This is a genomic window from Microcoleus sp. AT8-B5, assembly GCF_036705565.1.
GTDB lineage: Bacteria > Cyanobacteriota > Cyanobacteriia > Cyanobacteriales > Microcoleaceae > Microcoleus.
On sequence record NZ_JAUBUY010000005.1, the window covers coordinates 1 to 57,671 of the forward strand.

Genomic DNA, 57,671 nt, shown 5'->3' on the forward strand with positions numbered 1-57,671 from the left:
ACTTACAATTTTAATTGTTATTGTGGGATGGGCGTCCCGCCCGTCCACTCATGACGGGCGGGACGCCCATCCCACAATCTTGTGGAAGTTATTTAATTCTCATTCCTTAACCCAAGCGTATTGGGTAATGATTGGGAGCTCGCTTTAATTAAACATAAAATCCGATCGCTTTTAGAGTCCCGACAACTAGGCGCGAAGTTGAGGTTCTCCGTATTCTGTTTTTATATGTGGTATTACTTAGCAAATCCGGCTTAATACCCGGTCGGTTATCTTAGTGCGTAAGAGCCGGGATGAGAGTATGTGTAGCAGCCATTTAAATCACCACGTTATCTAAAACGCTTGGAAAACCCTATTTAGTAGGACGCCAAACATATGGGAAAAATTATTAGTGCGTTTTGGATGCTCCTGTTTCATTCTTTACAGTAAAATTACATAATTTTTGGTTCAGGGTCTTGTCAGTGAATTCACTTAAATGTTATCTTATCAGCATACAACCACTGTCAGACTGCCGAATCTACTTTTCAATCAAACGAGACTGGTCTCTAAACCGAGCCGGATTATTCTATATCCGTGTTTAGAAACAAGTAAAAAAACTTTACTTAACTCAAGATGAATCCCATGTTAAAACTGAGTGCTTTATTCCCAATCCATTGCAATGACCGAGCCATCAGCCACGTATTTTTTTCAGTGTGCAAACAATGGCAAAACCCTGAGCTGAAGGCTCGCATGGTTGTCCCGAGTTGCGATAGCTCCTGTCGCTACTCAAATATAGTTGAAGCAATTCCGTCATTGCTGAAAAAACTGTATTACAGCAGCCATAGTGCTCCCAAAATTAAGGCAGAGAAGCGTTTTCTCAAAGATATCAAAAATTTTGATGTTGCCTACTTGTGGCCCGGTCTCTCAGTAGATACTGTAAAGAGCGTTAACAAGCAGAGTAAGCCGATTTTTTTGGAGCGAGTTAATACTTGTCAAAGGCAAGCTAAGAGTATCCTTGACGATGCTTACTCTCGCTTGGAATTGCAACCTCAACACACAATTACCCCAGAAACAATTAAGAACGAAGAGCAAAAACTCAAGCTAGTTGACTTCCTGTTTTGTCCCAGTCCGGCAGTAGTAAAATCGTTTCAAGACGCCGGAGTTCCTGAAGAAAAACTGCTGTTAACCACTGAAGGTTGGTCGCCAGAGCGTTTCCCCAATTATCAATTCCAAAAACCGCCTTCAGAGGAAGTTAACGTCCTTTTCCTAGGCTTTGCCTGCGTCCGCAAAGGGGTTCACCTACTGTTGCAGGCTTGGGAGCGAGCTGGGATTAAGGGAAAGCTGACTATTTTTGGCAGACTCGAACCGGCGATCGCTCAAACTTGCAGCCATTTGCTGGAACGTTCTGATGTAGTTCACTTTGATTATGCTTTGGACTACAGTTCTGCCTATCGCCAAGCTGACTTTTTTGCCTTACCCAGTCTCGAGGAAGGTAGCCCACTCGTCATCTATGAAGCGATGGGTCATGGTTTGCCTATTCTGGCTTCACCGATGGGAGGAGGCGGTGTTGTGCGTGATGGCATTGACGGCATAATTCTTCCTCCCTACGATACTGACGCCTGGGTGGAGGGACTGCGCCAACTATCTAATTCTCCTGATTTGCGCGCTAAAATGGGAGCCGCCGCCCGCCAGCGAGCTTTGGAGTTGACTTGGCCACAAGTTGCTGCTAGGCGCGGAGAGCAGATTCGGCAAAAAATGCAGGCAAAATAAAAACTAAATAGGAAAGGACTGACCAAAAAAATGGGATGCAAGCCCCTTCTTCTGTGGCCGGCTTTTCTTGATTTCTGATATACTCCTTCAAAACTTCTTTCTTACGCACCTCCAGCAGAAACAGCAAAATAACTAGGACTCCATAATGCTTCTTTGTGGGGTTTTTTGTGTCTAGCCTGCCCGTACCGACGGCTTAAAGGTTGAGTCGAATTTAGGTGATAGGTGGAATGAATCGGCTAATGAGCAGTGCGTTGAGCTAAGATTGCACCCAGCCATAGAAAAGGGGTAAAACTTTTGACTATGACATAAAATTATTTTGCAATAGGTCTAATGTAAATTGTGTAGCCTGTCTTTGATTTTTGTGCGAGTCAACAATGCAGACTCACAGCGTTCCCAGTAAATTTTAGCAACGCGATCGCCCTGATTCTGACGCCAACACTCTTCAAAAAGCCGCGCCGCTTCAAAGAACTTCCCTTCCGAGTAAAGTGCCCTAGCTTCTGCAAACAATTCCAGCGTAGCTAACTTCGCCTGTTTAATTTCTGGTGAATCTGCATCAAACACCTCATAAATCGTCACAGCTTCAGATTTTCCCTTGACTTTTACCGTATCGAGAGTGCGGATTGCGTACTGGGAAGGATTTTTCAGGCGCCCATAAGTGGGCTGCGTAATTAACAGCGCCACCCCATAATTTTTTGTCAAACTTTCCACACGAGAAGCTAAATTCACCGCATCGCTGATGACCGTCCCGTCCATGCGATTTGGTCCTCCCACAGTTCCCAGCATCAAAGAACCCGTATTAATCCCAATCCCAATCTGAATCGTCGCACAGCCAGCGTTAGCGCAGTATTCATTGTATTCAGCGAGGCGGTGCAGCATAGCAATTCCCGCTTTCACCGCATTATCCGCCTCGCCGCTAAACAGCGCCATAATCGCATCGCCAATATATTTGTCGATAAACCCGTGATTTTCATTAATGACTGGTTCCATGCGAGAAAGATAAGAATTTATAAATTTGAAATTATCCTCCGGCGTCATAGTTTCCGAAAGCGTGGTGAAGTCGCGAATGTCGGAAAACAACACCGACATTTCTAACTGCACTTGGTCGCCCAATTCCACATCAATAATGCTTGATTTCTCTAAAAACTGGAGGAATTGATTGGGAACGAAGCGCTCATAAGCTTTGTTGAGTAGAAACAGTTCAGCGGTAAATCTGATTCGCTCTGTTTCCGCTTTTTTGCGATCCGTGATATCTTGAAAGGCTACAATTGCATAAGAAATATTGTCCTTTTCATCATAGATGGGAGTACCCCAAGCCTCGATCGGAATAATCTTGTTGCCTTGGTGGATTTCCATATCCTCAGCGGTGGCACTTTCGCCCCTCAACGCCCGCACAATCGGCAATTCAGCAGAGGAATATTCCCGATCTGTACCAGCTTTATACACTTGATAAACCTCGGATATTTGTTCGCTGGTGACGTTAGGAATAACTCCTTTACCTAATAATTGAATAGCAACACGATTATTATAGTAAGGTTTGCCAGAAGCATCCAGCACTGACACCCCGACTGGAATTGCTTCTAAAAATTGAGTCAGCCTGTTTTCACTTTCGCGGATTTCTGTATAGAGTTGAGAATTTTGAATCGAGATAGCCGCTTGTCCCGATAACAGTTTTAATAGTTCGACTCTTTCAGGGGTAAAAGCTCCGGCTGTTAGGTTATTTTCTAGGTAAACAATACTAATAATTTGAGATTGGTTAATCAGCGGCACGCATAAAATTGATTTGGGCTGATTTTTTCGGATGTAGGGGTCGTTGGTAAATTGTCCCTCTCGGACAGCATCATCAAGTACCACGCTTTCTTGAGTACGACTCACATAATTGACAATTGCGGAGGAAAGTTCTTGACAGGTTTCAACGGGGATTGACTGCAACACGGTGACGAGTTCGGAGTTTATGGATCCTTCAGCTTCAACTAATAGCTTTGCCTGGTTTGATAAAATGAGATATCCTCTTTGCGCCCCCGCATTCTCAATCAAAATTTTCATCAAGTTAGACAGTAGTTTATCCAGCAAAATTTCACCTGAAATTGCGGTTGCTGCTTTCATTACTGTGGTTATATCTAAGTTAGTAGCCAAACCAGTGGTCGTAACTTTTGCGCTAGCTTTAGTGTTTTTTGTTCCCACCTGAATAGGTTTTAATAAGGGGGAGTATCGCCTTTCTAAATCTTTTATTTTAGCAGTAGATCCCCATTGGATATAACAATAATACGCCTCAATCATGTAGAGTTGAGCCAATTTTTCTTTATCCCATTCTAGGTAAAATTTGGCTGCGAGTTCGTTGGCAAGGGCTTCTTCGTTGAGAAATTGATTTTCTTTAGCGAGGAAGATGGCGCGATCGTACATTTCAATCGCCTCAGCTTTATTACCCAACACCCGTTGCCGTTCTGCCTCAACTAAATACCATTTATGCAGATAATTCATCGGAGCATTTTGCGCCCACTCTTCGAGGGTGGTTCGATCAATTTCTACTAAGCCAAGAATTTCTGTTTGCTCAATTGCTGGCTGTGTGGGGAAGAGTGCCAAGTGTGTCAGAGCTGCATAGAAATGGAAAATGGGAACAAGAACTAATCCCGATACTGCCATTAAATACTGTTTGGCTTGAGCAATGTAATCGATCGCAGCCGTGTAATTGCCATAGCAGTAAGCAAGCAGCAGTTTGTAGATGTAGGCAGTAGCGATCGCCGTGAATTCATTAACCTCATGGTGTTTAGGAATCATCACCGTTTCATCGTAGGCAGAGCCGATTAAGCAATCCGACAGAATCCCGTCTTCCCTCAAGTTCAACACCATCTGCTGCGTCATATCTAAATAAACCTGAGCAGAATATTGCTTTACCTGCGCCATGACAGCACTGTAAGCTGCTATTTCGGGTTCCCAGGTATCCAGTTCTACCCCACTGAAAAAGTTGGTATGAAAGTAAAAACCTAGGTTGTTGCCAGCGTGTAGAAAATCGCCAGTTTCTATGCTAGCCGTATAGCCCTCTTTCAGTGTTGATATCGCTGCTCTCATAGCTTCCTGATGATGCTGAATCATGGCCCCAAACAGAACTAAAATGACGGGCTTGAATTCCTGAATATTAAAGTGTTCGAGCAATGAGAGTGCTAATTTGCCAAAGGCATAGCCAGTTTCTACTTGTTTCAAAAAACTACACAACACTATACCGTGAATTCCATACCCCTCGCTTGATGCCGGTGCATTTCCAAAAGAGAGCGATAAACTCACCATTGTCGAGCTAAGCAGTGGTAGTAATTCTGGCAGTCCCTGGTAAATGGGTGAAATTAATATTCCTAACAGTTGCATAGTTGCCTGAGTATGAAGATCGGTCATCACAGGCAGGTTAATCAATTCTTCTACCCTTCTTCCCTGGAGTTGACTGGCAAGGGTTTGTAGAGCTTTGTTAATCAAAGCTTCGTCAGGTTCGGGAGGCAGTTCAACTCCTAATTGCAAGAGTGCATCTCTACCCACTGCGATCGCCTCCAACATCTTGCCCTGGGCTGCATGAGTAGCGATTTGAATTTCGTAAATTTTAATTTTGTCTAAAATCGTCTTAGCTTCTTGCAATACCAATGCTGCCATCTGTTCCATACCCTCAAAGTCAGCATTCAAATAGGCAGCTTCGGTAGCAGCAACATAGAGATTCAGGGTCAATTCATACTGAAGAAGCCAGCAGTTGGCTGTTAGTAGATCAATCCCTGTTTGCAGATAGACCATTGCGGCTGCGTAGGCGGTAGAATTTCTGGCCTTACCTCCCGCTTCTAAGTTGAGTAGGGCTAAGGCTTCTCGTTCGCTTAATTGATTGATTAACTCAATTCCTTGATTTAAATGCCCCACAATATCAAAGAGTTTTTCTTCTCTTTCTATGTCCGAATATTTGTGTAGGAGTAACTGTCCAATTTTGAGATGAGTAGCTTTTTTTTTGTTTTCGGGTATTAGGGAATAAGCTGCTTGCTGGACGCGATCGTGCAGGAACTTATAAATTGGGTTAGCCACAGACTCAGTAGGGGATTGAGCATCTGTTTGAAGGAAGTTATAGCCTTCTTTGATCAGTATAATAAGTCCTTCTTGCAAGGCTTTCCAGAGTGCTGATTCCGTTTCTTCGGGTAATTCTTCGCTGACTATTGCCAATGTCTCTAAATCAAACTGTGCCCCAATGCAAGCCGCCAACTTGAGAACATTCTGAGTTTCTTTCGGCAACTTCTGCAATTGCGCCGCCATAAACTCCACCACATCCGAGGCGTGGGTAAGTCTAGCTTGAGCAATATCGCACTGCCACCCCCCTTTACTTCCCCCCTTAGTAAGGGGGGACACAGGGGGGTCAAAGATAATTTGACCATCTTCATACAGCGACTTGAGGAATTGAGTCGAGAAAAAGGGATTACCTTGGGTTTTTTGATAAACCAATTCTGTCAAGGGCCCGGCCAAAGATAAATCGCAAATCAGCGTATCTGCTACCAACTGATTGAGATCTGCTAAACTCAACGGTTGCAGGGTAATCGTATTCACCACTGCCCCAGACTTCACAATCTCATCCACAGTCAACATAAACGGATGAGTCGGTGATACCTCATTATCCCGATAAGCACCCAATACTAACAGATGCCCCCTATCCTCCATTAACAGTTGTAGCAACTTCAGGGATGCCGAATCCGCCCACTGCAAATCATCTAAAAATATCACTAAGGGATGTTCGGCGGTGGTAAATACTTGCACAAATTTCTGCATCAGCAGATTGAAGCGATTTTGGGCGGCACTCCCGGACAATTCTAGTGCAGGACTTTGAGCGCCAATGATGTGTTCTAATTCAGGAATTACGTCAATCAAGACTTGCCCACTCTCGCCTACTGCGGTGAGAATCATGGTTTTCCATCTGTGTAACTGAGCGTCACTTTCTGATAATAATTGCCCCATCAATTCCCGAAATGCTTGCACAAATGCACTAAAGGGAATATTTCGTTGAAATTGGTCGTATTTGCCTTTGATAAAATAGCCACGCTGTCGGGCGATCGGCTTGTGAACTTCGTTCACTACTGCGGTTTTACCAATCCCAGAAAATCCAGCTACTAGCATCATTTCACTGCCGGATAAATGCGATCCCCCCCCGCCCTGGGCGGGCACGGGGGCACCGCCCCTACTAACGGAGTCACATGAAGCCCCATTTATTAAGGGGGGCTGGGGCGATCGTCTTGATGCAATCCGTTCAAAAGCAGCTAATAGATTATCAACTTCACTTTCCCGGCCGTATAACTTTTCGGGTATCAGGAAACGGTCTGTAATATCTCGCTTTCCCAAGTCAAATTCTTCTATGCTATCGGTTTGTTGTAATTGAAGCAGACACATTTCTAAATCATGCTTTAGCCCCCCGGCTGTTTGATAGCGGTTTTCTGCGTTCTTCGCCATCAGTTTACTGACAAGTTGAGACACAATTAGGGGAATTTTTGGCTCTATTTCGTGCGGAGGAACTGGCTGTCTAGCAATGTGGCAGTGAACAAGTTCTAAAGTATCTTCAGTCTCGAAAGGTAGTTTTCCTGTCAACAATTCGTAGAAGGTGACACCGAGGGAGTAAAAGTCAGTACGGTAATCGAGAGTGCGATTCATTCTCCCCGTTTGTTCTGGTGAAATATACGCTAATGTGCCTTCTAAAATGTTGGGGTTTTTCAGGGTGGGCGTTTCTCGCGTTAGCTGAGTGGATATGCCAAAATCAATAATTTTTAATTGTTCTGTTTCCGGGTTGTAAACAATATTTGAGGGATTAATATCTTTGTGGATGATGTTGGCGCTGTGAATTTGCCCTAAAATTTCAGTTGTGGCGATCGCAATTTGTAAAAATTCTTCAAGAGTAAAGGATCGCTGCTGCATCCAAATTGTCAAGGATTCCCCGCCAAAGTCCTCAACAAACATCACGAGGCTATTTTGGTATTTTTGCAAGTCATAGACTCGCACGACTCCCGCCTCTTTCAACTCTTGGGTGATGCGGTATTCGGTGCGGTAGCGCACCAATTCTTGAGGTGTGGGGTAGCTTTCTTTGAGGAGTTTGAGGATAATTGGCTCTTTATCTGCTTCCCGAATGGCCCGGTAAACCAGAGAGTTGGCGCTTTCATAGAGAAGTGTCTGGACGGCAACGCCTGGAATCGAGAGCATATTGGTTTTTTTTGCTAAAAATTAAAGCTAACTCAAAACGCACCAGCTTTCTGTATACAATAGCGCGTTAGAAACGAAAAATTTTTGTTTTTGTAACAAATGTTTAGTTTTTCCGGTAGCACCCTGCAAATACTTTGTGGTAGCCCCGATCGCGATCGCCTAGTTTGTAGAGTGTCTCAACAGTCGATCGCACTTTTGGTGTAATTTTCAGGTATAGCAACCGCTTAATGTAAATTGTGTAGCCTGTCTTTGATTTTTGTGCGAGTCAACAATGCAGACTCACAGCGTTCCCAGTAAATTTTAGCAACGCGATCGCCCGGATTCTGACGCCAACACTCGGAAAACAGCCGCGCCGCTTCAAATAACTTCCCTTCCGAGTAAAGTGCCCTAGCTTCTGCAAACAATTCCAGCGTAGCTAACTTCGCCTGTTTAATTTCTGGTGAATCTGCATCAAACACCTCATAAATCGTCACAGCTTCAGATTTTCCCTTGACTTTTACCGTATCGAGAGTGCGGATTGCGTACTGGGAAGGATTTTTCAGGCGCCCATAAGTGGGCTGCGTAATTAACAGCGACACCCCATAATTTTTTGTCAAACTTTCCACACGAGAAGCTAAATTCACCGCATCGCTGATGACCGTCCCGTCCATGCGATTTGGTCCTCCCACAGTTCCCAGCATCAAAGAACCCGTATTAATCCCAATCCCAATCTGAATCGGCGCATAGCCCGAATTAGCGCGGTTTTGAGTGTATTCAGCGAGACGGTGCAGCATAGCAATTCCCGCTTTCACCGCATTATCCGCCTCGCCACTAAACAGCGCCATAATCGCATCGCCAATATATTTGTCGATAAACCCGTGATTTTCATTAATGACTGGTTCCATGCGAGAAAGATAAGAATTTATAAATTTGAAATTATCCTCCGGCGTCATAGTTTCCGAAAGCGTGGTGAAGTCGCGAATGTCGGAAAACAACACCGACATTTCTAACTGCACTTGGTCGCCCAATTCCACATCAATAATGCTTGATTTCTTTAAAAACTGGAGGAATTGATGGGGAATAAATCGCTCATAAGCTTTGTTGAGTTGAGCCAGCCTGCTTTCATTTTCGCGTACTTCTGTATAAAGCTTAGAATTTTGAATCGAGATAGCTGCTTGTCCAGATAATACTTTTAATAGTTCCACTCTTTCAGGGGTAAAAGCTCCCGCTGTCAGATTATTTTCTAAGTAAACAATACTAATGATTTGAGATTGGTTAATCAGTGGCACACATAAAATTGATTTGGGCTGATGCTTTCGGATGTGGGCGTCGTTGGTAAATTGTCCCGATCGCGCAGCATCATCTAGTACCACGCTTTCTTGAGTGCGACTCACATAATTGACAATTGCGGAAGAAAGTTCTTGACAGGTTTCAACGGGGATTGACTGCAACACAGTGACGAGTTCGTCATTGATGGTTCCTTCAGCTTCAATGAACAGTTGTCCCTGGCTTAACAAAATTAGATAGCCTCGTTGCGCCCCTGCATTTTCCATCAAAATTTTCATCAAGCTAGACAGTAGCTTATCTAGCATAATTTCTCCAGAAATCGCCTGAGAAGCCTTCATGACTGCGGCAATATCTAGGTGATTTCCCGAACCAGTCGTTGTCATTGCTACGGTAGTTTGAGTGTTTTTCCTTCCCGGTTGAGTTACCGCGAATAAGTGAGGATATCGCGTTTCTAAATCCGTTACCTTAGCAGTGGCTCCCCATTCAACATAACAATAATACGCCTCAAATATGTAGGCTTGAGCAACTTTTGTTTTGCCCCATTCCGAGTAGAATTTGGCTGCTAGTTCGTTGGCCAGGGCTTCGTCATTAACATATTTGTTTTCTTTGGCTCCCGAAATTGCGCGATCGTACATTTCAATCGCCTCAGCTTTATTGCCCAAAACTCGATAGCGTTCTGCTTCCACTAAATACCATTTATGCAGATAATTCATCGGAGCATTTTGCGCCCACTGTTGCAGCGTGCTTTGATGGGTTTCCACTAAGCCAAGAATTTCAGTTTGCTCAATTGCTGGCTGTGTGGGAAAAAGTGCCAGGTGCGTCAGGGCAGCATAAAAATGAAAAATGGGAACAAAAGCCGATCCAGATACTCCCATCAAATACTGTTTGACTTGGGAAATATGGTCTAGGGCAGCCGTATAATTGCCATAGCAGTAAGCAAGCAGCAGTTTGAAGATGCAGGCACAGGCGATCGCCGTAAATTCATTATCCTGATAGTGCTTGGGAATCATCACCGTTTCATCGTAGGCAGAGCCTATTAACAAATCCGGCCGAGTATGGGTGTCCCTCAAGTTTTGCACCGTCTGCTGAATCATATCCAAATAAATCTGAGCAGAATATTGTTTCAACTGCGCCATGACAGCCCTGTAACCTGCTATTTCTTGTTCCCAAGTGTCTAGTTCTACACCAGCGAATAAATGAGTATAAAAGCAAATATATATGTTGTAGCCAGCATCTACAAAGTCGCCGGTTTCCATACCAAACCTATAGCCCTCTTTCAGCGTCGGTATCGTTGCCAAAAGAGATTCTTGGCGATGCTGAATCCAGCCACCAAACAAAAGTAGAACTGTGGACTTTAATTCGGGTACATTCAACCTATCCAGCAATGAAAGTGCCAATTGCCCAAAGCCATAGCCCGTTTCCACCTCTTGTAAAAAGGCACAGAAAACCATCCCGTGCATCGCATAACCCACCGTCGATGGGGGCGCATTTCCAAAGGAGAGTGATAAACTCACCATCGTGGAGCTCAGCAGGGGCAGCAAACCGGGCATTCCCTGGAAAATGGGTGGAAACAACATACCAGACAATTGCATAGCTGCCTGAGTCTGTGGATTTGTCATCACAGGTAGATCAACCAATTCCTCAATCTTTCTGCCGCCGAGGAGAGCCGCAAGGGCTTGTAGCGCTTTGCCAATCTTGGCTTCATCAGGTTCGGCAGGGAGTTCAATCCCCAATTGTAAGAGTGCCTCTCTTGCTACTGCGATCGTTTCTAACACCTTGCTCTGAGCTGTCTGAGCGGCAATTTTAATTTCGTAAATTTTAACTCGATCTAAAATTGTTTGAGCTTCTTGCAAAACCAGTGCTGCCATCTGTTCCATACCATCAAAGTCACCATTCAAATAGGCAATTTCAGCAGCAGCAACATAAAGATTTAGCGCCAATTCATATTGACTTTGCCAGCAGTTTGCTGTCAGTAACTCAATTCCCGTTTGTAGATAGATATTTGCCGCAGCGTAGGCGGTAGAATTTCTAGCCTTACGTCCAGCTTCTAAGTTTAGCTGGGCTAAGGCTGAGCGTTCACTTAATTGATTGATTAACTCAATTCCTTGATTTAAATGCCCCACAATATCAAATATTTTTTCTTCGATTTCTATCTCAGAAGAACTTTGTAGCACTAACTGTCCTATTTTCAGATGAGTGGCTTGTTTTTGCTCGTCGGGAATCAATGAATAAGCCGCTTGCTGGACGCGATCGTGCAGAAACTTATAAGTGGGATTAGCAACAGACTGATTCAGGGATTGAGCATCTGCTTGAATGAAGTTATAGCCTTCTGAAAGCACTAAAATGAGTCCTTCTTGCAAGGCTTTCCACAGCGTTGATTCCGTTTGTTCTGGTAATTCTTCGCTGACTATTGCCAATGTCTCTAAATCAAACTGCGCCCCAATGCAAGCCGCCAGTTTGAGGGCATCCTGAGTTTCGGCAGGCAACTTTTGCAATTGCGCCGCCATAAACTCCACCACATCCGAGGCGTCGGCAAATTTAACTTGATTAATATCGCACTGCCACCCCCCTTGTACCCCCCTCTGTCCCCCCTTGGTAAGGGGGGATGAAAGGGGGGTGGGGGATTGAGGAGGGTTAAAAATAATTTGACCATCTTCATGCAACGCTTTGAGGAATTGAGTCGAGAAAAATGGATTTCCTTGAGTTTTTTGATAAACCAATTCTGTCAGGGGCCCGGCTAAAGATAAATCGCAAATCAGCGTATCTGCTACCAACTGATTTAGATCTGCTAAACTCAACGGTTGCAGGGTAATCGTATTCACCACTGCCCCAGACTTCACAATCTCATCCACAGTCAACATAAACGGATGAGCCGGTGATACCTCATTATCCCGATAAGCACCCAATACTAACAGATGGCCCGTATCTTCCATCAACAGTTGTAATAACTTCAAAGATGCGGAATCTGCCCACTGCAAATCGTCCAGAAACATCACTAAGGGATGTTCGGCGGTGGTAAATACTTGCACAAATTTCTGCATCAGCAGATTGAAGCGATTTTGGGCGGCACTCCCGGACAATTCTAGTGCAGGAGGTTGAGCGCCAATGATGTGTTCTAATTCAGGAATTACGTCAATCAAGACTTGCCCACTCTCGCCTACTGCGGTGAGAATCATGGTTTTCCATCTGTGTAACTGAGCGTCACTTTCTGATAATAATTGCCCCATCAATTCCCGAAATGCTTGCACAAATGCACTAAAGGGAATATTGCGTTGAAATTGGTCGTATTTGCCTTTGATAAAATAGCCACGCTGTCGGGCGATCGGCTTGTGAACTTCATTAACTACTGCGGTTTTACCAATCCCAGAAAAGCCAGCTACTAGCATCATTTCGGCACTAGCATTACGAACTCTTTCAAAGGCTTTTAATAAATTATCAACTTCAGTTTCTCTGCCGTATAACTTTTCGGGAATCAGGAAATGGTCTGTAAGATCCAGCGTTCCCAAGTCAAATTCTTCTATGCTATCGGTTTCTTGTAATTGAACCAGACAGATTTCTAAGTCCTGCTTAAGACCCAATGCAGTTTGATAGCGATTTTCCGCATTTTTTGCCATCAGCTTGCTGACAATTTGCGAGAGAATTAGGGGAATTTGTGGATCGATTTCGTGCGGGGAAACTGGTTGTCTGGCAATGTGGCAGTGAACTAGCTCTAAAGCGTCTTCTGTTTCAAAAGGGAGTTTTCCTGTCAGCAATTCGTAGAAGGTGACACCGAGTGAGTAAAAGTCAGTGCGGTAATCGATAGAGCGATTCATCCTACCAGTTTGTTCCGGCGAGATGTAAGCGAGGGTTCCTTCTAAAATGTTGGGGTTTTTCAGGGTTGGCATTTCTCGCGTTAGCTGAGTGGAAATGCCAAAGTCGATAATTTTGAGCTGTCCGGTCGCTGGATTGAATACTATATTAGAAGGGTTAATATCTTTGTGTATAATATTGGTGCTGTGAATTTGCCCTAAAGTTTCAGTGGCAGCGATCGCAATTTGCAGAAATTCCTTGAGGCTAAACTTTCGCTGCTGCATCCATATTTTCAAGGATTCCCCGCCAAAGTCCTCCACAAAAATCACCAGGCTGTTTTGGTATTTTTGCAAGTCATAAACTTGCACGACTCCCGCCTCTTTCAGCTCTCGGGTGATACGGTATTCGGTGCGGTAGCGTAGCAATTCTTGAGGTGTCGGGTAGCTCTCTTTGAGAAGTTTGAGGATGAGCGGTTGGCGATCCGCTTCCCGAAGGGCCCGGTAAACCAGAGAGTTAGCACTTTCGTAAAGCAGCTTCTGGACGGCAATGCCTGGAATGGAGAGCATATTTATTTTTCTTGTAATAATTAACGCGAAGTCAAAACACACCGGGTTCGTTGTATCGAGAATAGCGCTTTAGAAAGGAACAAATTATGTTTTTATAACACACTCTTAGTTTTTCGGCAGCGAAGTGGCTTTCAGGTTGTCTGGCATAGTAAGGGTAAGGAGTTATCATGCGACGTACCTAAGCCTTGTTAATTCTCAACTCCATGAATTGTCACCGTTTCGGTTATCCAAACATCGTTAAAAATTGTCCCACCCCCAGCGCTAAGCAAAATTTTGAATGTATATATTGTCACAGGCAGTTTGTTTAAAACCCCAGACATCAAAGGATTTCAGAAGAAACAAAAAATTGAGCGATCGGCTTTTATTAGAAAAAATATCTTGAGTGGCGATTGTCAAATTCACGAGGGTGTCCCCCCGCTGGTTCCAATACTTGTTTTTCAACAATTAGCATGAGTCCCCCGGAAAGTTCAAGTAAAGTCAAAAAAACCAGGCAAGCTAACGATCCAATGTGATGAAATGTAGTCGTTTTTAGGAAATAAGGGGAACAAGCACTGGAAAGAGCGGGCCAATTGATGCCTTAAGCAAAGAAATTCTAGGGGTGTATATAGGAAGTCGAGTTGAAATGGGTGCTAAAGGTTTTTGGGATTCCCTCCCAGTAGTGGACAGACAATGTGCCGTCTATTATACAGATTTTTGGGCAGGCTCAAAAAAAAATCCCCAGCGACACAAATCTCTGGGGGAAGATACTGGCAAAACTTCTGATATGGAAAGATTCAATAACACCCTTCAGCAAAGGATATCTCGTTTGGCAAGAAAGACTTTGTTTTCATCTATCTATAAAGATATCCAATCATGTGAGTATCTTCTGGTATTTTATCCATGATTACAAAGTTTCTTTACCCCTAAAAATGTTTAGGATTTTTCGTTGGTATGCAGGACTACCAGACTTTGTTCTCATGATTTTGGAGAGTCATTGATCTACTTCCGCTTACCCTTCCCGGCTACAAACTCCCGCAGCCGAAGTAAACTAGCAGTTTGCCCCAAATTCAGAGGCAGCAGCGAAACTCCTTCCAACCGAGACTGCACCCAACCATCGCCCCAATACCACTCGTGAAATCCGTCAATTCCCTGACTCAATAACAGCCGCAGACAATTGTGCTCAACAATATCAACGTGATGCTGAACTGCCACGGGGCCTAGCCAACTTGTAAAGGTCAAACCTTGAGCAAATTCTTCTGGCAAACCGCTAGACAACTGCTGCGGCCACAGCCACTGCTGCAATTGACTCGGACGCAACAAGCTGTCTCTAATCGCTGTTTCGGAAGCTTCAAGCTCAATCCGCAGGTTGCTTTGTTGAAAATTACCGAGCATAAGAATTTTAGATATAACTGCAAGTAACTTTAATGTAACTTATTGGACTGCTTCTAAGTAAAATGTTGCACCATTCGGGTAAAGTAGGGGCGGGTTCACCAACCATCTCTAACTCTCACCAACAATTAAAATAAACCCGCCCCACCCCACTAAAAACCCCCAATTGACATTGGTGCAACATCTCAGTTCTCACCGAGTATCCCGATCGAACATCATATCAAGTCCGGTTGATTAACCGCGATCGGCGAGGTCGGGGCGGGTTTACGAGATTATTAGTTTTAGGCACTGATGGTTGGCGAACCCGCCCCTACAGTGGTTTGACGGAGGGTGCAAAATGTTCGATCGCACATCACCGTCCATCCACCTTCATCTACACTGAAAGATTTAAGATATTCGATCGCACCTACTGCCCGAAACCCGATTTTCGTATCGAACTGTTAAGCTCTGTTTCATTTCATTGAAATCTCCCCTGCTTCACCCCACCGCATCCAAACTCCGTGATACCATCACACCTGAGTAATGCCTATAGAAAAAAACTGGAGAGAAAAGCTTTGACACTAAGGGTTGCAGTAGTAGGTTCAGGCCCTGCGGGTTCTTCCGCCGCCGAAACACTGGTAAAAGCAGGCATCGAAACATACCTATTCGAGCGTAAATTAGACAACGCCAAACCCTGCGGTGGGGCGATTCCCCTGTGCATGGTCAGCGAATTTGACTTGCCGCAAAGTATTATTGACCGCCAAGTCAGAAAAATGAAAATGATCTCCCCCTCCAACGTCGAGGTGGACATCAATATTGAAAACGCCCACGAATACATCGGTATGTGCCGCCGCGAAGTTCTCGATGGCTTCATGCGCGATCGGGCCGCTTCCTTGGGTGCAAAACTAATTAACGGCACCGTTCACAAATTAGAAATTCCCGGCAATAATACAGACCCCTATACTCTCCACTATGCCGACCACTCCGACGGCAGCGCAATGGGAATTCAGAAAACTCTGAAGGTGGATTTGGTAATCGGGGCTGACGGCGCTAACTCTCGCGTAGCAAAGGCGATCGACGCTGGTGATTACAATTATGCGATCGCCTTCCAAGAGCGCATCCGCCTGCCGGAAGATAAAATGGCTTACTACCACGACTTAGCCGAAATGTACGTCGGCGATGACGTATCTACCGACTTCTACGCTTGGGTGTTCCCCAAATACGACCACGTAGCCGTCGGCACCGGCACGATGAAAGTCAATCAAGCCAGTATCAAAAAGCTGCAAGCGGGCATCCGCGCCCGCGCTGCCAAAAAACTGATGGGCGGTGAGATTATTAAAGTGGAAGCTCACCCCATCCCGGAACATCCGCGTCCCCGCCGGGTTGTCGGCCGAGTTGCTCTCGTAGGCGATGCTGCAGGTTACGTTACCAAGTCTTCTGGCGAAGGTATCTATTTTGCCGCCAAGTCTGGCCGGATGTGCGCCGAAACTATTGTGGAGATTTCCAATAAAGGCGCGCGCATTCCGACTGAAGAGGAAATTAAGATTTACCTGAAGCGGTGGGATAAAGCCTACGGCATTACTTACAAAGTTCTTGACATTTTGCAGCGCGTGTTCTACCGTTCCGACGCTACCCGCGAAGCTTTTGTGGAAATGTGTGCCGATCGCGATGTGCAGAAACTCACATTCGATAGTTACTTGTATAAAACAGTGGTACCCGCTAATCCTTTCGTGCAGATGAAGATTACCGCGAAAACCATTGGTAGTCTGTTGCGCGGGAATGCTTTAGCGCCTTAATTCCCTGCGGATAAACGCACTTTGTATAAAAAAGCGGGCAGTCACAAAACTGCTCGCTTTTTTTTCGATCTAAGATAATGAACTGTCAAAATTCACAGGCGAGACGCCGGTGCCACGTGTGCTAAGGAAGAGGGAGAAGAAGAATTGTTAGTTCAAGTTCAACTGCACTAAGGTATCGGGGGCGAGGAAGTGGGAAATGTGATAAGCCCGCTCTTCTGTTTTTAGCAGGATTTTTTCGTAGAGGTAGCGCGTAGCTCGATCGCCCAAACTTTCTGCTTGCCCTGCTTGACGGCGCAGCAAACCGAGGATAGCTTGCTCCGCAATTAAATCGTGTTCTAGCATTTGGCGGCAGGAATATACGCCGTCGGCTTCCGGCTCAAAACAGCACAACTCAGCTAGCTTGCTAAAGCTAGCTGCTGGTATGCCGCCCAACCCGTTTAACCGTTCGCCCAACTCGTGGACGCTATCTTGAGCTTCTCCGTAGCTTTCTTCAAAGAATTTGTGCAAGGAGTAGAATTCTGCCCCTTCCACCACAAAATGATGTTTTTGATATTGCAGGTATAGAGCCTGAAAACTGGCCAGCAGCGCGTTCATTCCTTCACAAATCGGTGCTGTGACTGAATGTTCCAGTAGAACTGGGTTTTCGGCTATGTGGCCAAACGGTCTTAATGCACTCTGAGTCTCAGTCATGTGTGTTCTCCTCTCAATAGGCAGTTTTGTTGCCAATAGAGTCAGTCTAGCACCGTAAATTTACCAGTCAAGCAGAGTCTGCCTCAATAGTAGAAGATTTTATAGAGTAGGAATTTTTTTTTGTAAACCTATTGAGAATTATTAGCAGTTGGGTTATGCTTGAACAAGATCCTCGTTCTGAACGCTTCCTGAAAAGGGGGCGAACCTTCTGAAGGCAGAAGGCAGAAGGCAAAAGGCAGAATTTTTCAGGAAGGGCTTTTGATAATCCTTGATGTTCTGCTGAAATCTGGCTTTTAACTTCTACCCGCTACCAGTCAGGGTAAAAATTAATGCAAATTATTACTGTTGTTAAAAAATGAATCCAGCAGATCCAGAATTAGAAGTTTGTGACATTGTGCAAGTTAGTTGGCTAGATAGGTGGCAAGTTTACAAACGCTTGCAAGAACTAGAAATTCCCTGCTGGTGTGCGGTTGACCAACCTTTGCGGGCAAAAGTCAACACTGTTAAACAAGCGGCTCAGTTAATGAGCGTGTTGAGGCAAGTCAGTGCCCCTCGGTACGAACTGGTGCAGTGGCTGGAATACTGCTGGCAAAGGGGCTAAAGGTAGAAGGAAGTTCGGCAACGAGCAATGTAGAAGATGTAACGGATGTAACGGATTTAAAGGAGTTATAACAATGTATAAGTCTGGCAAGCAAGTTTCTGAATTCAGTTTAGAGGGAGAAATCCTCGGCCTGATTATTGAAGATGGCTGTAAACTTAAATATTTGCGAATTAGTAGCGATCGCGGAGTAGAATATCTTGTTAAACTTTGCAAGGAATTGCGGTCATTTCTGTCGCCTATTTTGACACCGGGGTTGAGAGTTCAAGTTGTAGGTGAGAAAGAACTCAATTTGAAAAACGGTAAAATAAAACTTAAAGCTCGCAGCCTCAAGCTGGCTCAAGGTCAAAATGATCGATCGCACGAACACCTTGACTCCACCAATGTACCTATTGGGTTATTGACATCGGACGATCGCGCGATCGGCAAAACCCAAGTAACCTCTCCCACAGCAGCTCAAACTGTAAAAGCTCCGGCAAAAACCCAAACCAAAATATTAGTATGTCAAAAATCAGACTGCCAGAAGCGGGGCGCTGGAGGAGTCTGTAAAGCTTTAGAAAATGCTTTGAATGCGCGCGGTTTAGAAGACAAAGTGACAGTACAGGGAACCGGATGTCTCAAACAGTGTAAAGCCGGCCCAAATATAGTGGTGATGCCGGACAAAACTCGCTACAGCCGCATTGCACCGGCAGAAGTTCCAGCAATTATTGACAAACATTGTGCAGTTGTTAAAGCTTAGGGATCGCCCGGATGCCGAAACAGTGCGTTAGAGATCGGGAAAAATTATTTTGATAGGACTCTGGGCGAAAAACTTACAGGCGCATCTTACGCCTGAATGTGAGTTCTGGTTGTAGTTCGATCGCGCCACTCGATTCAGAGGTTATTGTCCGAAAAAACCGGAAAAATGCCAAAACTATCACTTAGGGGCTTCCTTCTGTAGAATCTCTAAGGATAGACTGTATCTGAGACCCTGTGAGTATTGGGATAAAAAGCCATGTCAGAAGCTGATCTTCGAGCCCATCAGCACCAACCGCACCCTGCTGTTCCATCCGATACCGAACCATTGCATTCAGATTTTGCTGCTACTGGGGGTTTTGAGCCGATCGCCCCCGATGAGACAGACACTCCCGCAACCGTTCCCCAACAGCCAGAAGAAGACTGGCAAACAGTAGATTTTCCCAACGCCATCAGCGTAGATGCAATTCCCACAAAACCGGAAACAAAAAATTCGCAATCTCCGACACAGCCGACTGAGGCGGGCTCGCCCCCGATTTCAGACAATCTAAAAAATATGCTTGGGAATGCCGAACAGGCCAAGGGCAAAGGATCGACCCCAGTCACCCTTATGCAAGCGCTGCACGAATGCAACCGCGACCTTTTACAGCGCATCGCCCAGCTAGAAACAGCTCTCGAAGAGTCCCAAAAAACCTTGCAGAATCGCGAAACTTTGCTAGAACAGCGGACTGCAGAACTCGAAAATGCTCAAGAACAATTGACGCGGCTGTTTGGCAAAGTGGAAGTTTCCCATCAAACCCTCCAAAGTCAAGAAATTTTAGTCGAAAGTTTAAGAAATCAGTTGGCAACCAGCCAAGTCAGGCTAGCGACTGTTGAGCGAGAATGTGCGTCTACTGTGCAGCGCTACAACGAACAGTTACACCAGTTAGTAGCCACAGAAAATATTTGCAGGGAATTGCGAGCCCGCTTGCAGCGCCAGCAGCGCCACACTCTGCAATTCAAAGCTGCCTTGGAAAGAAGTTTGGACAGGCCGCAGGTAAAGTCGCCGAGGATCGAGCAGCCTGACAATAATCTGGACACCGCCAGCGCACAATTAGAATCATTGCTCGCGGCGGTCAAAAGCTCTCAGATGCCGGTGCCGCCAGCCTTCAACGCTTCCCCTGTCCAACCTTGGTCGGAACCAGAAGAGCTTGCAGAGGTAGCTGCTGCTGTTGAGGCGATCGAGCCTGAAGCCCCAGCCAATCAGGAACTCAACAAATTAGCCCAAGTATCCGTCATTCAATTGCAGGAGATCGAAACCTACCAGCCTGATGAGCCAGCAACTGACTCGGCCGAACCGGTTGCGGAACCTGAACTGCCGGTGGCTGAGTCTGAAGCCGAAACTGCTACCAAAGAGGACACCCAAGAATTGGCCAGGGCTTTTCAAATTTTGAACTCCGTTGAAACCTTTGGCATTCAAGAAGTGCGATCGAGTGTGGCAAAACCTACAGCAGTCGCCCAACCAGACTGGCTGAGTTTGATTGCCAGTCCGCTGCGGGCTTCTAAAAAACGTCGATCGCTAGCTGAAATTGAATTGCCGAGTTTTCGATAGCGAACTGAAGTTGCTAGTTTTGAGTTAAAAGTCAAAACTCAACACTCTTTTCTCCCCTTTCCCATGCCATAGGTGAGAGCATAGCTGGTAGCCAACAGCCACAGCCAAACACCCGGATACCGGGGTTCCAACCAAGGTTGTACCCTGCGGGCGAAACTGGGAAGCCATCCGAATAGCAAACTGGCCAAAGCCAGCAGAGTAAAATTCAAGTAACTTCCCAGCCAGCGCCAAATATCCCCCAAGGTGACAAAATCTAAAATCCACAAAAGGAGAGAAGGGTTTTTTCCGGCTGCTTCGATCGCCAGTCGATTGAAAGTTAGCCAGTCGGTTCTATCTTTAATAAAAGTTTCGGCGACGGCGAGTTTTTGTGCTGCCAAAATACCGAAAAAGGTATTGAGCATTGAATTAATTCTTTGGGGTGGCAAACTGCTGCCGGTAGGAACCATCATGCCTTTAGAAAATAGCCAAGTTACTGAAATATTGCTCTGGTAGGCGCGAATTTGGTTTAAGTGATTTGCCGTCAACAAATTGTGCTTTAATGCTGTATCCAACAGGTCTGTTAAGCGGAAAAGATTGCGGACAAGAGAGCCGAAGCCTGTGAAAACGAGGGGAGATTGCAAGGATGCTGCGTCGCCGATCGAGACTAGGCGATCGATCGCCACGGAGCGATCGCTGCTGTTGCTGCTAAAATGCCCAGGAATATAACCAAAGGTCGGTTTTTTCCAAACCAATTTATCGACATCGCAGCGGCGGTATTCCGGCAAAATTGCGAAAAAATCTTCGTACATTTCCAGCAAAGAACCGGGATTCTCTGGATGTACTTGGTGGTAGTGAAATAGATAAACTGTCAGTTCTGTGCCGGCGCCGGGAAACAACTCCCAAATGAGCTGGCGTCCGCGGGAAATGTCCCCGTGAGTGTGGAGTACATCCCCGTAATCGGAATCCCATATTCCCGGCTCAAATCCTCCGTCGATGACTGCTCCCACTGTCGGACAAACGCTGTCAAAAGTCCGCCCTTCGTTCAATTGCCAAGCGATGGGAGAAGCCGACCCCATTGCATCCACCAGCAGCCGTCCTAATGCAGTGCGATCGGCTTTTGTCGGCAAGTGGCGGCCCTGAACTACTACTTTTTCTGCTTCAACATCTGCTCTGATAAACTCAGTTTCGTCCCAGATTTCTCCACCAGCTTCTGTTAGCTTAACTCCCGCTAAATTCAGCAATTTCTCTCCGTCCAAAGCTACATTGAGTACCTTTGGTGTGTGCAGAACAGGCGCTTTAGCCACGAACGGATTGTTAGCATCAAAAAACTTGTTGTAGCCATCTTTGTATTCTCTGGCAATCAAAGTTTCGATTTCTGCAGCAGTAAATAAACCCAAATCAATTAAGCTTTGAATTTCGTCCCGCGAAATATTCCACTCGCGATTCATCCGCCCGAAAGGCATTCGCTCAACTAGCAGCACCCGGTAGCCCAATCTCGCCATGACTGCGGCGTGAATCACTCCCAAGGCCCCGCCAATATAAATTAAGTCGTAAAAAGTATCGCCAGAATCAGACACCGAAACTGTACTTTTTACCTTCTTCTTAACATCGGTTACATCCGTTAAATCCGTTACAGAATCCGTTGCCGAACCCTCTTCCTTCAAAAACACTACTTGTTTTGGCGTTTGAGGATTGCGAGTGCCTTCGCGCCAACGCTGTTCCCACCAGTAGACGCGCTTGAGGTCATATTCGCCATTAGGCATTTTTTGGAAGTATTTGACGGTCAAGGGGTAATAGGGGGCAAGAGCCTCAAAAATTGACTGCTTGGAGAGGTCTATGACAGGGGGTTCCCGGTAGCGATCGGGAAACTTGTTTCTTACAGCAAGATTCAGAGCTTCCAGGAACTTTTTTTCTCCCGCAGGCGCCTCTTCTAGACGAAAGACTTTTAAATAAGTGGTGCGTTGCAGTGACCAGACAAAGGTGGAAAGTTCTGTCGATCGCCAATTTTGGTTTCCTGAATTGGTGTCAGCCAAGGCGGGTTTTGGATTGGCATTTTGAGTTCCAGACTTCTGAACCTCGGCTGTTGTGGCTGGTGAAAGCAGGCGAAAGCCGTCAGCAGTAATAATTTTTTCTCCCATTCCGGGATCGAATTCGTGCTGCAACCAAGTGCAGACTGCTGCTGTATCCGGTGTCGGAACTTCTAGATAAAGAATTTCTTGCATGATTAGGCTCTCAATTCTGAATAAATTAATAAAGATGGGGGAGTTGACAAGGGAGCAAAGTAGGCTATACTCCCGAATACTTATTTAGTTTTAAATAAGTTTACAGTGTTCTCAGATTTTTAGCTGATTCGCCGGAAGCCCCACAGCGGCTGAACATCTACTCCCTTCGGTATGCACTCCTATGAATTATCCCATTCCTACGAATCCTCAAGAAATGATTGCTTTGCGGCAGCAGCCGCTGAATGAAGAATTGGTGGCGTCGGCGATCGCGGGTGTGATTCAAATAGCTCGATCGCGATCTCAGTCTTTGGATGAATTGAAGGCTGAGGTACTAGCCGACGACAATCTGCTCGATTTTGCTCAGAGGCTATGGCTGAGCGACATTGTGGCTCAAGCTTGGAACAATTTGCCTGATTACTAGACTGCTGCTAAAAGATCTACTTCATTAGAGGTGAACTTAAAATGGTACAAACAAGATTAAAATCCTTAACTTTAGAAGAGTTTCTCCAACTACCCGAAACCAAACCGGCCAGCGAATACATTGATAATCAAATTATTCAGAAGCCAATGCCACAAGGGAAACACAGTGCGACTCAATGTGAACTAATTATTTTCATTAACACTATATTAAAACCAAAAAAAGTTGCACGAGCATTTCCTGAACTCCGGTGTACCTTTGGCGGAAGGTCAACAGTGCCTGATGTTTCAGTATTTGTCTGGAACAGAATTCCCGCCGATGATAACGGCGAAATTGCTAATGTCTTTCCCATAGCTCCTGATTGGACAATTGAGATTTTGTCGCCTGACCAAAGTCAAACTAAAGTTACTAAAAATATTCTGCACTGCTTAAATCATCAAACTCAAATGGGCTGGCTGATCGATCCCGACGAACAATGCGTTTTTGTTTATGTTCCCCAGCAACAGACAGCAGTATTTGATGAACCCGAAATGCTGCTACCTGTGCCGTCCTTCGCTAGCGAACTGCGGTTGAGTGTCGGAGAATTATTTGGCTGGCTGCTGAAATAATCTTCGGAAGAATGTCCTATTTTTAATATTTTTTACTTTTCCCTAGTGACAACAGTCAACAGTCAACAGTCAACGGACTAACGCAACTCAACTTCTCGCTTGACTTCTGTCAAAACTCGATCGCCTCGCATCAACCGGTATTCGGCCCGCCAAACTCCCGGAATCAGAGGAGAATTTGTACTGTTTCTTTTGCCGACATAACCCAACCAAGTACGGCTGGGGGCTTTAATTTCATTGGTCTGATCGGCGATGGTTGTGCCGTTGGGTGCAAATAATTTGTATTGTTCCCGATCGCCCTTGAGCACTCCGTAACTTTGCACCCAAAACAACAAAGCTGGACTGTTTACAGGGAGTTGAGTTTCGGAAAATTGTCCTTCCCAGACAGCGTTGATATCGGGCGGCTTATTGGCAAAACCAGCCCTAATTAAACCTGTGGAAATATAGTCTAGAGGCTTGTCCCAAATTGGATTGCGGGCGATGTTGCAGCCTACCTTCGCGTCGGGTCCGACAAAGGGATCTACGGCTTTGCCTTGATAGCGATAAGTTACGTGTACGTGGGGGAAAGATGCCATCCCAGAGTTTCCCACCATGCCCAAAACAGTGCCTTTTTCTACCTGCGTACCCGGTTTGACGGCAACGCTGCCTTGGCGGAGGTGGCAGTATTGGGCTTCCCAACCACCGCCGTGGTCAATTACCATGCCGTTGCCGCATTCTGTGCCTGCGAGATTGGCTTTTTCTGTATCGTTTTGTAAACGCCGATCGACCACACCATCTCGTGCTCGCAAAACTTTGCCTGCTGCGGAGGCAATAACTGGAACTCCTTTTGCCATTGCTTTGGCATCGGGAATGGCAAAATCTGTGCCGTCGTGGCCGTCGTAGGTTTGGCGCCCGCAGCCAAAATCGACGGCGGTGGGGCCGGGTTCTCGATCGAAATACAGCAATACAAAACAGTCTTTGCCGAGGGTACAGTCGATCGGCTGACCGAATTGCGGGTTGTTGGGCTTTTGGGCGACTGCGGAAGAAACGAGACGCTGGGCGATCGTGTTGGCTTCGGCGATCGGGGCACTTACTCCGCTGTTAGTAGCACAGCTAGAAAGACTTGTCAACCCCAAGGTCAACAAAATTGCAGAAATGTATTTTGTGGAGAGTATAGTCATTCGCCGATTGGATGTAAAAGCTGAGGTGGGTAGTGAAAAATCAATTAATCATTCAGAATAGAGTTGCTCAAGAATCTAGACGATGGGTAAGGCGTTTTCGTTTCCTATCTTTGTTGTATTATTTTGAGTTAGAAATTTTAAAATTTTAATTAGTTCAAGAATGGGTTCTAAAATTCGATCGCTCATTTCGATAATTCGGCTGGCCGGGCTTGCGGTTGCGGCTTTGGCGATGTGGGGATTTGCCACTATTGCCGAAGAGGTGTTGGAAAAAGAAAGTTACGCTTTCGATACCTCTATTTTACTCGCTCTGAGGCAATTGCACACTCCCTTGCGCGATCAAATAATGCTGGGATTTACCTTTTTGGGCGAACCGAATTTGCTGCTAGTGATTTGTCTGACGTTGGGTATTATTTTGCTAGCGCGCAATCACCGATCTGAATCTGCAACTATTGCGCTCGCGGGTGGTGGAGCGATCGGTTTAAATTTACTATTAAAAAAACTTTTTGCCCGCGATCGACCTCAACTTTGGGAGCGTGTTGTTAATGTCACATTTTACAGTTTTCCTAGCGGTCATGCAATGATTTCAATGGTTATTTACGGTTTGCTAGGATATTTTTTGGGTGTACGATTTCCCAAGCAGCGCTGGTCGATTTACAGTTTGACAGTTGTCTTAATTGCTGCTATTGGTTTGAGCCGGCTTTACCTAGGAGTTCATTGGCCTACCGATGTTATTGCTGGTTATACTGCTGGTTTGGTGTGGCTAATTACCTGTATTATCACTTTGGAAATATGGAAGGAATTGCGTTCTTTTACTAGGGCTTCTCAAGAGGAGTTTTTGTCACAGGAAAAAAATCAAGAATAATTTGAAATTTTCTACTCAAAACTGACTATTTGCTTCTGGGTAAAACACATGGCAATTCCTTTTTCGTAGTAAGCAGCCTCGTTAATGAAAATGGGATATACGGTTGATTTACCTTCATACAAGACCGACTTACCATCAAAGGTCAAAAACATCGGTTCGCCGGGATTTAGGGCTTGATAATCTCTGGATTGCAGATGAGGATGAATCATTGCCTGAATTTCTCTGTTCTCGTTTCTGGGATAGTCGATCGCCCCAATGGTGTGATAAATAGTCAGGGGATTCTTGACCGCAGGCACTGTGCCTTGATTGTAGGCTTCTACGCAGTCTAATATCGTACCGACAACTTGCTCAGTTTCCTGAAATAAAGACGCATCTAATACGCTTTGTGGCACTGCACCAACTTCCAGCGTCCCGCCTAATTCCGAAAGCGATCGCAGCACAGGACTATCATGATTCTTGGTTGTAGAAGTGAGTACCTTGATGCGGGGATACACAGAGGTTAAATAAGCTGCTAGTTGCAGGTTAAATGGATGATGGCTGGCGAGAATAAATGTTAGCCCCATGTTGGATGTGGTGCTGTGCAAATCGATAATTACGTTGGGATGATGTGTGTTTTTTGAGCTAAAAATGCCGTAGATTTCTTTCGCCCGCTGGGCTTCATAGCTGGAGAGATGGGGATTTTCTAAATCTTGCTTTCTAAAGCAGCGGTTGAGGTCGATATCGATGTAGCGTGTCCCGATTTCGCAAGCTTTGGGATTGGCTAGCAGGGTGATAGTTTCAAAAGTCGATCGCCCCATTAACTCTGGCGCGCGATCGAATTTCTTCACGAGGTAAATTCCTGTGAGTTCGTTTCCGTGGGTTCCTCCCACTATGGCAACACGTTTAATTTGATTCATAAACAAATAATTTCCTATCCCAAGCCTGAGAGGTGAGAACCGAGGGAAAACCCAGAGGGGGCAATTGTTTGAGATAATGGAGAAGTCATAAAAAAGCGGGTGACTTTTGGAACGACCCCACAAAAAATGCTAAAGACATTATACCAAAAGTTATTAAGCATCCACTTGAGCGAGAGTCAACCACCCATCTTATAACTCTTAGTTCAGATGCTTCAAAGCCATCGACAACTCCGATGATCGAGATGAGCTAACATTTTTCCACAACCGATTCAATACAATAGTCGCGTCCGAAGTCTCCAGCTATTTCTTAATCTCCCCCAGCTTTCGACGCAGTGGCTGTGGTTTCCTATAACCCAAGCGGCTTTAAAGTCTGAATTTAGAGACCAAAGATTTAATATAGCACAACGGAGAAACAGTTCATAATTAACCTTAAAAACTAAAAAATATGTAGAATTTGCTCTCAACAGAACTCAATGGCGAGATCGAAATCTGCTGATAGTCACGATAATTTTTGGGAGTCAATCGATTTTAGATTTTAGATTTTAGATTAAAGAATTGACTTGCGCGAGATAAATGCTCTTTCTTGAGGATTTTCGATTTTCGATTTTGGATTGATTCCACGGATAAATCCGGGGGCTTGATACCACCTTTGAAATTCGTGGTCACGCTTTGCCAATATATTGGCAGTGAATGTCGAAATTGTCGAGGAGTTATTTCCCTGAAAAAAACTGGTAACGATCCCGATTTTGACACTTGAAAATCCTTATCCTGTCGTAGTAACCGGAGACCTAGAGTTTCATAGCGGGAAGCTCGCAAACTGTCTCATGACCGAAAGCATCCAGGATACAAGCCCCCGGATTCATCCGTGGAGAAATAAAAAACCTGTAAGCTGTTGCGGCATTTAAATTGTATGTCAAAAAATAATCAAACTATTGTGGGGAGTAGGGGCCCTAGCGTCCCGCCCGCCCTGAACCTACAATTTAAATGCGCGACAGCTTATCCGATAAACTTGCCCCCGAATTTATCCGTGGGGTCCATGCTTCAATCTAAAATCTAAAATCTAAAATCTAAAATCTAAAATCTAAAATCGATAGACTAAGGGTTAAGACCTAGCTTTGAATCAAGAAAAGAGTGTTTCTGTCGCGACTTCTGACCAGTCTAGCCAGCTTTTTACAAAACAATAATTTAAATCGAAATAATCTCATTTATTCAAAAATATAACCATTCATATATCTGCATTTGTTATTGACTACAATTAAAGTTATAATTAAAAATTTTGATTCAAATAGTAATTAAAATTTAAAATCAACTGATTTATTTTCAATATTTAAGCAAAACTATGAACTTGTTTAATCGCTATTTAGCACAACTTGATGATTATAAAATAGTAAAATAGAGGCTCTTATTCGGAAGAAAAGTTCGGTAACTTCACCCGATTTTTAGCTGGAGTTTTGTAGATTAGTTCTGCTTAGTGGCTAGCGACTATCGCCGGGAAGGAGTTCCAATATAACCACTTCGTAGCTTAGCTCGATCGCTCGGAAAAAACCCCTAATAATTTTCCCCATCACAGTATTTTTGGCCTCGGATTATCTGGTTGTGCTTGGAGTCAGTCCCTAGTTTTATGGCGAGATCAGATGTTAGCACTGATAGCCCTAAAGCCCCATAAAGCTCAGAACTTTCGCCAAGGACTAAATGCTCTATCCCTTTTACAGCAATCGGTCTAGCTCTCTTGTCACCCTCTCCGCAAAGTCTCATTCTTCAGGTTTAGCCATTTTGCCTGTTAATGTGTAGCGCATCGCCTTAAGTTTTACCCCATCTTTACTCCCTAAATATTTAAAACTCCTTAACTAAATCGAAGCCAAATTTACTCACACTATTGACATAATTTTGCCAAGTTTTTATTAAAAATAATTAAATACCTAGGTCGGTAGGAACACAAATATCGGCAGAACTAATTACATCTGAAGATAGAAGAACCCTCAATCAAACACCGCTAATCTATAAATTTATGAGAGATAAAAAACTACTTAAAAATTTATTAATCTAAGAAATGTTTAAGTAGTTATTAATGTAAAAAAGGAGATTTATGGTAATAAGCATTATTGTCCACGGTGGAGCAAAAACCATCACAGAAGAGAAAGTTGCAGCCAACAATGCAGGCTGTACCGCAGCAGCAGAAGCTGGTTGGGCAGTGCTCGCAAGCGGGGGTACCGCAGCAGAAGCTGTTGAGGCAGCTATCCGGGTTCTGGAAGCTGATCAGACATTTAACGCAGGCTTTGGATCGGTTCTCAACAATCAGGGAGAGGTAGAGCTAGACGCAGCGATGATGGAAGGCCGTTCATTAGCTTGGGGAGCGATCGCAAATGTTCAAGGCGTGCGCCATCCCATCTCAGTGGCGCGAAAGATTATGGATAAAAAACCCATGTTCTTAGTAGCGGATCATGCAGAACATTTTGCTGCAGAAAGTGGAGCCGAGATGTGTACAAAAGAAGACTTAATCGCGGATGAGCAACAGGAAGAGTGGGAGGAGGAAAAAGAAGTTCTTGACCGCCCCAATACCGTTGGTTGTGTAGCTTTGGATAGTAGTGGCACCTTAGTTGCCGGTACCTCAACAGGCGGCACTATGAATAAGCCCGCCGGTCGCGTCGGCGACAGCGCCATTATTGGCTCAGGCTTGTTTGCTGAAAATGAACAGGGCGGTTGCTCGACCACAGGCGATGGCGAGTCCATTATGCCAGTAGTTCTAGCTAAGAGGGCGATCGACATTCTAGCGTCCGGCAAGCACCCAGACGAAGCCGCGCAGATGGCCATTGAGACTCTGGCATCTAAGGTGGCAGGAGAAGCTGGGTGCGTCATCATAGACCCTCAAGGGCGGGTTGGCTGGGCGCATAATTCAACGGACATGGCTTGTGCTTATAGAACCTCAGAAATGGACAAGGTGGCTGCGTTCACTAAGAAAAAACAACTCGCCCATCGTTGAAATTATTGAGGTTAAAGTCTCTCTAGTTGGAGAGAGTTAAAATTCCGCAACTAATCTCTTTTTTCCTAGTTATTAAGTAGCTTGACATCAATTAATATCCCGGTCGGGGTGGGTTTTTGAGATTGTCAATTATGGGCAGATATTGTTGGTGAACCCACCCCTACAAAAATCGCGGTCGCTCGACCGGACATGATGTCAGTTGGTAGTTCCATTGCCTTCCAGGCTTGAAACCCTTATTCTACGGTTGGTAATCAAAAACAGTCCGAAGTATTGATCGATAAACACTTTGTCAATTTGTAGGGCGGGCATTGCCCACCCTACTTTTAATTATGTCGAGCTACTTAGTGGCAGGGAAAACAGTTCAATTCAAACTCGACTTGGATGTTTCTATGAACTCAACATACGACTTTCCTTACTTTCAAGGCAACTCTCTTTCCGATTTGTTTGCTCCAGACATCACAGATGCACGTTATGCGTTCATCCTAAATTACCCTGCCACCGCCAGTTGGGCTGCTTATCCCAACAGGAAAAAATACTTTATTCAAGACGGCAGCAGTGAAGCCACCAAAACTTCTTTCGACAAGATTGGTCAGAAGGAACCTTGGAAAAATCTGGCAGTGTTAGGTGATGCCATCCCAGGGATTGTAATTAATGAGCCGCCGAAGTCGCTGATTGACTATTGGCGGGAGCATTTGGGCTTCAGCAACAGCAGTATGGAGATGATAGACTGCTCAACTTATCTCGAAGATATCAGCATGAGCGATCGCTTTGACAAACTCCTGACTCTATTTCCCTTCGACAATCTCAAACCCGAAAAACACGCCGTTCATCCCGACATCCACTACCACTTACTCAGCAAAGCAACGCTAGCAGAATTAGGCGTGCAATGTCCGAAATACGAAACCTACAATCTGCACGAAGTCAATCTCGAAAGCATTCAGTTACCAGAGCAATTCCCCTACTTGATTAAAACATCTCACGGACTTTCTGGAGAAGGCACTTATATTATCAAAAGCGCCAGCGATATGAACTACTGCTTGCAGGAAGTGAGGAAATATCTCGATATTAAGTTGCTGGATACGATTATTGTCTCGGAATTCGTCAAGAATGAAGTGCAGAACTATTGCGTGCAGTTTTATGTAAGCAAAACGGGAAATATCACGCTTATCGGCACTACCGGCCAACTTGTCACTCCAGAGGGCAACTATTTAGGGGGACTGATTCACTACCGCGAAACCGACATGAGTAGGTTTTTTGAGATGATTGCCGCTATTGGTAAATATGCTCATCAACAGGGTTATTTCGGCGTTATTGGCTTCGACGTGCTGGAAGACTCGGAGGGACTGTTGTATGCTATTGATGCCAATTTCCGAGTTAATGGCTCGACTCCGCTTTGCTTACAGCGCCATACCTTACTGGGGCGGGGAAAGGAGGTGGCTAAATATTCCAGTGATTGGCGAATGGATGGGACTTTGGAGTCGATTCTTGTCACGCTGAAACCAGAACTCGATCGCAAGGACTTGATAATCCTGTCAGCTTTAGAGAAGGTTAAATACGGGAAAATCTACACGGAAATTTACGGGATAGTTGCGGGTGAGGATATGAAGGAAATGCAGCACATCGAGGAGAATTTGCACAGTAAGGGATTGCAGCAATAGGGTTAATATCTACTCTACCGATTGCAGCGGTTATGCGGTTTTCCCCCTCATCTCGCCCGCATGGTTCGGTGATATCGGGAAACGGGTCATCAAAAATCAAAATTGAATGTTCCACAGCTTTGAAGTAACCGAAAGCATCGAGGATACAAGCCCCCGGATTCATCCGTGGAGAAATAAAAAACCTGTAAGCTGTTGCGGCATTTAAATTGTATGTCAAAAAATAATCAAACTATTGTGGGGAGTAGGGGCCCTAGCGTCCCGCCCGCCCTGAACCTACAATTTAAATGCGCGACAGCTTATCCGATAAACTTGCCCCCGAATTTATCCGTGGGGTCCATGCTTCAATCTAAAATCTAAAATCTAAAATCTAAAATCTAAAATCGATAGACCGGATTCATGGGTTCGGCAAGATAATACCACAGTTCGCGAATATCCTCAACTAAATAACACTTTGAGTTAGGGGAATTTCGATCCAAAACTCTGTTCTTTCTCCGGGTTCTGATGTACACCACAGTTTCCCTTTATGCTTTTGGATCACAATTTGATAACTTATAGACATCCCCATTCCCGTACCTTTTCCTACCGGTTTGGTTGTAAAGAATGGGTCGAATAGCCGTTTTTTGACTTCCTCTGTGATGCCACACCCATTATCAGCAATACAAATTCTGACCAATTCTGAGTTATACAGACTCGTACTAATCCGAATTGTCTTTTTCTCCACCCGATGCTCATCTAAAGCATCCAGAGCATTTGTCAGAATATTCATAAATACCTGGTTAAGCTGTCCTGCATAACACTCGATCGGTGGCAGATTACCGTACTCTTTGATCACTTCAATCTCTGGATGTGTGTGTCTGGGCTTGAGACGATTTTGCAGAATCATCAGGGTGCTTTCAATGCCTTCATGGATATCGACAGCTTTGAAATCTGCTTCGTCCAATCGAGAAAAATTCCGTAGAGATTTAACAATATCGCGGATACGTTCTGAACCTACTTTCATAGAGTTGAGCAGTTTTGATAAGTCTTCGCTCAAAAATTCGATCTCAATATCTTCCGACTTGGCTTGAATCTCCGATACCGGCTGGGGATAATACTTTTGATAAAGCTGTACTAGCTCTAGTAAATCTTGGGTATATTGGCTAAGATGAGATAAATTACCGTGAATAAAATTCGCGGGATTATTCACTTCATGGGCAATCCCGGCTACCAGTTGCCCCAGAGATGACATTTTCTCACTTTGGATGAGTTGGGCTTGAGTCTCCCGTAGTTCTTGAGTGCGTTCTTCTACTTTTTGTTCAAGGGTGTGGTAAGAGTTCTTTAATTCGTGACTCATTTGATTAAAAGATACTGATAAACTTACCAATTCCTCTACGAGAGTGTCGGGAACATTTTGCTCGAAATTTCCACTGGCGATCGCCTGACTGGCTTGACTCAATCGCCGAATAGGTTTAGCTATCCATTGTGAAGTGATAATTGCTAATCCTGTTGCGATTACCAGTGATAACAGACAAAGGATAATCGTCGTATTTCTATTATAATTTATTTGCTCCATAAAATCAGATTCAGGCACGACGAGTACAATTAGCCAATCGATGCCTCTACCATCATTCAGCGGTAGCAACTGAACAAACTGCCGCTCACTTTTGAGGGTAAATTCTAACTGTTCTGATTTATGAATTTGGTCAAAGTTACCAAAATATTTCAGCAAATATTTGGCTGTCTCCCGCACAAATGGTTCCCTACTTTCCACGGCGTCAATCATTTTCTGAGCTTTACCTTGTCCTTTGATTAGTGGCTCTGTTGTGGAACTAGAAATCATTGAACCCGATCGCTCCATCACAAAAGCCTTACCTGTTTTACCAATAGACAAACTTCCCAGAAATTCCCTTAAATTTTCTGAGAGGACAACAAGAGTGGCACAGACACCCAGAAGTTTACCTTCTGAGTCATAGACAGGTTCGCTGGCAGTAATTGCAGGCTTACCATTGTTGACAATATTCACAAAAATATTGCTCCAAGTAGGCCTCCCTGCTTTCACAGCAGAAAGATACCAGGGGCGTTGGCGAGGATCGTAAGGGGCGTTTACCTTTTCTAGGAATTTTTGCCGATCGCCCCAATTATTCATTTCATAAAAATAAAAATTATAGTTTGTTTCTTGATTACTCGCAGTCATCGCGATTTTTGACTCTCGACGAGTCGCACCCAGATAATATCCTTGAGCATCGCCACAATAGGATGAAAAAACAAAAGGGGATATCTGCACTTGGGTTAAAAATTGCTTAGCGTTGCGGCCATTCACCATGTCCATGTGGCCCTGTGCAAAAGCGGCTGAATTCACACGATTGATATCATGAGGTTTGTTGATATATTGCTTGAGTTCTCCTTCAATGCGTGCTATTAGTTCCTGACGAAGTTGAGCCGCCACATCGTTAACCGCTTTTTGTCCATTGCGTAAGGAAAGCCAACCTGTTAAGCTCACTGCTGTAAAGATTTGTAGAACAAATGGAACAACAAGAACACCGCGCAGAGGAATTTTTAGGCACTTCGCAGTTGGAGGCATAGATGATAATGCTTAGCCATTGGTTCTTTGTCTATCATAATATCAATTCATCAAATGAGCCTGAAGCGGAGCTATCCCGATCGTGAATCGCTCTTTTTGTAGCCCCGTTACTTTGCGGTTAAAAGCGATCGCTTACTGGAAGTTTTTTATTTATTCGTTGGTCGGTAAATTGACAAAAAGCATATATTTGATAGGTCGTTAATTTTTACATTCAACTAACCAATGATATTATACCAAATCTGGGCTACCAAGAAATTGGGTCTAAAGCCCCGTCATAAGCTTGACGGCTTTAATTAATTATCAACTTTTGTTAAGTGTTTTCTTGAACATTCTTGCATTGTGTTCATTGTAGAGTACAATAACTATACTACAGGTAGAATAACCGCCGATACATAAGAGACACCACGCTCAAACGACTGGTCGGAAAACAATAATGGTTAGTGGGTGGCGAAAACCACGAAAAACATAGCTGGGCTAACTAATGTAAGCCAAAATCAGAGACTAAACTTTTTATTTCTAAAATGTACTGTGTGCCCCACAGAAACAAGAGAAGCAATTCTCGAAAGCTTGGGGAGACAAACTCTCGCGAGGCTATCTAAATTAAGCTCGATATTTGGTTCTTTTGAACGGATACCTGGTTTAAACACTGCCGCAAGGATAGATAGTTTTAAGGTATGTCGCAGAACCAAGAATCCCCTCGCCTTCAGGCAGGGGAGTGTCAATAAACATCAAGGGGGTACGATACCCGGATTTGGTATTAATAGCTATCTTGGTTTATGTAAATGCAATAGTCGATCGCATGGGAGCATCTCAGTTTTGTAAAAAGCATTTTTTTTATTGTAGTGCGAGCGTCCCCGCTCGCACTGTAAATGCAAAACTGAGATGCTCCCGATCGCATTTACCAGCCTACTTACTTCGCCCGCACCACCAACACCGAACAAGGAGCCTCAGCCACAACCTCCGCACTCACCGAACCCTCCAAAATCCGCTTTAAACCAGTCAAACCCCGACAGCCGATCGCAATTAAATCCGCCTTATAGATATGAGCCAAACGGACAATTTCTTCTGCAGGTTGTCCCGATACAATTTCCAATTCACTCTGGCAAGGCAACTTTTCCTGATAAGATTGCAGCAACTTCTCTACCTCTCGGTAAGCAATCTCATCTCCCTGAGCGTGAGGTCGATCGACAACCGCGTCAAAATCCGACCTACCAGAACTCACAACATGAACTAGAATCACCTTGGCCGTCGATTCTAGCTGAAATTGTCCTACAACTTGCAAAACCCGTTCTGCAAGCTCTGAATTGTCGATCGCTACCAAAACAGTATTCAATACCATGCACCTTTAAATTTCAGATATTTAGACTTTAAATTTTTCGATGATTCTCGCCTACTGTCCACAATTTCGCGCTTCCCACCAACATCATCATTACCTACGCAGAAACCCGGTTTCTTAACTTAATTGCGTCATTTCAGCAAGATACTTGAAGAAACCCGGTTTCATAAGCCCGGAGTGCGTCAGTAGGTAGGTGGAAATAAACTTTGCAGCTTGTCACAGAAAGTAAAGCTAGGAATAATCGCCAGCGAATTGTTTCGTTTCACTGGCTTTTGACTAATTATGTATTTTGCCGCTCATCAACTTAAATCTCGATCGCCAATCTCCCATCTACCATCTAAAACTCACCCTTTCCCTCATTTTCAGTCCGCAGCCGCACTGAATCAGCGTGAGAAGGAAGCCCCTCAGCTTCGGCTAACACATTAATCGCCCTACTCACCTTCTTAAGTGCAGCAGGCGAATATTGAATCAAACTCGAATGCTTCATAAAAGTCTCGACACCCAGGGGCGACGCATAGCGAGGAGCTCCAGAAGTCGGCAAAGTGTGATTCGGGCCAGCCAAATAATCACCTACAGCTTCCGGCGTCGAGCAGCCCAAGAAAATCGCCCCAGCGTGGCGAATTTGCTCCAGCAAAGCCCAAGGATCTGCAACTTGCAATTCCAAGTGTTCGGGCGCAAACTCGTTAGAGAGTTCCGCCGCCGCTTTGAGCGAGTCAACTACCACGACTAAACCATAGTTGACGATCGCCTTTTCTGTTAAAGTTCGGCGCGGGTGATTTGCCAACTGTCTGTCTACCTCAGCCACCACCTTCCTAGCCAGCACCGAATCCGCCGTCAGCAAAATTGCCGACGCCATCGAATCGTGCTCAGCTTGAGCCAACATATCCGCAGCCACGTGTACAGGATTCGCCGAACCATCCGCAATAATCAACACCTCCGACGGGCCAGCCAGAGAATCGATCCCCACAGTCCCGTAAACCAGTTTTTTAGCCAGGGTGACGTAAATATTCCCCGGCCCAGTAATTAAATCCACCTTCGGAATAGTTTCCGTACCGTAGGCTAAAGCTGCGATCGCCTGCGCCCCGCCTACCCGATAAATCTCATCAACTCCCGCTTCCTGAGCCGCTACCAGCACCGCAGGATTCATTTTCTTCTCCTGTCCGGGGGGAGTACACATCACCAGTCTCGGCACCTTGGCGACCTTCGCAGGAACCGCATTCATGATCACCGAGCTTGGATAGGACGCCTGACCGCCAGGAATGTAGATTCCCGCTCGATCGACCGGCGTGTAGCGCTTGCCCAAAACAATCTCGTCATCACCAAACTGCACCCAAGACTTGGGTACGCGCTGTCGGTGAAACGCCTCTACCTGTTTGCAAGCTGTGCGGATTGCATTTAATAATTCTTTAGACACCTGCTGATAAGCAGCATCCAATTCGGCGCCACTCACCCGTAAATCTTCCACATTTAGGGTCATGCGGTCAAATTCAGCAGTGTAGTGCAGCACAGCCTGATCGCCTCTGCGCCTTACAGCTTGCAGCACCTCCCGCACGGTGGCTTCTTTGTGAACGACAAGTTCGTCATGGGTGCGATCGCAGATCCGTCGCAGTTCAGCTTGTGCCTCAACCCACTGAGTAATGATTCGCAGCATGGAGATTAGGAATGCCGTCTATAACTTCACTAACATTTGCTTGACAATTGGGGATTTTTGTGGGGCTCTCCTAGAGAAGTAGGCCACCACCAGTCCACAAGCTTAAACCGCGAGAGTCGCGGCATTTTCCAAGGCTTCAGTGCAGCGTTTAAATCTCTGTCGAGGATTTTGCAACACTGAGGACAAGTCACCACCTTCTCTAGGAATAATTGCCCGCCAGAGAACCGGGTGCCGTGAGAGAGGGTGGGAACGCAGAGGGGGGAGAGTGTCCGACCCCGATAATATCCGAGAGGGAGAGTGTTCGAGGGGGAGAATTTTGATTCTGCCTTCTACCTTCTACCTTCTGATCCGGCTGTCTTCTACCTTCTACCTTCTACCTTCAGCTTTTTACCTTCTACCTTCGGTAAGTGCTTCTTGCCGAAGCCCAAATAACCCGTATTCTTTCTTATAGCTTAACTTGGATTTTTCAGAGAATTGGATTTTCAGCAAAATAGGTGCTATATTAGTTTTTCCAACACCTGATAATTTTTTTATAAAAAAACGCCAAATTATTGTATACTTGAAAATTGCGCGCAAGAAACCGTGACTTTAACTCGTGACGGTGGAAACACCGCAAAACGCCTCTGTAAAACCCGTGTCATACCTTTGGGTATTGTCAGGGGTAAAGAACAGGCAGTTAACTACCAGCCGGGAAGTCCCTCGGTATATTTAGAGGGGATTAATCAGAGCGCTGCGCCCCGTACCCCGTTGGGAATTACTCCTTGGGATGAAAGGCTCGTCGGGTTTCGGTACCGAAACCGACAATTATTCTTTTATACCCCAAGATGATCGGGAAATACTCTGATACTATATTAGCAAGTGGGGGTGGAACTACCTCACTATAAAAAGCCTTTGAAAAAAAGGAAAAAGAAGCTTGCGCTCTAACTGTACTCAGTTGACCGTCAGGCTTGTTCACATGAGTCAATAAAAAATTATTGCGCGGGCGTCGCCAAAAAGTAGCCACAGACTCAGCTCAATCTGAGCGCATGGAAAGTGGCTGTCTTACTCCGCCATTAAAAATCAAGCTTTTTGCGGATCGATCCCGAAAAGGTTGTCCTTGAAAATCCCCGTGTCTTTAGACTAGGGCGTATCCATGAATACCTACTTCCAGCAACTGAACTATGGCAAATATTAAGTCCGCCGTCAAACGAGTCAAAATCGCCGAACGTAACCGCTTGTACAACAAATCTTACAAGTCAGCGGTCAAAACTTTGATGAAGAAGTATTTCGCTGCGGTAGACAAGTACGCCGCAGCTCCGAGCCCGGAATTAATGCAAGAAGTCCAGCAGCGAATGTCTGAGGCATACAGCAAAATTGACAAAGCTGTCAAAAAAGGTGTACTCCACCGCAACAACGGCGCTCGCAAAAAGTCCCGCTTGGCAAGAACCCTCAAGCCACACGAAGCATCCTCGGTAGCATCTTAAGGAAGCAGAAAGTTCGGCAACGAAGCAGTGTACAAGATTGAAGGGATGGATGTTGAGGGAAGAAGTCAATCGATTTTCGATTTTCGATTTTCGATTTTCGATTGAAGCATTGACTTGCGCGAGATAAATACGTTCGGCAAGTTTCATCGGATACAGGTTTTTTATTTCTGGACGGATGAATCACGTGGCGGGTATCCTGGATGCGGGAATTGTCAAGCGTGAAGCAGGAAGAAGGAAGAAAGAAGACGGAAGATTTTTCCCACACACTCTCTCCCACTCCCACTCCCCGACTCTCTCACTCCCCCCTCGCCCTATCCCACCAAGACTCTCCCGTATCACCTCTAATCTGCTTCCCCCATGCAGCTCATCGACACTCACGTTCATATCAACTTTGAAATCTACAAATCTGAGTTAGAAGCCATTCGAGAACGCTGGCGCGAAGCTGGTGTAGTTCGGCTGGTTCATTCTTGTGTAGAGCCAGAAGAGTTTGCCGGCATTCAAGCAATCGCCAATCAGTTTGCAGAAGTCTCGTTTGCGGTTGGACTTCACCCCCTAGATGCGGACAAGTGGAAAGACGAGACTGCGAGCCAGATTAGGGAATTAGCAAGTTCGGACTCTAGGGTAGTAGCGATCGGCGAAACCGGACTGGACTTTTATAAAGCTGACGATCGAGAACACCAGTTTAAAGTGTTTGAGGCACAGCTTGCAATCGCCCAGGAACTTGACAAACCAGTCATTATCCACTGTCGCGACGCCGCCGCCCCAATGGCCGAAATGCTGAGGAACTTTTGGCAAACACGCGGGCCCGTGCGCGGGGTCATGCACTGCTGGGGAGGCACACCCGAAGAAACCCAGTGGTTTTTAGACCTAGGTTTCTACATTAGTTTTAGCGGAACAGTCACCTTTAAAAAAGCCTTGCAAATACAAGAATCAGCTTGTATGGTAAATAGCGATCGCATCCTAGTCGAGACAGATTGCCCTTTTCTCGCCCCCGTACCCCAGCGGGGAAAACGCAACGAACCAGCCTATGTCTACTACGTAGCCGAGCAAGTTGCTAAATTGAGAGGAGTTTCTCTCTTAACTTTGTCCCAGCAGACAACCGAAAATGCCTGTCAGCTATTCGGCTTTTCTGTTTAGTTATAGCAGAGCACAGAAAGGAGAAAAACAGGTTGATTTAGGAGCCAGCGATCGGGATAATCCCATTTCTATCCTGCCAGAAAAACCGGATTCATCCTTTATTGGAGATTCTTTTGGCGTTGCCTGTTGCGATCGGATTTGCGTCCTATAATAAAAAGAACCGACCGATCGGGCGTTGGCTTAGTATCCGATCCTGCGAGGTCGCCCAGGAACTACCAACACAACGCGAGTACGCTAAACTTCGGGATCGGTCAAAACTTCAGGCAATACCTCAAACTTACACACTCAAACTTACACATCAGAAGAAACTTGGAACCTCAGCAATTTGGCAATAGCTGTCAAGTCAATTTTAGGAGTCAAAAGTGTAGGGAATTCACCCCGGGATACCACGAGATCAGAGCTAAAAGCATCTCGATCGAAACTAAAATCCGCACAAAAATACTGCGAGCCCCAAGCAATAATAACCGTTGCAGCAGTTGGCAGGCGATCGAAAACATCATATAAATTCTCTCACACAATCCATCAAAAAAACGCAACAAGGTAAAAAAAACCCAGCCTTGGCGCCATGTAAAAAGCTAGAGCCACTGCGGAAAAAGGACACCCATGACCACTAAAGATTACACAGAATTCGCCTTCACCTTGCCCGATTTGATCGAAATCCAGCGGGCAAGTTTTCGCTGGTTTCTAGAAGCCGGGCTGATCGAAGAACTCGACAGCTTCTCCCCGATTACAGACTACACGGGCAAGCTGGAACTCCACTTCATGGGCAAAGACTTCAAACTCAAGCGCCCCAAATATGATGTGGACGAAGCCAAGCGCCGGGACAGCACCTACTCGGTGCAAATGTACGTCCCCACCCGCCTGATTAACAAAGAAACAGGGGAAATCAAAGAACAAGAAGTCTTCATCGGCGATTTACCCTTGATGACCGAGCGCGGCACATTCATCATCAACGGCGCGGAACGGGTGATTGTCAACCAAATCGTGCGTTCCCCCGGCGTGTACTACAAATCGGAAACCGACAAAAACGGTCGGCGTTCCTATAACGCCTCGCTCATCCCTAACCGGGGCGCGTGGCTCAAGTTCGAGACAGACAAAAACGATTTAGTCTGGGTCAGAATCGACAAAACCCGCAAACTATCGGCTCAGGTGCTGCTCAAAGCCCTCGGACTTACAGACGGCGAAATCTACGACTCCCTGCGGCACCCGGAATACTTCCAAAAGACGATCGAGAAAGAAGGACAATTCGGCGAAGAAGAAGCTTTGATGGAGCTCTACCGCAAACTCCGTCCCGGTGAACCCCCCACCGTAGCGGGCGGCGAACAGCTCCTCAACTCGCGCTTTTTCGACCCCAAACGCTACGATTTGGGCCGAGTCGGCCGTTACAAACTCAACAAAAAATTGCGCTTGACAGTCCCCGATACCACGCGGGTGCTGACATCCCAAGATATTTTGACAGCGATCGACTACTTAATTAACCTCGAATTCGACATCGGTTCCACCGACGACATCGACCACTTAGGCAACCGTCGCGTCCGCAGTGTCGGAGAACTGCTGCAAAACCAAGTCCGAGTCGGCCTCAACCGCTTAGAACGGATCATCCGCGAAAGAATGACCGTCTCGGATGCCGACTCCCTCAGCCCCGCCTCTCTGGTCAACCCCAAACCGCTGGTAGCAGCAATCAAGGAATTCTTCGGTTCCTCCCAGCTATCCCAGTTCATGGATCAAACCAACCCTCTGGCAGAACTGACTCACAAACGTCGGCTTTCCGCCTTGGGCCCTGGAGGTTTGACTCGCGAACGCGCCGGGTTTGCAGTACGGGACATTCACCCGTCCCACTACGGCCGGATTTGCCCGATCGAAACACCAGAAGGCCCCAACGCCGGTCTGATCGGTTCCTTAGCAACCCACGCCCGCGTCAACCCCTACGGCTTCATCGAAACTCCTTTTTATCCAGTAGAAAAAGGACGGGTGCTGCGCGACAAAGCCCCTGTTTACATGACAGCCGACGAAGAAGACGATTTGCGCGTCGCCCCCGGAGACATCAGCCTCGACGAAAACAACAACCTCTTGGGCGAAACCGTAGCCGTCCGCTACCGCCAAGAGTTTACTACCACCACTCCCATGCAGGTGGACTACATGGCGATTTCGCCCGTGCAAATCGTCTCCGTCGCGACATCGCTGATTCCGTTCTTGGAACACGACGACGCCAACCGAGCTCTGATGGGTTCGAATATGCAGCGGCAAGCTGTGCCGCTACTGAAACCAGAACGGCCCCTCGTCGGTACGGGCTTGGAAGCTCAGGCGGCGCGAGATTCCGGGATGGTTGTGGTTTCCCGGATCGACGGCGAGGTGATTTACATCGACGCTACCCGGATTATTGTCAAACCCCTGGCTGTAGATGCCGAATCGAATTCCAGCGAAGAACATTTCCTGATTAAGGAATACGACGATCTCAAAGTCAAACAGCCCTCGGTTTGGAAGCAAAAGTATGCTGGCTGCATCGAACACGAACTGCAAAAATATCAGCGTTCTAACCAGGATACTTGTTTAAACCAGCGTCCGCTGATTTATGAGGGCGATCGCGTCGTAGCAGGTCAAGTGCTCGCCGACGGTTCCTCCACCGAAGGGGCAGAACTCGCTCTGGGTCACAACATCCTCGTAGCTTATATGCCTTGGGAAGGCTACAACTACGAAGACGCGATGCTAATCAGCGAGCGTTTAGTGTACGAAGATGTGTACACTTCGATCCACATTGAAAAATACGAAATCGAAGCCCGTCAAACTAAACTCGGCCCAGAAGAAATCACCCGCGAAATTCCTAACGTCGGCGAAGACGCGCTGCGCCAGCTAGACGAACAAGGAATTATCCGCAAAGGTGCCTGGGTAGAAGCCAGCGACATCCTAGTCGGCAAAGTCACCCCCAAAGGCGAATCCGACCAACCGCCGGAAGAAAAACTGCTGAGGGCAATCTTCGGCGAAAAAGCCCGCGACGTGCGCGACAATTCCCTCCGCGTCCCTAACGGCGAAAAAGGCCGCGTGGTGGATGTGCGGGTGTTTACCCGCGAACAGGGCGACGAACTGCCCCCTGGCGCCAACATGGTCGTCCGCGTCTACGTAGCTCAAAAGCGGAAGATTCAAGTCGGCGACAAAATGGCCGGCCGCCACGGAAATAAGGGTATTGTGTCCCGGATTCTGCCGATGGAGGATATGCCTTATTTGCCCGACGGGACTCCGGTTGACATAGTGCTCAATCCCTTGGGCGTACCGTCGCGGATGAACGTAGGTCAGATTTTTGAGTGCTTGCTGGGATGGGCGGGCGAAAATCTGTCGATGCGGTTCAAGATGGTGCCTTTTGATGAAATGCACGGGGCTGAAAAGTCGCGGGAAACCGTACACGGTAAGCTACAGGAGGCACGGGAAAAAACCGGTAAGCCTTGGGTGTTTAATGAAAAGCACCCCGGCAAGACTATTGTCTACGATGGCAGAACTGGGGAACCGTTCGATCGCCCGATCACAGTCGGCATCGCTTATATGCTGAAGCTGGTTCACTTGGTAGACGATAAGATCCACGCCCGTAGCACAGGCCCTTACTCGCTGGTAACGCAGCAGCCTTTGGGCGGCAAAGCGCAGCAGGGGGGTCAGCGGTTCGGAGAAATGGAAGTCTGGGCTCTGGAAGCGTTCGGCGCCGCTTATACTTTGCAAGAGTTGCTGACTGTCAAGTCGGACGATATGCAGGGGCGGAATGAAGCGCTGAATGCGATCGTCAAAGGCAAAGCTATCCCGCGCCCCGGTACGCCGGAATCTTTCAAGGTGCTGATGCGGGAGTTGCAGTCTTTGTGCTTGGATATTGCTGTGCACAAGGTGAATACGTCCGACGAGGGCAGCGAGCACGTTGAGGTGGATTTGATGGCAGATGCTGGGGGCAAGCGATCGCCCTCCCGGCCTACTTACGAATCGCTTTCTCGTGACGAACTTGACGAGGATTAGGGATTTTAGATTTTAGATTTTAGATTTTAGATTGAAGAATTGTTTGACAGCATTCAATCTTACATCTCACATCTAAAATCGAGAAGTCCCAATTAAAATGCCTCAGCAGTGGTACGAACACTGGTGAGGCGAATCAACGCTCTTAAGAGGAGAGACGCTGACATGACTATTGTAACAGTTGTCCCAGGAATAGAAGGAGAATTTGACCGGGCGACAGGCTGTATTAACTGGCAAGGGAGCAAGTTTGGCAACGGTTACGGGCGCAAGTGGCTCGATGGCAAAACGGTATTAGTCCACCGATTAGTCCTCGAATCAAAAATAGCAGGATTCCTTGGTTCCGGTTATTTTGCTTGCCACACCTGCGACAATCGAAGCTGCATCAACCCAGCACATCTCGTAGCGGGAACTGCGGCTGAAAATACCGGGCAGATGATGGGGCGCGATCGCAAAACTCCCAGACGCAAAAGTATTCCCGGTATTGGCATATTGTCGATCGCACAACTCCGGGAAATTCAGACTAAATATTTATCTGGAACCATCAAGAACCACCTAGCAAAAGAGTATGGAGTACAACATGAAACTATTATTAAGATACTTCAGACAAATATTCCCGATAACTTCACTACAGTTTCACCCAATTTTTTAGGAGAAATTCAAGACAGCGGCTGCATCATTTTCTCAGGTGGAAAGGATGGTCAAGGTTATGGCAGATACTGGAAAAATGGGAAATTAAAATCAGTTACCCGTGCTGTTTTAGCCGAGAAATTAGGATATGAACTTCCGACTTCGATGGATGCTTGTCATACCTGCGACAATCCCAGTTGCATCAATCCAGAACACCTTTGGGCTGGTACTCGCACTCAAAATTTGTTAGATGCTTCTAAGAAAGGACGCACTCAAGGCAAAAGTCATCCTCTTTCCAATGCCAAATTAGATTGGGAAAAGGTGCGAGAAATTCGACAAAAGCTAGCAGCAGGAGAGAGGATGAAGGATGTAGCACAGGAATACAGTGTCGGCCGCAAAACCATACACGATATTAAATATCACGTCACTTGGAAGGAAGCAGGTCAACAGGTTCCACTTCCTCGCATGGGTGGACATCTCGATCGCAAATTTACTTTTGCTCAAGCTCTTGAAATCAGAGAACGAATTTAAGCCGGAGAATCCATTGCTAAAATTGCTCAGGAATTTGAGGTGTCCAGAAATGTCATTTCTGATATCAAAAGGAATGTCACATATAGAGGAGAATAAAATTGATTTAAGCCGCAAAACAAGCAAACAAAAAAGATAAATTACCACAAATAATCGACTGTAAATCATCAATTGGAGTCAAAATGGCTAAGATAGAACAACGCTTTGATTACGTCAAGATAGGGTTAGCTTCACCAGAAAGAATTCGACAGTGGGGAGAGAGAACTTTACCCAACGGTCAGATAACCGGCGAGGTGACAAAACCCGAAACAATTAATTATAGGACATTAAAACCTGAAATGGATGGCTTGTTTTGCGAGCGCATTTTTGGGCCTGCCAAAGATTGGGAATGTCATTGTGGGAAGTACAAACGAGTTCGCCATAGAGGCATTGTTTGCGAAAGATGCGGTGTTGAAGTCACTGAATCTCGCGTCCGCCGCCATCGCATGGGCTTTATCAAATTAGCAGCTCCAGTCGCTCACGTTTGGTATCTCAAAGGCATCCCGAGTTACATGGCAATTCTGTTAGATATGCCGCTGCGAGATGTCGAACAAATCGTGTATTTCAATGCCTACGTTGTCCTCAATGCAGGTAATGCAGAGAAGCTGCAATACAAGCAATTGCTTACAGAAGATGCTTGGCTGGAAATAGAAGACGAACTTTACAGCGAAGATTCCACACTCACAGGTGTAGAAGTAGGGATTGGTGCTGAAGCTTTGCAAGTTTTGCTGCAAAATATTCCGCTAGAAAGTGAAGCGGAAAAGTTGCGGGAAGATATTGCTAATGCTAAAGGTCAAAAACGGGCGAAGTTAATTAAACGCTTGCGAGTGATTGACAACTTCATCGCTACGGGTTCTCAACCCGATTGGATGGTGCTCAATGTGATTCCGGTGATTCCCCCGGACTTGCGGCCGATGGTGCAGTTAGACGGCGGGCGTTTTGCAACGAGTGACCTCAACGACCTTTATCGGAGAGTCATCAACCGCAATAACCGCTTGGCGAGACTGCAAGAAATTCTGGCGCCCGAGATTATCATCCGCAACGAAAAGCGGATGCTACAAGAAGCTGTGGATGCGCTGATTGACAACGGTCGCCGGGGCCGGACTGTGGTGGGCGCAAACAACCGCCCGCTGAAGTCGCTGTCGGACATCATTGAAGGGAAACAAGGGCGCTTCCGGCAAAACTTGCTCGGGAAACGAGTTGATTACTCCGGGCGTTCGGTGATTGTGGTGGGGCCGAAACTGAAGATTCATCAGTGCGGTTTGCCGAGGGAAATGGCGATCGAACTTTTCCAGCCTTTCGTCATCCACCGCTTGATCCGCCAAGGATTGGTCAACAACATCAAAGCTGCCAAAAAACTGATCCAGCGCAACGATCCCAGCGTTTGGGACGTGCTTCAGGAGGTGATTGAAGGACACCCGGTCATGCTAAACCGGGCGCCGACCCTCCACCGTTTGGGGATTCAAGCCTTTGAGCCGATTTTGGTGGACGGGAGGGCAATTCAGCTTCACCCGCTAGTCTGTCCGGCTTTTAACGCTGACTTTGACGGCGACCAAATGGCCGTGCACGTGCCTTTGTCTTTGGAATCTCAGGCGGAAGCGCGCTTGCTGATGCTGGCTTCTAACAACATCATGTCGCCGGCAACCGGAAGACCGATCGTTACTCCTTCTCAAGATATGGTGCTCGGTTGCTATTACTTAACAGCCGAAAATCCTGACGCTCAAAAAGGAGCCGGTCACTATTTCTCCAACCTTACCGACGCGGTTGTAGCTTACGAACAAGGAGTCGTTGACTTGCACTCCTATGTGTGGGTGAGGTTTCAAGGCGCTATCGAAAACATAGAACCTGAAGGAGAACCACTGAAGGTAGAACGCTCTACCGACGGTATCGTGACGAAAGAATACAAGTTCCGCCGAGTTCGGGAAGACGGAGACGGCAAGGTGCTCAATCAGTTCATTCGCACTACTCCGGGCCGGATTATTTATCACCAAACTATTGAGTCGGTGATAAATAATTAGGAGGTAATGGGTAAGGGGTGGTGGGTAATTACTAATAAGTAATCGCTAATAAATAATGGTGATTTAAGTTAGGAAATTTACCCATTACTGCTTACTAATTACTAATCAATACGGTTGGGTTAATGTTGGGTGGGTGAAATGTTGGGTGGGTGAAATGTTGGGTTTCGTTCCTCAACCCAACCTACTTACTACTGCCCTCTGCCTCGCAGCAAGAGAGCCTCCTGCGTCAATACTCCAATTACCAATTACTACTACTACTACTACTACTACTCAGAAAAATGACAGAAAATAAGGAAATTGTTTTTCGCAATCGAGTTGTTGACAAAGGTCAGCTCAAAAAATTAATCTCTTGGTCTTTCATGCACTACGGAACGGCCCGTACAGCGCAAATGGCAGATAAACTCAAAGACTTGGGTTTCCGCTTTGCGACACGGGCCGGAGTTTCGATTAGCGTAGATGACTTGCAGGTGCCACCGTCGAAACGATCGCTCCTAGATGCAGCCGAAGAAGAAATCCGCATCACCGAACAAAAATACACCAGAGGCGAAATCACCGAAGTAGAACGGTTCCAAAAAGTAATCGACACCTGGAACAGCACCTCAGAAGACCTCAAAGACGAAGTAGTCAAAAACTTCCGAGCCACAGACCCCCTAAACTCCGTCTACATGATGGCCTTCTCCGGGGCGCGGGGAAACATTTCTCAAGTGCGGCAGCTAGTCGGAATGCGCGGATTGATGGCAGACCCGCAGGGGGAAATTATTGACTTGCCAATTAAAACCAACTTCCGCGAAGGACTCACCGTCACCGAATACATTATTTCTTCCTACGGCGCGCGCAAAGGCTTGGTAGATACAGCCTTGCGGACAGCAGACTCTGGCTATCTTACTCGCCGTTTGGTGGATGTGTCCCAGGATGTAATTGTGCGCGAAGTAGACTGCGGCACCCAGCGGGGAATTCGAGTCCGGCCGATGACGGACGGAGCAACAGTGCTGATTCCCCTCAAGGACAGGCTGCTAGGGCGCGTGTTGGCGAGGGATGCGGTGCACCCCAAAACGGGGGAAATCGTGACTTACGGCAGCGAAAAAGCCGTCCGAAATCAGCCAATTACCGATGAGTTGGCCACAGAAATTGGTAAAGCTGGGGTGGCAGAAGTGTATTTACGATCGCCCCTGACTTGTGAATCAACCAGATCGGTTTGTCAGCACTGCTATGGCTGGAGTCTAGCCCACTTGAAAATGGTGGACATGGGAGAAGCGATCGGGATTATTGCGGCTCAGTCGATCGGCGAACCGGGAACCCAGCTCACCATGCGTACCTTCCACACCGGCGGCGTATTCACCGGAGAAGTCGCCAAACAAGAACGCGCCCCTACAAGCGGCGTAGTGAAATTCAAGAACCTGCGTACTCGCTCCTTCCGCACCAGACACGGCGAAGAAGCACTGGTAGCCGAAAACAACGGCAAACTCGTATTTGAAGGCGACGGATTTGAAGAAGGAAAATCCGGTGCCAAAAATCAAAAACTGAAAATCGAATTGGCGATCGTCCAGGGTTCTACTCTGATGGTCAAAGACGGACAGCGCGCCATTCCCGGTCAAGTTTTGGCAGAAGTGCCGATCGTCGGTCGCGCCGCCCGCAAAACTACGGAAAAAGTGACTACAGACGTAGCTTCCGACTTAGCCGGAGAAGCCAAATTTGCTGATTTGGTGCCAGAAGAAAAAACCGACCGCCAAGGGAACACAACCCGCACAGCCAGCAAAGGCGGGCTGATTTGGATTCTCTCAGGAGAAGTCTACAACTTACCCCCCGGCGCCGAACCAGCAGTGAAAAATGGCGATCGCATTCCAGCAGAAAGCGTGATTGCCGAAACTAAACTCGTCTCCGAACACGGTGGCGTAGTCCGCATCGCTGACCCCAGAGAAATCGAAATTATCACCGCCCAAGTCCTGCTCGACCAAGCAGTCGTGCGGGCCGAAAGTGCAGGCGGCCGCGACCACTACACGATCGAAACATCTTCTAAGCAGCGGTTTTCCCTGAAGACGGCTCCTGGGAGCAAAGTCATCAACGGAGAAGTCGTCGCCGAACTGCTCGACGACAGCTACCGCACAGCTACAGGAGGCATCGTCAAGTACGGCGGAGTCGAAGTCCACAAGCGCGGCAAAGCTAAACTTGGCTACGAAGTCGTGAAGGGGGGGACTCTGCTCTGGATACCGGAAGAGTGCCACGAGGTCAATAAGGATATTTCTCTACTGCTGGTGGAAGATGGCCAGTACGTAGAGGCCGGTACAGAAGTCGTTAAGGATATTTTCTGCCAAACCAGCGGGGCAGTGGAAATCACTCAGAAAAATGACATCCTCCGGGAAATTGTGATCAAGCCGGGGACGCTCCATGTAGTTGACCGCCCGCCGCTAACTTTCGGGGAAGGTCAAATCGTCAACGCCGGTCAAGAGATTTCCCCAGGCTTGATTGCCGAAGAGTTGGGCTATGCCGAGTATATCGAAACTCCCGAAGGCCCGGCTTTGCTGCTGCGGCCGGTGGTGGAGTTCCCGGTGCCGGATAAGCCACCAGTGCCTTCTCAGACGGCGCTGAATGAGTCGATCTCTTTGAAAGCAGTGCAGCGACTCCCTTATAAGGATGGGGAGCGCGTCAAATCTGTCGAGGGATTGGAACTGCTGCGGACTCAGCTTATTTTGGAAATTGGTTCGGGAGCTCCGCAACTGGCGGCGGATATCGAGCTGCTGCCGGATGAGGACGATGCTATGGCTTTTGGAGCCGACGGTTCGGGCCCGGCTTGGGGTTCGCCTGAAGACGTTAGTGCGTCGCAAGAGTTGGCCATGGCTGTGGCTGATGGGGGCGATCGAGTTTCCAAGACTTTCCGCTTGCAGCTAGTCATTTTGGAATCGCTAGTAATTCGGCGGGATGTGTCTGCTGATCCGACTCAGGGCAGCACTCACACGCGGCTGTTGGTGGAGGATGGGCAGTCGATCGCGCCCGGGGCAGTAGTCGCCCGCACAGAGATTCTCTGCAAAGAAGCGGGTATCGTGCGGGGCATCCGTGAGGGCCAGGGCGAACCAGTGCGCCGACTGTTGGTGATGCGAGATGCGGATTCTATTTCCATCTCTGTCGCCAGCACGCCGGATGTAAGTCCGGGTCAACTGCTGGTAGCTGGTACCGAAATAGCTCCAGGCGTCGTTCTCGAAGAATCCGGCCAAGTTGTGAAGGTTGTCCCTGCCTCAGAGACAGAACCGGCCAAACTCTTGCTCAGAATAGCTCGTCCTTACCGAGTTTCCGCCGGTGCCGTGCTGCACGTAGACGACGGCGACTTGGTGCAGCGGGGTGACAACTTGGTGATTCTGGTGTTTGAGCGGGCAAAGACTGGGGATATCATCCAAGGTTTGCCACGGATTGAGGAACTTCTGGAAGGACGGAAGCCCAAGGAAGCCTGTATTTTAGCCAAGCGGCCGGGGACGGCTCGCGTGGTTACGGATGACGACGTTGTGGAACTTGCGGTGATTGAGGATGATGGCCGGATTGAGGAGTATCCTTTGTTGCCCGGTCAAAACCCGATCGTTTCCGACGGACAGCGCGTAGGCGTCGCCGAAGCTTTGACCGATGGGCCTGCTAACCCCCACGAAATTCTGGAGGTGTTCTTCCACGTGCTTAAGGAGCGGCAGTCTACTTTTGAGGCGGCTTTGGAGAGTTTCCAACAGGTGCAGACGTTTTTGGTGAATGAGGTGCAGTCGGTTTATCAGTCTCAGGGCGTGGATATTTCCGACAAGCACATTGAGGTAATCGTCCGCCAGATGACCAACAAAGTCAGGATGGAGGATGGTGGCGATACTACCATGCTCCCCGGCGAGTTGGTGGAGTTGCGGCAGGTTGAGCAGGTGAATGAGGCGATGTCAATTACTGGTGGAGCACCGGCGGATTATACTCCGGTGTTGCTGGGGATTACTAAGGCTTCGCTGAATACTGATAGCTTTATTTCCGCTGCTTCGTTCCAGGAGACTACGCGGGTGTTGACTGAGGCTGCGATCGAGGGTAAATCCGACTGGCTGCGGGGCCTGAAGGAAAATGTGATTATCGGCCGCCTGATTCCTGCGGGTACTGGGTTCAATGCCTATGAGGATGCTGGGGTGCAGGATGCGGGTTTTGATGGTGCTGTTTTTGATGACGATATCCACGATTTGCAGGAGGATGTGGTGCTTGACGATCGCACTGCGCGTCGTGCTTATACGATCGAGAGCGGTTATGAGATTGGGCGTCCGTCCGATCTTGAGCCTGATGAGGATTTTGAGGAAGTTGAGGTTGATGAGGACGATTTTGTCGCTGAGACTGAGGATGATGCTTTGGGCTCGGATGTTGATGATGAGGATGATATTGGTTTTGATTTTGATGAGGATGAGGATTAATCGCAGTTTTGAGGCTGCATGAAGTGAGTGAATGGTGTTGCGATCGCTGAGGATAATTTGGTTCCACGGGCGCCGCACACTTCGATTTCATGACTTGAAAAATCTCAAATTATCCTCACTAATTAACAGTCCGAACTCATAGCATTGTGCGATGAGACATCCAAAGGAAGAAGGAAGAAGAAAGATTCAGAGTTTAAACAAACTTTGTAAATAAGAGAGTTTTAATTGTTTGTTGGTTTAAACAAACAATTCTTTCTTCCTTCTTCCTTTTTCCTTTTTCCTTCTTATTCCTTTTTCATGTATGGTTCACTCAATCAGGTAGCAAAGCCTTGATTTGATTCACAAACTCTTGATGGTCTACCACAGGCTTAGAGATGTAACCGTCGGCACCGCTTTGATCTAGAAATGTTTCTTTATCACCAGCCATCGCGTGAGCAGTCACCAAAATAATCGGCAGCGAGGCTGTTTGCGGGTCAGCTTTGAGCAGTTGAGTAATCTTAATGCCGTCAACAGATTTGCCCTGGTACACGCTGCGGGAAAGAGACACATCCATTAAAATCAAATCAGCTTCGCCGTTGGCAGCAATCTGCATCACCTCTTCAACATTTTCCGTGTGTTTCACGGCTAAGCCCCCCCGCTTAGTCAGAATTTTGGAAAAAACCCGAGCATTAACCAAATCGTCCTCTACAATCAGAACGGTTTTCATAAATAAATATGGGAAGTATAGAAACTTTGTGACTTTAGTCCAAAGAGGAACACGACACGGGGACTACATTCCCCGTCAAAAATGCAGAGTTTTTAGCGCCATCAGCCGGGAACCCTGCAAAACCCGTATGTATATCCTTGAGCCACTAGCTGTCAGAGGGTTTACAGATGCCTAGAAGCATCCAGTACCATCATTTAGACTACTATACACAGACAGTTTAGTTCTTTTTTATAACTAGACCTGCTACTGGTGACAGTCTCAAGATTCTCAGGTAGCAGGTTTCTAGTACAATCCTGGACGCATGGACGACGCCTCGCAACCAGGTTTTTGCTAGTTTTGGCGGGCTATAACGAACTATTGCTATGAAAAAACCCGGTTTGTGACTACCCGTGAGTCCTGCACTTATAGTACCCTCTCTTTCGGTCAAGCCTCCAGCTTCTACCATTTTAGATTTTAGATTTTAGATTTTAGATTTTAGATTTTAGATTTTAGATTTTAGATTTTAGATTTTAGATTTTAGATGGGAACTGATTGACTGGATATCAGTTTGGATCACGGATATACAGTTTCACTATTTTTTGAACTGGTATTAGATTCGGGAATGTGTGATAATTATTTTCCTTCTTCCTGATTAGAATCAAGCCATGTTTATTCACATACTCCCGTCGCCACCGCATTCAAAGTAGCGAATCTAGCGGGGATTGTTGGAGATTTTTAATTCTCAGTTTTAACCCCTCAAAACGGCTGAAAATATCGACGCTTCCGTTCATCTAGTGGATGTCAGACTAGGAGATAGCGCCAGGAGAGCTTTTGACTGATGAATTATATTAATATGGCATTTTTGACACTCTCAGCGAGTCACGACCACGCTCTATGGTTGAATAAGCCCAAAAATGGGAGTTCACTCATCAGAAAAAATGGGTAGAAACCCCGTGCTTCTAGCACGGCTTTATATTTTTGATTTACTACCGCCTTGGGATTGGTTAACGGGAGTGTACTTTTGTATTGCACTTTCAACGGGACAATTACCGCTTCCAATCTTCCAATCCTGTACGCATAGTATTTTGCACGGGTTGTACCTCCCATGAATGGGGTAATGTTAGCTTCGACAATGTTTCGAGAGCTTGTTAGACCTGCAACACTGTTCCTGTTACCTTAGAACTGTTTAATTGCTTCGGACAGAGCAGGGGACTAGCTACGCATCCACAGGGTGTCGTGACTCTCAAAACGTAGGCAATTAAGCCTTAGTCTGGTCAGTACGGCTTGCCAGATTTCTCTTGCAAGCCCCGTGTCTTTAGACCGGGGTTACTGACAGTCCAGTCGCCTCTACACGATCGGAACAAGTACCAGTCCCAGAGATATTCCAATTCTGCTTACTTTTCTTTTTTAATACTTTCGGAGTCCATCACGCTTCCAAAATACGGTAGGTAAGCTCGATCGTCTACCATTGCTGCTTGATCCACGCTACGGCTGTACCGAGACGAGCTCAATCTGGGGTTTCTCCTGAAGAGAATATTTCTTCGTGTAGATGGTTATTCCTAATTGCAATTAAATTCTATCATAGATTGACGGGGACTCAAGTCCCTCGTGACCGAAAGCATCGAGGATACCCGCCACGTGATTCATCCGTCCAGAAATAAAAAACCTGTATCCGATCAAGGAGCCCCCGAATTTATCTCGCGCAAGTCAATGCTTCAATTCTTTAATCTAAAATCTAAAATCGCGCAATCGATTGACGCTTTCCTAGGAAGAGCTAAAGCCTCACTAGGTTCTGAGTTTATGGCCTTCCGTGTACTCCTGTGAATCAACCTTCTCACGGCAGAAGGTAAATAGACAGGTAGGCGCAAATGAAGGCAACATAGAGGTTAGGGTAAGAGTGGAGAGTAAGAGGCAAGTGTTGCCCGTCTTCGGGACTCTGATTCTGCTTTCACAAGTTAAGTTTATTTTTATTCTTCAACTGGCCGCTTTGGTCGAACTTTCGGTTCGTCTGGGGCAAAGGCTTTTCAATCGAGACAGGAAACCTCGGCATTATTGACAGAGGCTGTTTTCACTCAGGAATTAACGGACACAAGGACTCATGGCTAAACAACTCAACCTACTTTCCGGGCAAGTAATTTCTACGCCTCTGCACGCCGAGATGCAGCAATCGTACCTCGAATATGCCATGAGTGTGATCGTCGGGCGAGCTTTGCCTGATGTCCGCGACGGTTTAAAACCAGTTCACCGTCGAATTTTATATGCGATGCACGAACTCGGTCTGACGCCAGACCGACCTTACCGTAAGTGTGCCCGGGTAGTTGGAGATGTTTTGGGAAAATATCACCCCCACGGCGACCAATCGGTTTACGACGCTCTGGTACGCATGGTTCAGGAGTTTTCGAGCCGCTATCCTTTACTGGCGGGTCACGGCAATTTCGGTTCGGTGGACAATGATCCGGCGGCTGCTATGCGGTATACGGAAACGAGGCTGGCACCGATCGCCCACGAAGCTATGCTAACCCAAGTCGGCGATGCAACTGTTGATTTTACTGGTAATTTTGACAATTCCCAGCAGGAACCGACGGCGCTGCCTGCTCAGTTGCCGTTTCTGTTACTCAACGGCTGTACGGGCATTGCTGTGGGGATGGCAACTAATATCCCGCCGCACAATTTGGGGGAGGTGGTAGACGGTTTAATTGCTTTGATTGAAAACCCGGAACTATCCGATGAGAAGTTGATAGAACTGATTCCAGGCCCGGATTTTCCAACCGGGGGGGAAATCGTCGCTACAGAGGGCATTGTTGACGCCTACACTAAGGGTCGAGGCAGCATTGCGGTCAGGGGTGTGGCCGGGGTGGAAGAGGTGCCTGGTAATCGCAAGGTGCGTACTAAAACGGCGATCGTGGTGACGGAGTTTCCGTTTCAGGTAAATAAGGCGGCTTGGATTGAAAAGGTGGCGGAGTTGGTTAATGCTGGCCGCCTCGACGGTATTTCTGATTTGCGTGACGAGAGCGATCGCGAAGGGATTCGAGTGGTGATTGAACTCAAGCGGGAATTTACTCCAGAAGCGGTTCTCGCTCGCCTTTACCAACAAACTGACCTGCAAACAAATTTTGGGGCGATTTTGCTGGCAATTGTCAACGGTCAACCGCGACAGTTGACGCTGAGACAATTGTTGCAGGAATTTCTGGATTTCCGGGAAGTGACTCTTACCCGCCGCTACAATTACGAGTTGCAGGCTGCGGAACGCCGGTGTCACATTGTCGAAGGCTTAATGTTGGCTTTGACAAATCTCGATACAGCGATCGACATTCTCAGAAATTCTCCTGACGGCTCTACTGCTAAGCAAACTTTCCAAGTTCGCCTAAATTTGAGCGAAAGTCAAGCTGATGCGATTTTGGCGATGCCGATGCGTAGGCTGACTGGTTTGGAAAGGCAAAATTTGCAGTCTGAGTTTGATGAGTTGATGGCTAATATTCAAGAATTGCAGCGGTTGTTGAGCGACAGGCGCGAACTTTTGAAGGCTTTAAAGAAGGAATTTCGATCGCTCAAACGCAAGTACGCTGACCCCCGCCGCACTAAATTCGCCAATGGAACTGCACGCGCAGCAAACGCCGAATCACAATTTGCTGGTAAGAAAAATTCTGGGGTGAAGCAGTTGTCGCCGGCAACGATTCAGCCGAACTTATTGCCCGTTCTAGAGCCAGAGGAAACTATTGTTGAATTTTCGCACAAGCAGTACGTGCGACGCTTGCCTGCTGGGGAAAAGCCACGCTCGAAAAGTCGCGAAAAATCGGTTTCAGCTTTAGAAAAAAATGAAGATTTTATTGTGACGGCAAATCTGACGAAAACCGATCGCACTTTGGTCGTCTTAACTCCTAACGGCAAAGCTTACCCGCTGAAAGTGGCGGATATTCCTAGTAGTAGCGCCAAAGACCGGGGAAGGCCGATCGTTAGTTTGTTGTCGCCGAGTGCTACTAAAGACAGTGCCGATCGCGCTTTGTCGGAAATCACAGTTGCACACTTTATTTTGCCGGAAAATTCGGAGGCGGCGGATTTAGTAACTCTGACTCAGCAAGGAAAAATTAAGCGCTTGGCGATGCAGGAATTTGCTGATTTGACTAATCGTGGCGTTACTGTTGTTAAACTCAAGGAGGACGATCGGCTGCGCTGTGCGAGTCTGGCTAAAGTCGGCGAGCAAGTGGCGATCGCAACTTCAGGAGGCCGAGTCCTCCGGTTTGAGATTGATGATGAACAACTGCCGCCAATGGGCCGCGCGGCCCAGGGTTCTCAAGTAACCAGGTTGCGGAAGCAGGAACAGTTGGTGGGCTGCATCACTCTCGACCCGAACGACAGTCTGGTGCTATTTTCCGAGTTGGGTTGGGCAAAACGAATGCCGGCAGGTTCTGTCAGACTTACTAACCGGGGCGAAATTGGCACTCAAGCTTTTCGCTTCTCAGAGCCTAAAGATGCTTTAGTTGGCTTGCTGCAGGCTGTTCCGGGTACGGATGTCAAACTTTTTACTAATTCTGGCCGCCTGCTGCGATCGACTATTGATGCTATAGCTTTTTGGGGGAAAGATGCTGCGGGCGATCGAGTTTTTGACCTGAATCCAGGTGAAAAAATTATCAAAGTTATCAGCAGTCAGTAGTCATTAGTCATGGGTCATTGGTAATGGGGAATTATTCTTCTTGCAGGACTTCTTAAGCCTTGTTCCCAGGCTATGCCTGGGAATACATACTCGGAGGCTCTGCCTCCAATTCCCCAATCTAAAATCTAAAATCTAAAATCTAAAATTGTTTAATGGCGCAAGTTGTATTAGAAAATATCTACAAAAGCTTTCCTCTCCGCCAAGGAGAACAGGAAAAAGAAGCAAACACCGTCGCAGAAAGTGTCTCGCATCTAGCCGAGCGCCCTGCGTCTAACAGCGTTTTGCGGCGCATTAACCTGACGGTCGAAGACGGGGAGTTCATGGTGCTGGTGGGCCCTTCTGGCTGCGGAAAAAGCACTTTGCTGCGATCGATCGCCGGTTTGGAAGTTTTGACGGCCGGCAATATTTGGGTTGGCGATCGACTCCTTAACGATTTGCCTCCTAAAGACCGAGATATCGCTATGGTATTTCAAAATTATGCTCTCTATCCTCACTTAACAGTTTACGATAATCTCGCCTTTGGATTGCGCCGCTCGGAAAGGGAGAAGGAAGAAGGAAGTTCGGCAACGGATTCTGTAACGGATGTAACGGATGTAACTGATAGAAGGAAGAAGGAACAAGGAACAAGGGAAAAGGGAGCAGCTAGAAGGAAGCAGCTAGAAGGGAGCAGAGAGAAGGGAGAAGAGACAGAAAAAGAAAAAGGAAGCAGGGAGAAGGCAGAAAAAATCAGGAATCAGGTAAAAGAGCTTATTAATTATTTAGCTTCTAATACTTTAAACAACGAGCGAATATATGCTTTATGGGAGGATTTTTTGGTAGGAGCTACTCGCAAGTTGCCTCCAGGTTTGCGCTATTTGTCGGAACGGGAAAAGGCTGTAGGGAAACGAGTGCGGGAGGTAGCTGAATTATTGCAAATAGAATCTCTTTTAAATCGCTTGCCGAAACAACTTTCGGGAGGGCAAAAGCAGCGGGTAGCTTTGGGTAGGGCGATGGCTAGGAATCCTGAAGTTTTTTTGATGGACGAACCGCTATCGAATCTGGATGCAAAATTGAGGGCCCAAACGAGATCGCAAATTGTGCAGTTGCAGCGACAGTTGGGAACTACAACTATTTATGTAACTCACGACCAAACTGAGGCGATGACTATGGGCGATCGCATTGCTATTATGAAGGTCGGCCAGATTCAGCAAGTAGCTCAACCTCTAGAGCTTTACAACAAGCCGGCTAATCTGTTTGTGGCTGAGTTTATCGGTTCTCCGCCGATGAATTTTTTGTCTGTGGAATTTAGTGCTCCGCTGTTGATTTCTCACCCGCAATTTCGCTTTACTTTACCCGATATTTGGGCAAAAAGTCTACAACAATATGACGGGCGAAGGCTGATTTTGGGCATTCGGCCGGAACATCTGAGCATTAACCCTCCGGCTACCAAAAATCTTTCGGTACAAGTGGAAATTGTAGAGGCTTTGGGACACGAAACTTAT

The 57,671-nt window shown here is 46.6% G+C and carries 30 protein-coding genes and 4 pseudogenes (1 of these 34 running past the window's edge); 22 read left to right on the forward strand and 12 right to left on the reverse strand.

Going from position 1 to position 57,671, the window contains the following annotated elements:
• Positions 1-726 precede the first annotated feature (726 nt).
• Entirely contained in the window at positions 727-1,746 is a 1,020-nt protein-coding gene (locus tag QUB39_RS05170; RefSeq protein WP_333057714.1) for a glycosyltransferase family 4 protein, read from the forward strand.
• A gap of 55 nt (positions 1,747-1,801) precedes the next feature.
• Here QUB39_RS05170 and QUB39_RS05175 read toward each other — a convergent pair.
• The 3 genes and pseudogenes from QUB39_RS05175 to QUB39_RS05185 form a co-directional block, all read right to left on the reverse strand.
• A pseudogene (locus QUB39_RS05175) lies at positions 1,802-1,940 on the reverse strand (transposase); the annotation flags it as partial.
• Between the two features lie 133 nt (positions 1,941-2,073).
• Entirely contained in the window at positions 2,074-7,941 is a 5,868-nt protein-coding gene (locus QUB39_RS05180; RefSeq protein ID WP_333485021.1) for a protein kinase domain-containing protein, read from the reverse strand.
• 224 nt (positions 7,942-8,165) lie between these two features.
• Complete coding sequence (locus QUB39_RS05185) at positions 8,166-13,562, reverse strand: AAA family ATPase (protein WP_333485022.1); 5,397 nt, start codon at positions 13,560-13,562, stop codon at positions 8,166-8,168.
• A gap of 203 nt (positions 13,563-13,765) precedes the next feature.
• Here QUB39_RS05185 and QUB39_RS05190 point away from each other — a divergent pair.
• A pseudogene (locus QUB39_RS05190) lies at positions 13,766-14,461 on the forward strand (IS1 family transposase); the annotation flags it as partial.
• A gap of 79 nt (positions 14,462-14,540) precedes the next feature.
• Here the strand turns inward: QUB39_RS05190 and QUB39_RS05195 are convergent.
• Entirely contained in the window at positions 14,541-14,933 is a 393-nt protein-coding gene (locus QUB39_RS05195; protein ID WP_333057711.1) for a hypothetical protein, read from the reverse strand.
• A gap of 551 nt (positions 14,934-15,484) precedes the next feature.
• Here QUB39_RS05195 and chlP point away from each other — a divergent pair.
• Entirely contained in the window at positions 15,485-16,705 is a 1,221-nt protein-coding gene (chlP, locus tag QUB39_RS05200) for a geranylgeranyl reductase (protein WP_333057710.1), read from the forward strand.
• A 147-nt stretch (positions 16,706-16,852) separates the two neighbouring features.
• Here the strand turns inward: chlP and QUB39_RS05205 are convergent, their stop codons facing one another.
• Complete coding sequence (locus QUB39_RS05205) at positions 16,853-17,395, reverse strand: Dps family protein (protein ID WP_333208277.1); 543 nt, start codon at positions 17,393-17,395, stop codon at positions 16,853-16,855.
• A 355-nt stretch (positions 17,396-17,750) separates the two neighbouring features.
• On the opposite strand from QUB39_RS05205, the gene QUB39_RS05210 reads away from it, so the two are divergent.
• The 3 genes from QUB39_RS05210 to QUB39_RS05220 all read left to right on the forward strand — a co-directional run bounded on the left by QUB39_RS05210 (position 17,751) and on the right by QUB39_RS05220 (position 20,319).
• On the forward strand, positions 17,751-17,996 hold the full coding sequence (locus tag QUB39_RS05210; protein ID WP_333057709.1) for an Asr1405/Asl0597 family protein: 246 nt from the start codon (positions 17,751-17,753) through the stop codon (positions 17,994-17,996).
• Between the two features lie 73 nt (positions 17,997-18,069).
• On the forward strand, positions 18,070-18,732 hold the full coding sequence (locus QUB39_RS05215; RefSeq protein ID WP_333057708.1) for a (2Fe-2S) ferredoxin domain-containing protein: 663 nt from the start codon (positions 18,070-18,072) through the stop codon (positions 18,730-18,732).
• Between the two features lie 255 nt (positions 18,733-18,987).
• Positions 18,988-20,319 (forward strand): hypothetical protein, encoded by a 1,332-nt coding sequence (locus tag QUB39_RS05220; RefSeq protein WP_333485023.1) that lies wholly within the window; start codon positions 18,988-18,990, stop codon positions 20,317-20,319.
• A 38-nt stretch (positions 20,320-20,357) separates the two neighbouring features.
• Here the strand turns inward: QUB39_RS05220 and QUB39_RS05225 are convergent, their stop codons facing one another.
• Positions 20,358-22,520, reverse strand: coding sequence for a flavin-dependent dehydrogenase (locus tag QUB39_RS05225; protein WP_333057705.1), 2,163 nt, complete (start codon positions 22,518-22,520; stop codon positions 20,358-20,360).
• Positions 22,521-22,701: 181 nt separating this feature from the next.
• On the opposite strand from QUB39_RS05225, the gene QUB39_RS05230 reads away from it, so the two are divergent.
• Complete coding sequence (locus tag QUB39_RS05230) at positions 22,702-22,941, forward strand: hypothetical protein (RefSeq protein ID WP_333057703.1); 240 nt, start codon at positions 22,702-22,704, stop codon at positions 22,939-22,941.
• A 41-nt stretch (positions 22,942-22,982) separates the two neighbouring features.
• Positions 22,983-23,546, forward strand: a complete 564-nt coding sequence (locus QUB39_RS05235) for a Uma2 family endonuclease (RefSeq protein ID WP_333057701.1) — start codon at positions 22,983-22,985, stop codon at positions 23,544-23,546.
• 77 nt (positions 23,547-23,623) lie between these two features.
• On the opposite strand, the gene QUB39_RS05240 is transcribed toward QUB39_RS05235, so the two are convergent.
• Positions 23,624-24,703 carry a M23 family metallopeptidase gene (locus QUB39_RS05240; protein WP_333057699.1) on the reverse strand — a complete coding sequence of 360 codons (1,080 nt, stop codon included), beginning with the start codon at positions 24,701-24,703 and terminating at the stop codon, positions 23,624-23,626.
• 160 nt (positions 24,704-24,863) lie between these two features.
• Here QUB39_RS05240 and QUB39_RS05245 point away from each other — a divergent pair, with 160 nt between their 5' ends.
• Positions 24,864-25,565 carry a phosphatase PAP2 family protein gene (locus QUB39_RS05245; RefSeq protein WP_333208273.1) on the forward strand — a complete coding sequence of 234 codons (702 nt, stop codon included), beginning with the start codon at positions 24,864-24,866 and terminating at the stop codon, positions 25,563-25,565.
• A gap of 11 nt (positions 25,566-25,576) precedes the next feature.
• On the opposite strand, the gene QUB39_RS05250 is transcribed toward QUB39_RS05245, so the two are convergent.
• On the reverse strand, positions 25,577-26,461 hold the full coding sequence (locus tag QUB39_RS05250; protein WP_333057695.1) for an aspartoacylase: 885 nt from the start codon (positions 26,459-26,461) through the stop codon (positions 25,577-25,579).
• A 126-nt stretch (positions 26,462-26,587) separates the two neighbouring features.
• Between QUB39_RS05250 and QUB39_RS05255 the strand changes: the two are divergent.
• From QUB39_RS05255 to QUB39_RS05265, 4 genes and pseudogenes are all read left to right on the forward strand, one after another.
• Positions 26,588-26,989 (forward strand): annotated as a pseudogene (locus QUB39_RS05255) (IS4 family transposase); the annotation flags it as partial.
• Positions 26,990-27,933: 944 nt separating this feature from the next.
• Positions 27,934-28,185 (forward strand): annotated as a pseudogene (locus QUB39_RS30525) (IS4 family transposase); the annotation flags it as partial.
• 362 nt (positions 28,186-28,547) lie between these two features.
• Complete coding sequence (locus QUB39_RS05260) at positions 28,548-29,441, forward strand: isoaspartyl peptidase/L-asparaginase family protein (protein ID WP_333208272.1); 894 nt, start codon at positions 28,548-28,550, stop codon at positions 29,439-29,441.
• A 329-nt stretch (positions 29,442-29,770) separates the two neighbouring features.
• A complete protein-coding gene (locus QUB39_RS05265; protein ID WP_333208271.1) occupies positions 29,771-31,099 on the forward strand; it encodes a carbamoylphosphate synthase large subunit in 1,329 nt (442 codons plus the stop codon).
• 439 nt (positions 31,100-31,538) lie between these two features.
• On the opposite strand, the gene QUB39_RS05270 is transcribed toward QUB39_RS05265, so the two are convergent.
• The 3 genes from QUB39_RS05270 to hisD form a co-directional block, all read right to left on the reverse strand.
• Positions 31,539-33,578, reverse strand: coding sequence for an ATP-binding protein (locus QUB39_RS05270; RefSeq protein WP_333054825.1), 2,040 nt, complete (start codon positions 33,576-33,578; stop codon positions 31,539-31,541).
• A 991-nt stretch (positions 33,579-34,569) separates the two neighbouring features.
• A complete protein-coding gene (locus tag QUB39_RS05275; RefSeq protein ID WP_333054823.1) occupies positions 34,570-34,998 on the reverse strand; it encodes a universal stress protein in 429 nt (142 codons plus the stop codon).
• Between the two features lie 334 nt (positions 34,999-35,332).
• On the reverse strand, positions 35,333-36,646 hold the full coding sequence (gene hisD, locus QUB39_RS05280; protein ID WP_333208270.1) for a histidinol dehydrogenase: 1,314 nt from the start codon (positions 36,644-36,646) through the stop codon (positions 35,333-35,335).
• 1,160 nt (positions 36,647-37,806) lie between these two features.
• Here hisD and rpsT point away from each other — a divergent pair.
• From rpsT to QUB39_RS05315, 7 genes are all read left to right on the forward strand, one after another.
• Entirely contained in the window at positions 37,807-38,109 is a 303-nt protein-coding gene (gene rpsT / locus QUB39_RS05285; protein ID WP_333041544.1) for a 30S ribosomal protein S20, read from the forward strand.
• A 357-nt stretch (positions 38,110-38,466) separates the two neighbouring features.
• Complete coding sequence (locus QUB39_RS05290; protein WP_333054820.1) at positions 38,467-39,246, forward strand: TatD family hydrolase; 780 nt, start codon at positions 38,467-38,469, stop codon at positions 39,244-39,246.
• Positions 39,215-39,397 carry a hypothetical protein gene (locus QUB39_RS05295; protein ID WP_333054818.1) on the forward strand — a complete coding sequence of 61 codons (183 nt, stop codon included), beginning with the start codon at positions 39,215-39,217 and terminating at the stop codon, positions 39,395-39,397. Before QUB39_RS05290 ends, QUB39_RS05295 begins: the two co-directional genes overlap by 32 nt.
• Positions 39,398-39,849: 452 nt before the next feature.
• Positions 39,850-43,236, forward strand: a complete 3,387-nt coding sequence (rpoB, locus tag QUB39_RS05300; RefSeq protein ID WP_333054817.1) for a DNA-directed RNA polymerase subunit beta — start codon at positions 39,850-39,852, stop codon at positions 43,234-43,236.
• Positions 43,237-43,398: 162 nt separating this feature from the next.
• The gene (locus QUB39_RS05305) at positions 43,399-44,391 is read left to right on the forward strand and encodes an HNH endonuclease (RefSeq protein ID WP_333208269.1); all 993 of its coding nucleotides are present in this window, start codon (positions 43,399-43,401) and stop codon (positions 44,389-44,391) included.
• Positions 44,392-44,570: 179 nt separating this feature from the next.
• Entirely contained in the window at positions 44,571-46,445 is a 1,875-nt protein-coding gene (locus tag QUB39_RS05310) for a DNA-directed RNA polymerase subunit gamma (protein ID WP_333054814.1), read from the forward strand.
• Between the two features lie 278 nt (positions 46,446-46,723).
• Positions 46,724-50,854, forward strand: a complete 4,131-nt coding sequence (locus tag QUB39_RS05315; protein ID WP_333208268.1) for a DNA-directed RNA polymerase subunit beta'' — start codon at positions 46,724-46,726, stop codon at positions 50,852-50,854.
• A gap of 310 nt (positions 50,855-51,164) precedes the next feature.
• Here the strand turns inward: QUB39_RS05315 and QUB39_RS05320 are convergent, their stop codons facing one another.
• Positions 51,165-51,560 (reverse strand): response regulator, encoded by a 396-nt coding sequence (locus QUB39_RS05320; RefSeq protein WP_006632892.1) that lies wholly within the window; start codon positions 51,558-51,560, stop codon positions 51,165-51,167.
• Positions 51,561-53,637: 2,077 nt separating this feature from the next.
• On the opposite strand from QUB39_RS05320, the gene QUB39_RS05325 reads away from it, so the two are divergent.
• Positions 53,638-56,190, forward strand: coding sequence for a DNA topoisomerase (ATP-hydrolyzing) (locus QUB39_RS05325; protein ID WP_333054812.1), 2,553 nt, complete (start codon positions 53,638-53,640; stop codon positions 56,188-56,190).
• Positions 56,191-56,342: 152 nt separating this feature from the next.
• Positions 56,343-57,671, forward strand: partial view of an ATP-binding cassette domain-containing protein gene (locus tag QUB39_RS05330; protein WP_333208267.1) — the 5' portion only. Its footprint extends 159 nt past the window's final position; 1,329 of the gene's 1,488 nt are visible here — the first part of the coding sequence; the start codon lies at positions 56,343-56,345; the stop codon falls past the right edge of the window.

Bases quoted from the DNA above. Each gene is read 5' to 3' on its own strand.
- rpoB (WP_333054817.1), top strand. From the start codon at position 39,850: ATGACCACTAAAGATTACACAGAATTCGCCTTCACCTTGCCCGATTTG.
- QUB39_RS05325 (WP_333054812.1), top strand. From the start codon at position 53,638: ATGGCTAAACAACTCAACCTACTTTCCGGGCAAGTAATTTCTACGCCT.
- hisD (WP_333208270.1), bottom strand. From the start codon at position 36,646: ATGCTGCGAATCATTACTCAGTGGGTTGAGGCACAAGCTGAACTGCGA.
- QUB39_RS05230 (WP_333057703.1), top strand. From the start codon at position 22,702: ATGAATTATCCCATTCCTACGAATCCTCAAGAAATGATTGCTTTGCGG.
- QUB39_RS05210 (WP_333057709.1), top strand. From the start codon at position 17,751: ATGAATCCAGCAGATCCAGAATTAGAAGTTTGTGACATTGTGCAAGTT.
- QUB39_RS05310 (WP_333054814.1), top strand. From the start codon at position 44,571: ATGGCTAAGATAGAACAACGCTTTGATTACGTCAAGATAGGGTTAGCT.
- QUB39_RS05235 (WP_333057701.1), top strand. From the start codon at position 22,983: ATGGTACAAACAAGATTAAAATCCTTAACTTTAGAAGAGTTTCTCCAA.
- QUB39_RS05170 (WP_333057714.1), top strand. From the start codon at position 727: ATGGTTGTCCCGAGTTGCGATAGCTCCTGTCGCTACTCAAATATAGTT.
- QUB39_RS05240 (WP_333057699.1), bottom strand. From the start codon at position 24,703: ATGACTATACTCTCCACAAAATACATTTCTGCAATTTTGTTGACCTTG.
- QUB39_RS05180 (WP_333485021.1), bottom strand. From the start codon at position 7,941: ATGCTCTCGATTCCAGGCGTTGCCGTCCAGACACTTCTCTATGAAAGC.
- QUB39_RS05250 (WP_333057695.1), bottom strand. From the start codon at position 26,461: ATGAATCAAATTAAACGTGTTGCCATAGTGGGAGGAACCCACGGAAAC.
- QUB39_RS05315 (WP_333208268.1), top strand. From the start codon at position 46,724: ATGACAGAAAATAAGGAAATTGTTTTTCGCAATCGAGTTGTTGACAAA.
- QUB39_RS05220 (WP_333485023.1), top strand. From the start codon at position 18,988: ATGTCAGAAGCTGATCTTCGAGCCCATCAGCACCAACCGCACCCTGCT.
- QUB39_RS05305 (WP_333208269.1), top strand. From the start codon at position 43,399: ATGACTATTGTAACAGTTGTCCCAGGAATAGAAGGAGAATTTGACCGG.
- QUB39_RS05215 (WP_333057708.1), top strand. From the start codon at position 18,070: ATGTATAAGTCTGGCAAGCAAGTTTCTGAATTCAGTTTAGAGGGAGAA.
- QUB39_RS05225 (WP_333057705.1), bottom strand. From the start codon at position 22,520: ATGCAAGAAATTCTTTATCTAGAAGTTCCGACACCGGATACAGCAGCA.
- QUB39_RS05320 (WP_006632892.1), bottom strand. From the start codon at position 51,560: ATGAAAACCGTTCTGATTGTAGAGGACGATTTGGTTAATGCTCGGGTT.
- QUB39_RS05275 (WP_333054823.1), bottom strand. From the start codon at position 34,998: ATGGTATTGAATACTGTTTTGGTAGCGATCGACAATTCAGAGCTTGCA.
- QUB39_RS05245 (WP_333208273.1), top strand. From the start codon at position 24,864: ATGGGTTCTAAAATTCGATCGCTCATTTCGATAATTCGGCTGGCCGGG.
- rpsT (WP_333041544.1), top strand. From the start codon at position 37,807: ATGGCAAATATTAAGTCCGCCGTCAAACGAGTCAAAATCGCCGAACGT.
- QUB39_RS05205 (WP_333208277.1), bottom strand. From the start codon at position 17,395: ATGACTGAGACTCAGAGTGCATTAAGACCGTTTGGCCACATAGCCGAA.
- QUB39_RS05295 (WP_333054818.1), top strand. From the start codon at position 39,215: ATGCCTGTCAGCTATTCGGCTTTTCTGTTTAGTTATAGCAGAGCACAG.
- QUB39_RS05185 (WP_333485022.1), bottom strand. From the start codon at position 13,562: ATGCTCTCCATTCCAGGCATTGCCGTCCAGAAGCTGCTTTACGAAAGT.
- QUB39_RS05290 (WP_333054820.1), top strand. From the start codon at position 38,467: ATGCAGCTCATCGACACTCACGTTCATATCAACTTTGAAATCTACAAA.
- QUB39_RS05195 (WP_333057711.1), bottom strand. From the start codon at position 14,933: ATGCTCGGTAATTTTCAACAAAGCAACCTGCGGATTGAGCTTGAAGCT.
- QUB39_RS05260 (WP_333208272.1), top strand. From the start codon at position 28,548: ATGGTAATAAGCATTATTGTCCACGGTGGAGCAAAAACCATCACAGAA.
- QUB39_RS05265 (WP_333208271.1), top strand. From the start codon at position 29,771: ATGTCGAGCTACTTAGTGGCAGGGAAAACAGTTCAATTCAAACTCGAC.